The 56283-nt window shown below is 71.8% G+C and carries 50 protein-coding genes (1 of these 50 only partly in view); 27 read left to right on the top strand and 23 right to left on the bottom strand.

The features are described 5' to 3' along the window. Positions 1 to 27 carry the 3' end of an acyl carrier protein gene (locus M8J74_RS25820; RefSeq protein WP_015660680.1) on the top strand. Its footprint begins 222 nt before the window's first position, so 27 of the gene's 249 nt are visible here — the last part of the coding sequence; the start codon falls outside the window, past its left edge; the stop codon is at positions 25 to 27. A gap of 83 nt (positions 28 to 110) precedes the next feature. Next, positions 111 to 1382 (top strand): beta-ketoacyl-ACP synthase II, encoded by a 1272-nt coding sequence (gene fabF, locus M8J74_RS25815; RefSeq protein ID WP_249838742.1) that lies wholly within the window; start codon positions 111 to 113, stop codon positions 1380 to 1382. A gap of 147 nt (positions 1383 to 1529) precedes the next feature. Here the strand turns inward: fabF and M8J74_RS25810 are convergent, their stop codons facing one another. Then, the gene (locus M8J74_RS25810; protein WP_058925526.1) at positions 1530 to 2024 is read right to left on the bottom strand and encodes a DUF3145 domain-containing protein; all 495 of its coding nucleotides are present in this window, start codon (positions 2022 to 2024) and stop codon (positions 1530 to 1532) included. Between the two features lie 260 nt (positions 2025 to 2284). Here M8J74_RS25810 and M8J74_RS25805 point away from each other — a divergent pair, with 260 nt between their 5' ends. Further along, complete coding sequence (locus M8J74_RS25805; RefSeq protein WP_249838741.1) at positions 2285 to 3160, top strand: SGNH/GDSL hydrolase family protein; 876 nt, start codon at positions 2285 to 2287, stop codon at positions 3158 to 3160. 26 nt (positions 3161 to 3186) lie between these two features. Continuing rightward, positions 3187 to 4158 (top strand): aldose epimerase family protein, encoded by a 972-nt coding sequence (locus M8J74_RS25800; RefSeq protein ID WP_249838740.1) that lies wholly within the window; start codon positions 3187 to 3189, stop codon positions 4156 to 4158. Between the two features lie 89 nt (positions 4159 to 4247). On the opposite strand, the gene M8J74_RS25795 is transcribed toward M8J74_RS25800, so the two are convergent. Then, on the bottom strand, positions 4248 to 6689 hold the full coding sequence (locus tag M8J74_RS25795) for a beta-glucosidase family protein (protein WP_249838739.1): 2442 nt from the start codon (positions 6687 to 6689) through the stop codon (positions 4248 to 4250). 105 nt (positions 6690 to 6794) lie between these two features. Between M8J74_RS25795 and M8J74_RS25790 the strand changes: the two genes are divergently transcribed. Beyond that, positions 6795 to 7373, top strand: coding sequence for a TetR/AcrR family transcriptional regulator (locus M8J74_RS25790; RefSeq protein WP_249838738.1), 579 nt, complete (start codon positions 6795 to 6797; stop codon positions 7371 to 7373). Between the two features lie 9 nt (positions 7374 to 7382). Here M8J74_RS25790 and M8J74_RS25785 read toward each other — a convergent pair whose 3' ends face one another. Then, positions 7383 to 7715 carry a YrdB family protein gene (locus M8J74_RS25785; RefSeq protein WP_249838737.1) on the bottom strand — a complete coding sequence of 111 codons (333 nt, stop codon included), beginning with the start codon at positions 7713 to 7715 and terminating at the stop codon, positions 7383 to 7385. An 11-nt stretch (positions 7716 to 7726) separates the two neighbouring features. Continuing rightward, entirely contained in the window at positions 7727 to 8116 is a 390-nt protein-coding gene (locus tag M8J74_RS25780) for a RidA family protein (protein WP_249838736.1), read from the bottom strand. Between the two features lie 50 nt (positions 8117 to 8166). Between M8J74_RS25780 and M8J74_RS25775 the strand changes: the two genes are divergently transcribed. Together M8J74_RS25775 and M8J74_RS25770 are read left to right on the top strand one after the other, a co-directional pair. Beyond that, positions 8167 to 9111: a LysR family transcriptional regulator gene (locus M8J74_RS25775; protein WP_372500266.1), complete on the top strand. Its 945-nt coding sequence runs from the start codon at positions 8167 to 8169 to the stop codon at positions 9109 to 9111. A gap of 95 nt (positions 9112 to 9206) precedes the next feature. Next, positions 9207 to 10448, top strand: a complete 1242-nt coding sequence (locus M8J74_RS25770; protein ID WP_249838734.1) for a pyroglutamyl-peptidase I — start codon at positions 9207 to 9209, stop codon at positions 10446 to 10448. On the opposite strand, the gene M8J74_RS25765 is transcribed toward M8J74_RS25770, so the two are convergent. Together M8J74_RS25765 and M8J74_RS25760 are read right to left on the bottom strand one after the other, a co-directional pair. Next, positions 10438 to 11235, bottom strand: coding sequence for an EI24 domain-containing protein (locus M8J74_RS25765; RefSeq protein ID WP_249838733.1), 798 nt, complete (start codon positions 11233 to 11235; stop codon positions 10438 to 10440). The genes M8J74_RS25770 and M8J74_RS25765 overlap by 11 nt on opposite strands. Positions 11236 to 11299: 64 nt before the next feature. Beyond that, on the bottom strand, positions 11300 to 12163 hold the full coding sequence (locus M8J74_RS25760; RefSeq protein WP_249838732.1) for a hypothetical protein: 864 nt from the start codon (positions 12161 to 12163) through the stop codon (positions 11300 to 11302). Between the two features lie 216 nt (positions 12164 to 12379). Between M8J74_RS25760 and M8J74_RS25755 the strand changes: the two genes are divergently transcribed. Further along, positions 12380 to 13531: a serine hydrolase domain-containing protein gene (locus M8J74_RS25755; protein WP_249838731.1), complete on the top strand. Its 1152-nt coding sequence runs from the start codon at positions 12380 to 12382 to the stop codon at positions 13529 to 13531. An 83-nt stretch (positions 13532 to 13614) separates the two neighbouring features. Here M8J74_RS25755 and M8J74_RS25750 read toward each other — a convergent pair whose 3' ends face one another. Next, on the bottom strand, positions 13615 to 14034 hold the full coding sequence (locus M8J74_RS25750) for an organic hydroperoxide resistance protein (protein WP_249838730.1): 420 nt from the start codon (positions 14032 to 14034) through the stop codon (positions 13615 to 13617). A 135-nt stretch (positions 14035 to 14169) separates the two neighbouring features. Further along, the gene (locus M8J74_RS25745) at positions 14170 to 15168 is read right to left on the bottom strand and encodes an NADP-dependent oxidoreductase (protein ID WP_058925514.1); all 999 of its coding nucleotides are present in this window, start codon (positions 15166 to 15168) and stop codon (positions 14170 to 14172) included. An 88-nt stretch (positions 15169 to 15256) separates the two neighbouring features. Between M8J74_RS25745 and M8J74_RS25740 the strand changes: the two genes are divergently transcribed. Continuing rightward, positions 15257 to 15706 carry a MarR family winged helix-turn-helix transcriptional regulator gene (locus tag M8J74_RS25740; protein WP_249838729.1) on the top strand — a complete coding sequence of 150 codons (450 nt, stop codon included), beginning with the start codon at positions 15257 to 15259 and terminating at the stop codon, positions 15704 to 15706. A 138-nt stretch (positions 15707 to 15844) separates the two neighbouring features. Here M8J74_RS25740 and M8J74_RS25735 read toward each other — a convergent pair whose 3' ends face one another. Next, positions 15845 to 16669, bottom strand: coding sequence for an SCO2400 family protein (locus M8J74_RS25735; protein WP_249838728.1), 825 nt, complete (start codon positions 16667 to 16669; stop codon positions 15845 to 15847). A gap of 279 nt (positions 16670 to 16948) precedes the next feature. Here M8J74_RS25735 and M8J74_RS25730 point away from each other — a divergent pair, with 279 nt between their 5' ends. The 7 genes from M8J74_RS25730 to M8J74_RS25700 all read left to right on the top strand — a co-directional run bounded on the left by M8J74_RS25730 (position 16949) and on the right by M8J74_RS25700 (position 25372). Next, the gene (locus tag M8J74_RS25730; protein ID WP_058925511.1) at positions 16949 to 18106 is read left to right on the top strand and encodes a mandelate racemase/muconate lactonizing enzyme family protein; all 1158 of its coding nucleotides are present in this window, start codon (positions 16949 to 16951) and stop codon (positions 18104 to 18106) included. Beyond that, entirely contained in the window at positions 18103 to 19107 is a 1005-nt protein-coding gene (locus M8J74_RS25725; protein WP_249838727.1) for a zinc-dependent alcohol dehydrogenase, read from the top strand. The genes M8J74_RS25730 and M8J74_RS25725 overlap by 4 nt, the downstream gene beginning before the upstream one ends. 112 nt (positions 19108 to 19219) lie before the next feature. Then, entirely contained in the window at positions 19220 to 20191 is a 972-nt protein-coding gene (locus M8J74_RS25720; RefSeq protein WP_249838726.1) for a hypothetical protein, read from the top strand. 38 nt (positions 20192 to 20229) lie between these two features. Next, positions 20230 to 21339, top strand: a complete 1110-nt coding sequence (chvE, locus tag M8J74_RS25715) for a multiple monosaccharide ABC transporter substrate-binding protein (protein WP_249838725.1) — start codon at positions 20230 to 20232, stop codon at positions 21337 to 21339. A gap of 32 nt (positions 21340 to 21371) precedes the next feature. Next, the gene (mmsA, locus tag M8J74_RS25710; RefSeq protein ID WP_058925507.1) at positions 21372 to 22922 is read left to right on the top strand and encodes a multiple monosaccharide ABC transporter ATP-binding protein; all 1551 of its coding nucleotides are present in this window, start codon (positions 21372 to 21374) and stop codon (positions 22920 to 22922) included. Continuing rightward, complete coding sequence (gene mmsB, locus M8J74_RS25705; RefSeq protein WP_249838724.1) at positions 22919 to 24163, top strand: multiple monosaccharide ABC transporter permease; 1245 nt, start codon at positions 22919 to 22921, stop codon at positions 24161 to 24163. Before mmsA ends, mmsB begins: the two co-directional genes overlap by 4 nt. A 54-nt stretch (positions 24164 to 24217) precedes the next feature. Further along, positions 24218 to 25372 (top strand): aldose epimerase family protein, encoded by a 1155-nt coding sequence (locus tag M8J74_RS25700; protein WP_249838723.1) that lies wholly within the window; start codon positions 24218 to 24220, stop codon positions 25370 to 25372. A gap of 68 nt (positions 25373 to 25440) precedes the next feature. Here the strand turns inward: M8J74_RS25700 and araD are convergent, their stop codons facing one another. From araD to araB, 3 genes are read right to left on the bottom strand one after another with little or no spacing between them, the layout of a single operon-like run. Next, positions 25441 to 26145 carry an L-ribulose-5-phosphate 4-epimerase AraD gene (araD, locus tag M8J74_RS25695; RefSeq protein ID WP_249838722.1) on the bottom strand — a complete coding sequence of 235 codons (705 nt, stop codon included), beginning with the start codon at positions 26143 to 26145 and terminating at the stop codon, positions 25441 to 25443. Next, a complete protein-coding gene (gene araA, locus M8J74_RS25690) occupies positions 26142 to 27662 on the bottom strand; it encodes an L-arabinose isomerase (RefSeq protein WP_249838721.1) in 1521 nt (506 codons plus the stop codon). Before araA ends, araD begins: the two co-directional genes overlap by 4 nt. 28 nt (positions 27663 to 27690) lie before the next feature. Next, positions 27691 to 29343, bottom strand: coding sequence for a ribulokinase (gene araB / locus M8J74_RS25685; protein ID WP_249838720.1), 1653 nt, complete (start codon positions 29341 to 29343; stop codon positions 27691 to 27693). Between the two features lie 316 nt (positions 29344 to 29659). Between araB and M8J74_RS25680 the strand changes: the two genes are divergently transcribed. Further along, the gene (locus M8J74_RS25680; RefSeq protein WP_249838719.1) at positions 29660 to 31303 is read left to right on the top strand and encodes a pyridoxal phosphate-dependent aminotransferase; all 1644 of its coding nucleotides are present in this window, start codon (positions 29660 to 29662) and stop codon (positions 31301 to 31303) included. An 80-nt stretch (positions 31304 to 31383) separates the two neighbouring features. On the opposite strand, the gene M8J74_RS25675 is transcribed toward M8J74_RS25680, so the two are convergent. Both M8J74_RS25675 and M8J74_RS25670 read right to left on the bottom strand, forming a co-directional pair. After that, positions 31384 to 33012 carry a methyltransferase gene (locus M8J74_RS25675; protein ID WP_249838718.1) on the bottom strand — a complete coding sequence of 543 codons (1629 nt, stop codon included), beginning with the start codon at positions 33010 to 33012 and terminating at the stop codon, positions 31384 to 31386. A gap of 15 nt (positions 33013 to 33027) precedes the next feature. Continuing rightward, the gene (locus M8J74_RS25670) at positions 33028 to 34200 is read right to left on the bottom strand and encodes a 4-hydroxybenzoate 3-monooxygenase (RefSeq protein ID WP_249838717.1); all 1173 of its coding nucleotides are present in this window, start codon (positions 34198 to 34200) and stop codon (positions 33028 to 33030) included. Between the two features lie 197 nt (positions 34201 to 34397). Here M8J74_RS25670 and M8J74_RS25665 point away from each other — a divergent pair, with 197 nt between their 5' ends. Beyond that, a complete protein-coding gene (locus tag M8J74_RS25665; RefSeq protein ID WP_249838716.1) occupies positions 34398 to 35000 on the top strand; it encodes a DUF4328 domain-containing protein in 603 nt (200 codons plus the stop codon). Between the two features lie 9 nt (positions 35001 to 35009). Here M8J74_RS25665 and M8J74_RS25660 read toward each other — a convergent pair whose 3' ends face one another. Then, on the bottom strand, positions 35010 to 35486 hold the full coding sequence (locus M8J74_RS25660; RefSeq protein WP_249838715.1) for an ATP-binding protein: 477 nt from the start codon (positions 35484 to 35486) through the stop codon (positions 35010 to 35012). Positions 35487 to 35655: 169 nt separating this feature from the next. On the opposite strand from M8J74_RS25660, the gene M8J74_RS25655 reads away from it, so the two are divergent. Next, on the top strand, positions 35656 to 36441 hold the full coding sequence (locus tag M8J74_RS25655; protein WP_249838755.1) for a helix-turn-helix domain-containing protein: 786 nt from the start codon (positions 35656 to 35658) through the stop codon (positions 36439 to 36441). Continuing rightward, the gene (locus tag M8J74_RS25650) at positions 36438 to 36626 is read left to right on the top strand and encodes a DUF397 domain-containing protein (RefSeq protein WP_249838714.1); all 189 of its coding nucleotides are present in this window, start codon (positions 36438 to 36440) and stop codon (positions 36624 to 36626) included. Before M8J74_RS25655 ends, M8J74_RS25650 begins: the two co-directional genes overlap by 4 nt. Positions 36627 to 36696: 70 nt before the next feature. Here the strand turns inward: M8J74_RS25650 and M8J74_RS25645 are convergent, their stop codons facing one another. The 3 genes from M8J74_RS25645 to M8J74_RS25635 all read right to left on the bottom strand — a co-directional run bounded on the left by M8J74_RS25645 (position 36697) and on the right by M8J74_RS25635 (position 38977). Beyond that, on the bottom strand, positions 36697 to 37347 hold the full coding sequence (locus M8J74_RS25645) for a DUF4360 domain-containing protein (RefSeq protein WP_249838713.1): 651 nt from the start codon (positions 37345 to 37347) through the stop codon (positions 36697 to 36699). 172 nt (positions 37348 to 37519) lie between these two features. Continuing rightward, on the bottom strand, positions 37520 to 38437 hold the full coding sequence (locus M8J74_RS25640; RefSeq protein WP_249838712.1) for a sulfite exporter TauE/SafE family protein: 918 nt from the start codon (positions 38435 to 38437) through the stop codon (positions 37520 to 37522). An 81-nt stretch (positions 38438 to 38518) separates the two neighbouring features. After that, entirely contained in the window at positions 38519 to 38977 is a 459-nt protein-coding gene (locus tag M8J74_RS25635) for an RrF2 family transcriptional regulator (RefSeq protein ID WP_058925493.1), read from the bottom strand. A gap of 77 nt (positions 38978 to 39054) precedes the next feature. Here M8J74_RS25635 and M8J74_RS25630 point away from each other — a divergent pair, with 77 nt between their 5' ends. Continuing rightward, entirely contained in the window at positions 39055 to 41994 is a 2940-nt protein-coding gene (locus M8J74_RS25630) for a glycoside hydrolase family 35 protein (RefSeq protein WP_249838711.1), read from the top strand. Positions 41995 to 42018: 24 nt separating this feature from the next. Here the strand turns inward: M8J74_RS25630 and arfA are convergent, their stop codons facing one another. Then, positions 42019 to 43530 (bottom strand): arabinosylfuranosidase ArfA, encoded by a 1512-nt coding sequence (gene arfA, locus M8J74_RS25625; protein WP_249838710.1) that lies wholly within the window; start codon positions 43528 to 43530, stop codon positions 42019 to 42021. Between the two features lie 223 nt (positions 43531 to 43753). Between arfA and M8J74_RS25620 the strand changes: the two genes are divergently transcribed. After that, positions 43754 to 44443: a toxin-antitoxin system, toxin component family protein gene (locus M8J74_RS25620; RefSeq protein ID WP_249838709.1), complete on the top strand. Its 690-nt coding sequence runs from the start codon at positions 43754 to 43756 to the stop codon at positions 44441 to 44443. On the opposite strand, the gene M8J74_RS25615 is transcribed toward M8J74_RS25620, so the two are convergent. Further along, positions 44358 to 45203: an SMP-30/gluconolactonase/LRE family protein gene (locus tag M8J74_RS25615; protein ID WP_249838708.1), complete on the bottom strand. Its 846-nt coding sequence runs from the start codon at positions 45201 to 45203 to the stop codon at positions 44358 to 44360. The genes M8J74_RS25620 and M8J74_RS25615 overlap by 86 nt on opposite strands. Then, entirely contained in the window at positions 45200 to 45973 is a 774-nt protein-coding gene (locus M8J74_RS25610) for an IclR family transcriptional regulator (RefSeq protein WP_249838707.1), read from the bottom strand. Before M8J74_RS25610 ends, M8J74_RS25615 begins: the two co-directional genes overlap by 4 nt. 178 nt (positions 45974 to 46151) lie before the next feature. On the opposite strand from M8J74_RS25610, the gene M8J74_RS25605 reads away from it, so the two are divergent. Further along, complete coding sequence (locus tag M8J74_RS25605; RefSeq protein WP_249838706.1) at positions 46152 to 47192, top strand: NAD-dependent epimerase/dehydratase family protein; 1041 nt, start codon at positions 46152 to 46154, stop codon at positions 47190 to 47192. Positions 47193 to 47201: 9 nt separating this feature from the next. On the opposite strand, the gene M8J74_RS25600 is transcribed toward M8J74_RS25605, so the two are convergent. Beyond that, on the bottom strand, positions 47202 to 48443 hold the full coding sequence (locus M8J74_RS25600; protein WP_249838705.1) for a PucR family transcriptional regulator: 1242 nt from the start codon (positions 48441 to 48443) through the stop codon (positions 47202 to 47204). A 3-nt stretch (positions 48444 to 48446) separates the two neighbouring features. Next, complete coding sequence (locus M8J74_RS25595) at positions 48447 to 48599, bottom strand: hypothetical protein (protein WP_174267325.1); 153 nt, start codon at positions 48597 to 48599, stop codon at positions 48447 to 48449. A gap of 165 nt (positions 48600 to 48764) precedes the next feature. Here M8J74_RS25595 and pgfA point away from each other — a divergent pair, with 165 nt between their 5' ends. The 4 genes from pgfA to M8J74_RS25575 all read left to right on the top strand — a co-directional run. Then, positions 48765 to 49751 (top strand): cell envelope lipid trafficking protein PgfA, encoded by a 987-nt coding sequence (gene pgfA, locus M8J74_RS25590; protein ID WP_249838704.1) that lies wholly within the window; start codon positions 48765 to 48767, stop codon positions 49749 to 49751. Positions 49752 to 49946: 195 nt separating this feature from the next. Then, a complete protein-coding gene (locus M8J74_RS25585; RefSeq protein WP_249838703.1) occupies positions 49947 to 51098 on the top strand; it encodes a glycosyltransferase family 4 protein in 1152 nt (383 codons plus the stop codon). Beyond that, entirely contained in the window at positions 51095 to 51835 is a 741-nt protein-coding gene (locus tag M8J74_RS25580; RefSeq protein WP_249838702.1) for a class I SAM-dependent methyltransferase, read from the top strand. The genes M8J74_RS25585 and M8J74_RS25580 overlap by 4 nt, the downstream gene beginning before the upstream one ends. Next, positions 51832 to 56283: alpha-(1->3)-arabinofuranosyltransferase (locus tag M8J74_RS25575; RefSeq protein ID WP_249838754.1), on the top strand; the 4452-nt coding region annotated here is incomplete at its 3' end. The genes M8J74_RS25580 and M8J74_RS25575, both read left to right, overlap by 4 nt.

Below are 56283 nucleotides of genomic sequence, written 5' to 3'. Positions count from 1 at the left end.
GACTACATCCTCAAGCACCAGGCCTGAGTTCCTGCTCGGGTCGGACGCTGACCGGCCCCGCCACCCGGCGGTGGCGCCGCTTAATCCTCGTAATTGGAGAAAGAATTCCCGTGAGCCCGACCAATCGCACCGTGGTCGTCACCGGTATCGGCGCAACCACACCGCTGGGTGGCGACGCAGCCTCTACCTGGGAGGGTCTGATCGCCGGCAGGTCCGGTGTGAAGCCCCTGGAGCAGGAGTGGGCCGCCGATCAGGCGGTCCGCATCGCCGCGCCCGTCGCGGTGGAACCCACCGAGGTCATCCCCCGGCCGCAGGCCCGCCGCCTGGACCGCTCGGCGCAGTTCGCGCTGGTCGCCGCCAAGGAGGCGTGGGCGGACGCCGGTTTCGAGGGCAAGGCCGGTGAGGACCCGAAGGTCGACCCGGACCGTCTCGGCGCGGTCATCGCGTCCGGCATCGGCGGCGTGACGACCCTCCTCGACCAGTACGACGTGCTCAAGGAGAAGGGCGTCCGCCGCGTCTCCCCGCACACCGTCCCCATGCTGATGCCGAACGGCCCCTCCGCCAACGTGGGCCTGCTCGTGGGCGCCCGGGCGGGCGTGCACACGCCGGTCTCCGCGTGCGCCTCCGGCGCCGAGGCCATCGGCTACGCCATCGAGATGATCCGCACGGGCCGCGCCGACGTCGTCGTCGCCGGTGGCACCGAGGCGGCCATCCACCCGCTGCCCATCGCCGCGTTCGGCAACATGATGGCGATGTCCAAGAACAACGAGGACCCCGAGGGCGCCTCGCGTCCCTACGACACGGCCCGTGACGGCTTCGTGCTGGGCGAGGGCGCGGGTGTCGTCGTCCTGGAGTCCGCGGAGCACGCCGCCAAGCGCGGTGCCCGCGTGTACGCCGAGGCGGTCGGGCAGGGCATCTCCGCCGACAGCCACGACATCGTGCAGCCCGAGCCGGAGGGGCGGGGCATCTCGCACGCCCTGCAGAACCTGCTGGAGCGCACCGACCTGGACCCGTCGGAGATCGTGCACGTCAACGCGCACGCCACCTCGACGCCGGCCGGTGACATCGCCGAACTGAAGGCGCTGCGCAAGGTCTTCGGCGACGACGCCGACCACATGGCCGTCTCCGCGACCAAGTCGATGACCGGTCACCTGCTGGGCGGCGCGGGCGGCATCGAGACCGTCGCGACCGTGCTCGCCCTGTACCACCGGGTGGCCCCGCCGACGATCAACATCGACAACCTCGACCCGGAGGCGGAGGCCGCCGCCGACGTCGTCCGCGGCGAGGCCCGGAAGCTGCCCGTGGAGGGCCGTATCGCCGCGCTGAACGACTCGTTCGGCTTCGGCGGGCACAACGTGGTCCTGGCGTTCCGCACGGTCTGAGAGCGCCGTTGAACGCAAATGGCCCGGTCTCCGGTGGGAGATCGGGCCATTCGCCGTCGTGTCGGTCCGTTCACGGCCGGGTGCGGGTGCGTTGTGGCCGGTCGCGCAGTTCCCCGCGCCCCTGGGCCGGATGCCCTTGAGGTCGGCTCAGACGACCTGGTGGAGCCACCGCACGGGTGCGCCCTCGCCCGCGTAGCGGAACGGCTCCAGTTCGTCGTCCCACGGCTTGCCCAGCAGCTTGGCGATCTCCGCCTCCAGGTCCGTCTCGTCCCGCTGGGAGCGGACCAGGGCGGCCCGCAGACGGTCCTCCGGGATCAGGATGTCGCCGTGGATGCCGGTGACGGCGTGGAAGATGCCGAGGTCGGGAGTGCAGCTGTAGCGCTCGCCCTCGGCCGTGGGGCAGGGCTCGGCCGTGACCTCGAAGCGCAGCAGGTGCCAGCCGCGCAGCGCGGAGGCGAGCTTGGAGGCGGTGCCCGCCTGGCCCTGCCAGGAGAACTCCGAGCGCCAGGTGCCCGGCGCGGCGGGCTGCCGGATCCAGTCGAGGTTGACGCGCGTGCCGAGCACCCCGGCGACGGCCCACTCGACGTGCGGGCACAGCGCGCGCGGCGCGGAGTGCACGTACAGAACTCCACGAGTCGTCACCGGGACCTCCGGGCAGAGCGGGACATCTTGCGAACTGGCGAACGGCCGTGGCCGGGGGAACCACGTTGATGGCGAGGCTACCGTGCGGCGGCGCAAGGAGTGTGACGTACCGTCGGTCCCGATGCGCCGAAACCCCCGCCATTCACCCGGCAGGACGCTTGTACGGGTGCGAACCGTTGCGCGCTGCCGGGTTCGGGAACTCCCGCGCGTTGTCATGAGGGGGGACCTCCCTGCACGCCGACCGAGGGGAACAGCAGCGGATGCGGAAGCCCAGCCACCGTTCACGGACCGTTCTCGCCGTCATGGCGGCGGCCGTCCTGGGCGTCGCCGGCTGCGACGCGGTCGGTGGCGACGAGGCGGCGCCCACGCACAGCGCGAAGCGGGCGCCCGCCTGGGACGTCAGCCCGACCTCCGTCGCGGCCGTCGGCGACTCCATCACCCGCGGCTTCGACGCGTGCACGGTCCTGTCGGACTGCCCGGAGGTGTCGTGGGCGACCGGGTCCAGCACCGAGGTCGACTCGCTCGCCGTCCGGCTCCTGGGCAGGACGAAGGCGGCCGAGCGGAGCTGGAACTACGCGGTGACGGGCGCGCGGATGGCCGATCTGCCGGGGCAGATCACGCGGGCCGTGGCGAGGAAGCCGCAGCTGGTGACGGTGATGGTGGGGGCGAACGACGCCTGCCGGGTCTCGACGGCGGCGATGACCCCGGTGGCCGACTTCCGGTCCGACTTCGAGGACGCGCTCGCCACCCTGCGCAAGGCGCTGCCGAAGACGCAGGTGTACGTGGCGAGCGTGCCGAACCTGAAGCGGCTGTGGTCGCAGGGCCGGACGAACGCGCTGGGCAAGCAGGTGTGGAAGCTGGGCATCTGCCCCTCCATGCTGGGCGACGCGGACGCGCTGGACTCGGCGGCGATGCTGCGGCGCAACACCGTGCAGAAGCGGGTGGAGGAGTACAACAAGGTGCTGCGCGAGGAGTGCGGCAAGGACCGGCGGTGCCGCTTCGACGGGGGCGCGGTGTACGCGTACCGCTTCGGGACCGCGCAGTTGAGCCACTGGGACTGGTTCCACCCGAGCGTGGACGGTCAGGCACGGCTGGCCGAGATCGCCTACCGGACGGTGACCGCCCGGCACTCCTGACAGGCACGTGACTTAGAGTTCCGCTCATGAGCGAACACTTCGGCACACTTTCCGACGGCACCCCGGTGGAGCGCTGGACCCTGGAGCGGGCCGGCGTGCGGGTGCGGATCCTGTCGTACGGCGGGGTCGTGCAGTCGGTGGAGATCCCGGACCGGGACGGGCGTGCCGGGAACGTGGTGCTGGGGTTCGCCGGTCTGGACGACTACGTCGAGCACCCCGGGCCGTATCTGGGCGCCCTGGTCGGCCGGTACGCCAACCGCATCGCCGGCGCCCGCTTCACGCTGGACGGGGTGACGTACGAGCTGGAGCCCAACAACGCCCCCAACTCCCTGCACGGGGGCCCGCGGGGCTTCGACAAGCGGGTGTGGGAGGTCGTTCCGGTCGAGCACGGGGTGCGGCTCGCCAGGGTCAGCCCGGACGGCGAGGAGGGCTTCCCCGGGCGGCTGGAGGTGACGGCCACCTACACGCTGGACGCCGACGGCTCGCTGCGCATCGCCTACGAGGCGGTGACGGACGCGCCGACGCCGGTGAACCTGACCAACCACTCGTACTGGAACCTCGCCGGCTCCGGCGACGCGGGCGGTCACGAACTGCGGCTCGCCGCCTCCCGGTACACGCCGGTGGACGCGGATCTGATCCCGACCGGTGTCCTTCAGGACGTCACGGGCACGCGCTTCGACTTCCGGCAGGGCAGGAAGGTCGGCTCGGGCTTCGACCACAACTTCGCGCTGGACGGCGGGGTGACCGAGGCCGCCCGCGAGGTCGCCGAGCTGTACGACCCGGCGTCCGGGCGGGTGCTGACCGTGGCGACCACCGAGCCGGGACTGCAGCTGTACACGGCGGACCACCTGCCCGAGCCGTTCACGCCGGGCGACGGGGTGGCGCTGGAGACCCAGCACTTCCCCGACTCCCCGAACCGGCCGGAGTTCCCGGACACGGTGCTGCGGCCGGGCGAGGTGTTCCGCTCTCAGACGGTGTACGGCTTCGGGGTGCGCTGAGAGTGCGCTGATGCGCACTCCGCCGGGCTTGCCCCGGTCCAGGGGTCAGGTCCCGGACCGGGGCCGCTCGTGGGGGAGGTCGTCCCGGATCAGACGTTAATCGTCGCGGTGAGGCGACGGTCGGCGATCGAGCGGCTCACCTGAATCTCGTACGAACCCTTCACAAACGACCACGAGCCGACCACGTCGTCCCACACCTCGAAGGCCCGCCGCGGGATCTCGACGACCGCCTCGGCCGTCTCGCCGGGGCCCGCCTCGACGCCCGCGAAGCCGGCGAGCAGGCGGGCCGGGCGGTCGGGGCCGGGCTCGGTGGGCGCCAGGTAGACCTGGACGACCTCGCGGCCGGCCCGCTGTCCGGTGTTGCGGACGCGGACCCTTGCGGTGGTGCCCTCGACCTCGACGGACTCGTACGCCCAGTCGGTGTAGCCCAGGCCGTGGCCGAAGGGGTACGAGGGGGTCCTGCCCTCCTTCTCCCAAGCGCGGTAGCCGATGAACACGCCCTCGGTATAGGGCAGTTCGCCGTTCTCGGGGGTGACCCGGGTGACCGGGGCGTCGGCCAGGGAGCCCCAGGTGGTGGGCAGCCGGCCGCCCGGCTCGTGGGCGCCCGTCAGGACGTCCGCGAGGGCGGCGCCGCCCTCCTGGCCGGGGAACCAGCTCAGCAGCACGGCGGCGACCTCGTCGCGCCACGGCAGCTCCACCGGGGAGCCGGAGTTGACGACCACGACGGTGTTCGGGTTGGCGGCGGCGACCGCGCGGACCAGGTCGTCCTGACGGCCGGGCAGGGCGAGGTCCTTGCGGTCGTAGCCCTCGGACTCGACGCGGTCGGTGGTGGCGACCACCACGACGGCCGTGTCGGCGGCCCGGGCGGCCGCCACGGCCTCGGCGATCAGCTCGTCGGCGTCGCGCGTCGGTTCCTGGTGGGCCAGGGCGAAGGCGACGACCTTGAAGGGGATGTCCTCGGGGAGGGCGTAGACGTGGGTGAGGGAGACCTCGACCGGTTCGCCCGCGGTCAGTTCGGGCTCGGCGCGGGCCACGGGGGCGCCGAAGAACGCCTCGAAGGGGTCGCTGTCGTCGGCGGGGAGCTGGACGTCGTCGAAGTACGTCGTCCCCGCGACGGTGAGGGTGAAGTGGCCGGTGCCCTTGATGCCGAAGGTGTGCGGGCCGGTGTCGCGGGGGGTGAAGGTGCCGGTCAGCTCGACGGTGTGCAGGCTCTCGTGGGTGACGCCCTCGGGGAGGTCGGAACCCATCCACTGGATCTGGCCGCTGGGGGCGGAGCCGGTGCCGATGACGTTCCCGTCGGCGTCGCGGCACACGGCCTTCAGCGCGAAGCCCTTGTCGGCGACGGCGAGTTCGGTGTTGGGGTCGGCGCCGACGGCATAGGTCAGGGTGCCCTCGGGGAGGGCGGCGGTGAGGCCGTCGAGCGGGGAGACGGTCCGGGCGGGGAAGACGGTGGCGGAGCCGCCGCCGAGGACCCGGGCGTCGCGGGCGGCGGCGCCGAGGAGGGCCACCGTGCCGGGCCTGAGCGGGAGGGCCCCGCGGTCGTTCTTCACGAGGACGAAGGAGCGGCGGGCGATCTCGCGGGCCAGGGCCTCGCCGTCGACGGCCGCGGGCGGTGCGGTGACGGCCGGCTCGGCGCCGTCCAGGGCGCCGACGCGGGCGGCGAGCCGCAGGACGTTGCGGACGGCCTCGTCGACGACCGCCTCCTCGACGCGGCCGTCGCGCACGGCCTGGGCGAGGGGGGCGCCGTAGACGGTCTGCGGGCCGGGCATGGCGACGTCGAGGCCGCCGTGCAGGGCGGCGACCGTGTCGCGGGCCGCCATCCAGTCGGAGACGTTGTAGCCGTCGAAGCCCCATTCGCCGCGCAGCACCTCGTTCACGAGGTGGCCGTGCTCGGTCATCGTCGTGCCGTTGACCGTGTTGTAGGCGGTCATGACGCCCCAGGGGCGGGCGCCGGCGACGATCATCTCGAAGGGCGTCAGGTACAGCTCGCGCAGGGCGCGCTCGCCCACCAGGTTGTTCACCGTGAAGCGGTCGGTCTCGGCGTCGTTGGCGACGAAGTGCTTGACCGTGGTGCCGACGCCGCCCTGCTGCACGCCGGTGACGTACCCGGTGCCGATGCGTCCGGTCAGGTACGGGTCCTCGCTGTAGGCCTCGAAGTGGCGGCCGCCGAGCGGGGAGCGGTGGAGGTTGACGGTCGGGGCGAGCAGCACGTGCACGCCCTTGCGCCGGGCCTCCTGGGCGAGCAGGGTGCCGGCGCGGCGGGCGAGTTCGGGGTCCCAGGTGGCGGCGAGGGCGGTCGGTGAGGGCAGGGCGACGGAGGGGTCGTCGGCGGTCCAGCGCACGCCCCGGACGCCGATCGGGCCGTCGGACATGACGAGCGACCTCAGCCCGATCTCCGGCAGGGCGGGCAGGGACCACATGTCCTGGCCGGACAGCAGCCGGGCCTTGGCGTCCAGGTCCAGTTTGCCGAGGGCCGCCTCGACGGCCGCCTCACGGGCCTGGTCGGCCGGGTTTCCCGGGGTTGCCGCCATCGCGGTGCCTCCTCGTCACGTCCTGTCGTCTCGGGCCCCATCGTGCACCCGTCGCCTGTAACACGGTAGGTTTCGTTATCGTGCCGTGACAATGGCCGTACGGCGATGTCGTACGGTGACGCCATGAACGCCAGGGTCAGGAGCGAGGAACGGCGCGCGGAGATCGTCCGGGCGGCGCTGGAGGTGATCGCCGAGCGCGGTTACCGGGGGGCGAGTCTGGCGGCGGTGGCGGAGAAGGTGGGGCTCACCCAGCAGGGGCTGCTGCACCACTTCCCGACCAAGGAGGCGCTGCTGGTGGCGGTGCTTCAGGAGCGGGACCAGTGGGACGCGGTGCCGGCCACGCGGTGGCGGGTCGATCTGCTGGCCTCGCTCGTCGAGTACAACGCCATGCGGCCCGGCATCATCCAGACCTTCTCGGCGCTGCTGGGCGAGAGCGTGACGGAGGGGCATCCCGCGCGCGGGTACTTCACGCAGCGGTACCGGCAGGTGCGCGAGAGCATGGCGACGGTCCTGCGCGCCGAGTACGGCGACCGGCTGCCGAACGGGCTGACGCCGGAACGGACGGCGCCGCTGCTGGTCGCGGTGATGGACGGGCTGCAGTACCAGTGGCTGCTGGACCCGGAGTCGGTGGACATGCCGGGGGCGTTCCGGGACTTCCTCACGCTGCTGGGCGAGGACGTCTGAACGGACCCGCTACTGGCGCCAGAGGTGGGCGAGGGTCTTGCTCACGACGCACACGACGGCGAAGGCGATCGCCCAGAGATGCGCCCCGGCCGCGTACCAGAACACCGCGCCGGAGCCGAACCACAGCGTCTCGAAGGCGACCCGGGCGGCGCCGTGGACCTTGAACCTGGCGCGCGGGGAGCCGAACAGGCCCCACAGCGCGGCGAGGACGACCGCCCCGGCGAGGCCCAGCAGCGGGCCCCAGCCGGAGGCGCTCTGCCAGGCCCAGTACCAGACGCCCGCGAGGACGCCCAGCTCCAGCAGGAATATGACACCCAGGTTCGCGGCCTTCGCTGTCTTCACGCGCGGCAGTATCACCTGCCGGGTGGCACCGCCGCCACGATTTCGATCTCGACGAGGGCCTCGGGGCGGAACAGCCGGGACACCTCGAACGTCATGCTCGTGGGCGGGGTGCCGGTGAGGAACTCGCGGCGCACGGAGCCGTATTCCTCCAGTGCGGTGATGTCCGTCAGGTAGGTCCGGATGTTGATGACGTCCGCGAGGGTGGCGCCGTGGGCCTTCAGCAGGGCGGCGATCGTCTCGAAGGCCCCGCGCGTCTGCTCGGCGAGCGTCGCGCCCTCGGCGATCTGGCCGGAGAGGTACAACAGGGCGCCGCCGTCGGCGTGTTCGACCCGGGCGACCTGGGAGTAGTAGGGGCTCAGCGGCTGGGGCGCCGAGGCCGGGCTGTCCAGGGTGATCTGCATGCCGATGACGCTACGAAAGGGCCGCGGGATGCGACAAGCGAATGTCTAGCATGGCTGCCATGCCGTACACGCATCGCGAGCCGGAGCTGTCCACCGTGTGGCTGCGGGCGTTCCTGGAGGTGGCCCGGCACGGGTCGTTCACGGGGGCCGCGCGGGCGCTGGGGTGGACGCAGTCCGCGGTGTCCCGGCAGATCGCCTCGCTGGAGCAGGCCCTCGGCGGGGCGCCGCTGTTCGACCGGCTGCCGCGCGGGGTGCGGCCGACCGAGGCCGGGCGGGTCCTCGTGCCGTACGCGGAGAGTGTCGCCGAGGCGCTGCGCGGTGCCGCCCTCGACCTCGCGGCGCTACGGGAAGTGGCGGGCGGGCGGCTGCGGTTCGGGGCGTTCCCGTCGGCCGACGCGGCGCTGGTGCCGCACGCCCTGGCCGCGTTCCGCACCCGTCACCCGGCGGTCCGGGTCACCCGCGAGGAGGGCCTGACGCCCCGCCTGCTGGACCGCCTGGCCGCGGGCCACCTGGACCTGGCGGTGGTCTCGACGACGGGCGGCACCCCGCCGGCGTCGTACGAACTGCGCCATCTCCTCGACGAGTTCCTGTACGTCGCGGTCCCCGCCGGGCATCCCCTGGCCGGTCACCAGGGCCCCGTGCCGCTGGGGCGGTTCGCCGACGAGGACTGGATCTCCGGCGGTCCCCGCCCCGAGGGCACCCTTCTGGACGCGGCTCTGCGGGAGGGCTTCAGCCCTCGGGTGGCGCACGTGGTCGCCGAGTGGACGGCCAAGCAGGGGTACGTCGCCGCGGGCCTGGGCGTAGCCCTGGTCCCGGCGCTCGCGGCCGGGTCCGTCCGCCCGGACGTCACGCTGCTGCGGGTCCTCGACGAGGGCGGCCCGGCCAGGGCGGTGTACGCGGCGACCCTCCGGGGGCGGACGCCCGCACCGGCGGTGGAGGCGTTCGTCGGGGTACTGCGGGAGGCCGCGGCCCGGGTCCGCCCCGCCGCCTCCTGAACCACACCCCATGGCGTGGACCACTTCCGTCACGCGATACTGCGGCCGTCCGCACCACGCTCCCCCACGACGGCGACGGAAGGACCTGAACCCCCTTGAGATCCATACGTGTTCGGATGGTTTTCCTCGGACTGGCACTGACCGCGGGACTCGCCTCCCCCACCACGGCGACGGCCGCCGGGACCGCGCCCTCCCCCACCGTCGAGGAGCAGCGGCTCGACAAGGCCGTGCCGCGGGAGATCCTCCGCAGGTCGGGATTCGACGACGTGGCGCCGCGGCTGGCCCATGAACTGGGCGCGGCCGGCTCCTACGCGGAGGCCCGGCGGATCGTGGTCCGTGCGGGCTGCGCGCTGTGGCGGCGGGCCGTCGACCGGGTGCAGGGGCGGGGGCCGGCCGGCGGGGACCTCAGCCGGGACGACGACCGGCCGCTGTACTGGGCGCGGCTGGGCATGACCCGCGAAGTGCGGACCTGGGAGCCGGAGTTCGGGCTGAGCGACCGGCAGCGGGCGCAGCTGCTCGACGTGCTGGAGCGGACCTCGCGCGGGCAGACGCAGGTCCGCTACCCGGACGGCAGGGGCCTGAAGCGGATCCTCGTCACCGGGTTCGACCCGTTCACGCTGGACCGGGACATCCGGATCTCCAATCCCTCCGGTGCCACCGCGCTCGCGCTCGACGGCACGGTGATCCGGACGGCGGACGGTCCGGCACGGGTGGAGACGGTCGTCTTCCCGGTGCGCTGGCAGGACTTCACCGAGGGCACGGTGGAGCGGACGCTGCGGCCGTACCTGAGGAAGGTGGATCTGTTCACCACCGTCAGCCAGGGACGGGTCGGGCGGTTCGACGTGGAGCGCACCAACGGCGCCTGGCGGGGCGGTTTCCCGGACAACGACAACGTCGGGCGCACCGAGACCGTCCCGGTGAGCGACCCCGCCGCGCAGCCGCAGTGGACGACGACGACCCTGCCGTACCAGGCGATCGTGGCCGCCGACACCGGACGGTTCCCGGTGTACGACCACACCGAGGTGACCGAGATCCCGGCGGGCGGCACGACGGAGGTGGTGCGGCCGGACGGGCCGACGCCGGGGTCGACGGCCCGGGCGGGCGGCGGCGGGAACTACCTCTCCAACGAGATCGCCTACCGGGCGACGCTGTTGCGCGACCGGCTGGGGCTGCACGACACGCTGCCCGGCGGCCATGTGCACACGCCGGTGCTGCAGTTCGGCGGCGGGAACACGACCGAGATCACGGACGCCGAGTTCGTGCGCAACCGGCTGGACATCGTGGCGCAGGTCCGGGCGATCATCACGGTGGCCGCCGACGCGACGTTCAGGAAGTGACGGCCTGCTCCTCCGGCTCGTCCTTCGGTCCGTCCCCGGCGTTCTCCTCGCCCAGCAGGTCGCGGGCCATGAGGGTGGCGCCCGCCACCGCGCCCGGCATCAGGAAGACGGCCACGAACGGCACCAGGAACGCCACCGCCAGCGGGGTGCCGAAGCCCCACACCAGGGTCCTGCGGGAGCGCAGGAGGGTGAGACGGGCGCGGAGTTCGACGCCGCGGCGCTGGAGGGCGACGGCGGTCAGTTCCTCGGTGAGGAAGAACCCGGTGACGAAGAAGCCGATCACCGGGACCGCGGTCTGGCCGACGAAGGGCAGGAAGCCGCAGGCGAACAGCAGCACGCCCCACAGGGCGGCGCGGACCAGGATGCGCAGGCTGTCCCGCGCCGAGATCCACAACTCGCGCCAGAGCGGGAGCCCGGACTCGGGCGCGGTGCCGTCCGGCGAGACGTCCCGGTCGACCTTCTCGGAGAGGTTCTCGTAGAAGGGCTGCCCGATCAGGAGGGTCACGGCGGTGAAGGTGAGGACGGCGAGGAGGAGGCCGAGCGCGAAGAGCACCGCGGTCAGGAAGCCGCGGAAGAGGCCCTGCCAGGGGCTGGACCAGTGGTCGGCGAAGGGCGTCGACCAGGCGACCGCGTCCTCGCCCCACAGGGCGAGGGCGACGAGCGCGGCGACGTAGAGGACCAGGGTCATCAGGCCCGGGAGCAGGCCGAAGCCGTAGTGCCTGCCGTGCCGGGCCATCCAGCGCTGGCCCTTGAGGAGGTAGCTGAAGCCGGCGGCAAGATCACGCATGGGGAGGACTTTACCCGGCGGCGGTTGGGGCGTTGCGGGCGGATGCCGGGCCCGGACCCGGGCTTCAGGCCGGTGCGACGGCCACCACGATGCCCCGGTCGCTCGCCGGTGACACGGCCGCGCTCACGCGTACCGCCGTCGCGCGGGCGAGGCCGCCGGCCCGTGCGGCGGCGCGCAGGAGCATCGGCTGCAGCTGTTCCAGCGCCGACACCAGCAGCTCCTCCCCCGCCACCAGCATCGGACGCGCCGCCTTCGTCGTCGCGGCCGCCGCCTCCGTGAGGTCGGCCAGCGGCGGGAGGGCCGCCCGGACCACGCCCGCGCCCGCCGCCGACGCCCGTTCCGCCAGTGCCACTTGGAGCGGCATCAGCGGGGCCAGGGCGTCGGTCAGGGCCTCGGCGATGCGGCTGAGTTCGGGGGACGACTCGCGCAGCACGTCCGCGGCGGCCCGCAGCACCGGCGTCACGGCGAGCAGCGCTCCGGCGGCCGCGCCCGCCGCCGCGGGCAGCAGCGGCGAGGACGCCTCCACCAGGTCGCCGAGGGCGTTCGTGAACTCCTCGACGGCGGGCTCGACCGCGTCCAGGACGGGGAGCAGGCTGTCGCCGAGGGCGGTGAGCAGGGCCCGGACGGGCTCGCTCACCGGGTGGACGGCCAGCGGGGCGCCGCTGGTGCCGAGGCGGGTGAGGGTGTCGACGATGCGGTAGAACGCCTCCTGCGCCTGCGGGGACGCGCTCGCCTCGGCCAGTTCCGCGGTCGTCTCGCGCAGGACGCGCAGCACCTCCGCGCCGGAACCGTCCCGTGGGTCGAAGGTGTTGATCGCGATCCTGGTGAGGTTGCCGGCCGTGTCCAGGAGCTGGCCGGTGATGTCGGTCGTGCTGCGTGCCACGCGCAGCACGTCGTCCCTGCTGGGGAGCGAAGGGATCGTTGCCATGGAGACTCCTCGCCTCATGAGCGCCGCCGACGGTCCGACCCCAGGATGCCCTCCGGACGGCACCCGGTATGCGCGGTCCGGGAGTTCCGTGACCACAACTCCTCATTGGTGCGGTTGAGTCGAACAGGCGCGCCCGGCCGTACCGATCTCAGGAAGCTCTCCGGAAGAGGTACGCGCGTTCGCGGTGGCAGACATCGGTTCAGGTGAGGAGAACGGATGACGCAGGAGATCCACGGCACCGTCGCCGACGGCTTCGAGGCTGTGCGCGAGGAGTTCGCCGCCTTCGTGGCGGGCGAACAGCCGGACTACGAGGGCCAGTTGTGCGCGTACCTGCACGGCCGCAAGGTCGTCGACCTGTGGGCCGGTGACGGTACGGAGCCCGATTCCCTCTACGCCGTGTACTCGTCCTCCAAGGGCGCCGCCCATCTGGTGGCGGCTCTGCTGGTGCAGGACGGCACGCTGGAGCTGGACCGCAAAGTGACCTACTACTGGCCGGAGTTCGCGGCCGAGGGCAAGGGCTCGGTGACCCTGCGCGACCTGATCAGCCATCGTGCGGGGGTGGTGGGCACGGACGGCGGGTTCACGCCCGCGGAACTGGCCGACGACCGCGCGATGGCCGAACGGCTCGCGGACCAGAAGCCGTTCTGGCGTCCGGGCACGGCCTTCGGCTACCACGCGCTGGTGATCGGCGCGCTGACGGGCGAGGTCGTACGCCGGGCCACGGGCCGCACGCTCCAGGACGTCTACGAGGAGCGGATCCGCGCCCCGTACGCCCTGGACTTCCATCTGGGCCTGCCCGCCGCCCTCGAACCCCGGTTCCGGCCGGCGCAGCCGATGATGCCGACCCCCGTGCAGCAGGCGGTGCTGGACGAGGCGCCGACGGGACCGCACACCCTCGCCTCCATCGCCATGAACGCGCACGCGCCGGACGCGGGCACGCTCGTCGACTACGCCAACTCCCGTGCCGTGCGCGCCAGGGGGCCGGCCTCCGCGGGCGGGGTGGCGGCGGCGCGCGGGCTGGCCGGGATGTACGCGGCGGCGATCAGCGAGATGGACGGGAAGGCGCCGCTGCTGAAGCCGGACACGATCGCCGAGGTCGGCCAGATCCACTCGGCCGGCTACGACCTGGTGAGCCGCTCCCACAGAGCGTTCGGCCTCGGGTTCCAGGCGACGGCGGACATGTGGCATCCGGTCCTGGGGGCCGGGGCCTTCGGCCACAGCGGGGCGGGCGGCTCGCAGGCCTTCGCCGACCCGCGCAGCGGCCTGGCCTACGGCTACACCCGCCGCCGCCTCGCCTGTCCGGGCGGCGCGGCCCCGGAGAACGACCGCCTGGTCAGGGCGGTCCACACAGCCGCGCTGGCCGGCTGAGCGGGCCCGGCCGGTTCCGCGGCACCGCGAAGGCCGCACCCCACGTCCAGGGGTGCGGCCTCGCTCGTGCTCAACGACCGGTGTCAGACCAGCGTCACGCTGATGTTCCCGCGGGTCGCCTTGGAGTACGGGCAGACCTGGTGGGCCCTGTCGACGAGATCCCTGGCCGTCGCGGCGTCGACGTTCGGGATCCGCGCCGAGATCTCGACGATGATCCCGAAGCCGTCGTCGTTCCTGCCGATGCCCACCTTGGCGGTCACCGTCGAACCGGTGATGTCGGCCTTCGCCTCGCGGGCGACGACACCGAGGGCGCCCTGGAAGCAGGCGCTGTAGCCGGCCGCGAAGAGCTGCTCGGGGTTGGTGCCCGCGCCGTTGCCGCCCATCTCCTTGGGCGGGTTGACGACCACGTCGAGTCTGCCGTCGTCGGTGGCGACCCGGCCGTCGCGGCCGTTCTCGGCGGTGGCGACGGCGGTGTACAGGACGTCGGACTGCTGAATGGGCATGCGGTTGTCTTCCTCCTCGGTCCGCCGCGACTCGCGCCCACGATCGACGACGGAATTCGGAAAGAAGTTACCGCATGCCGGAAACAACGAGGAAGGCCTACAGGAAGACCCAACGGGAAGACCAAACAGGAAGACCTACAGCTTGACGATCATCTTGCCGGTGTTCTCGCCCCGCAGGACCCCGAGGAACGCCTCCAGGTTGTTCTCGATGCCCTCGACCACGGTCTCGCGGTACTTCAGCGCACCCGAGGCGACCCACGGGCCGACCTCCTGGACGAACTGCGGCTGCAGGTCGTAGTGGTCGCCGACCAGCACGCCCTCGACCCGGAGCCGGTTCTGCAGGATCTTGACCATGTTGCGCGGGCCGGGCGTCGGCTCGGTGGAGTTGTACTGCGAGATCATGCCGCAGATCACGGCGCGGCCCTTGAGGTTGAGCGCACCGATGGCGGCCTCCAGGTGCTCGCCGCCGACGTTGTCGAAGTAGACGTCGATGCCGTCCGGGGCGGCCTCCTTGAGCTGCTCCCAGACCGGGCCGTTCTTGTAGTTGAACGCGGCGTCGAAACCGTACTCCTCGACGAGCAGCTTGACCTTCTCGTCGGAGCCGGCCGAGCCGATGACCCGGGAGGCGCCCTTCAGCTTCGCGATCTGGCCGACCTGGCTGCCGACGGCACCCGCGGCGCCGGAGACGAACACCGCGTCGCCCTCCTTGAAGGCGCCGACCCGCAGCAGGCCCGCGTACGCCGTCAGGCCCGTCATGCCGAGCACGCCCAGGTAGGTGCTGAGCGGGGCCGCGTCCGGGTCCACCTTGACGGCGCTCTTGGCGTCCACGACGGCGTACTCGCGCCAGCCGAGGAAGTGCAGGACGTGGTCGCCCACGGCGATGCCCTCGGCGTTGGACGCGATGACCTCGCCGACCGCGCCGCCCTGCATGACCTTGCCGAGCTCGTAGGGGGCAACGTACGACTTGGCGTCGCTCATACGGCCACGCATGTACGGGTCCACCGAGAGGTACTCGTTACGGACCAGCACCTGGCCCTCGCCCGGCGTGCCGGCCTCCGCCTCGACCAGGGCGAAGTCCTCGGGCTTGGGCCAGCCGACGGGGCGGGAGAGGAGGTGCCACTCGCGGTTGATCATGACGGAGCCTTTCGCATTTACTTCAGTTACTGAAACAACCATGCCTCTGAATATTTCAGGTTGTCAAGCAATGGGGTAGGCTGGAGCCATGGCCACTCCGCAGCAGACCCACCGTCCCGACGCGCTGACCCTCGAGGTCGTCGGGCTGATCGGTGACGTCGTGGCGCGTTACCACGCGGACTTCGACGAGGCGGCGACGCGGCACACGCTGACCGGGGCGCAGGCCCGGCTGCTCAGCCTGCTGTCGCTGGAGCCGCTGCCGATGCGGAAGCTGGCCCAGAAGCTGAAGTGCGAGCCGTCGAACGTCACGGGGATCGTGGACCGGCTGGAGTCGCGGGGGCTGGTCGAGCGGCGGCCCGACCCGGCCGACCGGCGGGTGAAGCTGGCGGCCGCGACGGAGGAGGGGCTCCGGGTCGCCCGGGAGCTGCGGGACGGGCTGCGCTTCGCGCGCGAGCCGCTCGCGGGGCTGTCGGAGGCGGAGCGGCTGTCTTTGCGGGATTTGCTTCAGCGGATGCTGGGGGCTTCGCCGGGGGCGTGATGTCCGGATGCCCGGGGTGGCGCCGGCGGGGCGTGTCCGGGCGTGCCGTACCGGGGGCTGCCGCTTCGGCCCTGGACGGGCCTCGTCCTCAAACGCCGGACGGGCTGGGACTTGCCGGCCGACCTCGAGTACGAGCCCTCAGCTGCACCACCACAGGAACCGCGTGCACGTCTTCGTGGGGGACGGGGTCGGGCTCGGGGCCGCGGTCGTCGGGGCCGACGTCGAGGGTGCGGTGGTCGCCGGGGGCGCCGCCGTGGGGGCCGTCGTCGTGGTTCCCGAGCCGGTGCGGGTCGGGGTGGACGAGGCCGATGCGCCGGCCTCGTCCTTCTTCTTGTCCTTGGGCGGCTTCGAGGCCGTCGAGGACGGGGACGCTCCCTCGGTCGGGGTGCCCGTGGTCCCCGCGCCCGTGGGGTCGTCGGCCGACTTGGCCTTGCCGCCCGCCTCCGCGGACGCACCGCCCTCGGCCGTGTCGCCCCCGGCGGTGACCGGGGTCGGCGAGGAGAAGGGAGCGTCCATGCCGAGCTCGGCGAGGCTGAGGCCGCCCGCCGCGAGCACGGCCGCCGTGGTGATCAGCAGCACCCGGCGCCGGCGTCTGCGGTGCGCGGCGGCTTTGCGATCGCGGCGACTGGCCGCGCCCTCGGGGCCCGCGGGACCCTCGCCGCTCCCGCCGGACCGCCCGCGTCCGCGCCCACGGCCCTGCGCCCGGCGCGCCGCCCGGCCGGCCGGGTACCCGTCCTCCGGGGCGTCCTCGGCGTCATGGGAGCCCTCGTCGTCGTAGGGGGCGTCCTCGTAGGACCCCTCGTCGCCGTGGCCGTCGTACACCACGCGGTGCTCGCCCCCGTACGGGGGCAGGCCCGGGTCGTGCGCGGGTGTCTGCGCGCGGAGCTCTTCGAGGGTGGTGCCGCACCCAGGGCAGGCGAGCGCGCCGTTGAGGTGCCGTCGGCACGGGTCGCAGTAGTCCATGACGCGGGAAGACTAAGTTCCTGACAGGTCACGTTCCTAGGCACAGCTGTGAAAGTTGTGTGGTGAACGATCTGTCCCGGCGCGGCGAGTTGAGGACATCTGCGAAACGGCGACCGAAAAGCGTGCCGAAAGCAGTGTCGAAACCGTTATGCGTTCGACCCATTGACACTCCCGCCGCCCCGTCCTTACTGTCACGCCAGCATTTCGAACGTGTGACGAAATCTCGAACACACGGAATGGGCCGAACGCAAGCAGACGACGCAGCAAGGGGCAACTGCCGTGCGCATCACCGGAATCAGCACACACGTGGTCGGGACGCCGTGGCGCAACCTGACATACGTCCAGGTGCACACCGACGAGGGGATCACGGGAGTCGGCGAGACCCGGATGCTGGGCCACACCGACGCGCTGATCGGCTACCTGCGGGAGGCCGAGGCCAATCACATTCTGGGCTCCGACCCGTTCGCCGTGGAAGACCTCGTACGCCGGATGAAGTACGGCGACTACGGCCGTGCGGGTGAGATCGTGATGTCCGGCATCGCCGTCGTCGAGATGGCCTGCTGGGACATCAAGGGCAAGGCCCTCGGGGTGCCCGTCTGGCAGCTGCTGGGCGGGAAGGTCACGGACAAGGTCAAGGCCTACGCCAACGGCTGGTACACCACGGAGCGCACCCCGGAGGCGTACCACAAGGCCGCCCAGGGGGTCATGGAGCGCGGGTACAGGGCGCTGAAGATCGACCCCTTCGGCACCGGGCACTTCGAGCTCGACCACGAGCAGAGCCTGTACGCCGTCTCCCTCATCGAGGCCGTGCGCGACGCCATCGGGCCGGACGCCGAGCTGATGCTGGAGATGCACGGGCGGTTCTCGCCGGCGACCGCGGTGCGGCTGGCCAAGGAGCTCGCCCCCTTCAAGCCCGCCTGGCTGGAGGAGCCCTGCCCGCCGGAGAACCTCAAGGCGCTGGAGAAGGTCGCCGCCAAGGTCGACATCCCGGTCGCGACCGGTGAGCGGATCCACGACCGCATCGAGTTCCGTGAGCTGTTCGAGAGCCAGGCCGTGGACATCATCCAGCCGGACGTCGGCCACATCGGCGGCATCTGGGAGACGCGGAAGCTGGCCGCCACCGCCGAGACCCACTACATGCTCGTCGCCCCGCACAACGTGGGCGGGTCGGTGCTGACCGCCGCCTCCCTCCAGGTCGGCTTCACCTCCCCCAACTTCAAGATCCTGGAGCACTTCAACGACTTCGCGGACGCGGAGATCAAGAAGGTGGTCAAGGGGGCGCCCGAGGTCGTGGACGGCTACTTCCACCTCTCGGACGCGCCGGGTCTCGGCGTCGAGCTCGACGTGGACGCGGCCGCGGAGTTCCCGCAGCAGCAGGCCCGCTTCGACCTGTGGGCCGAGGGCTGGGAGCAGCGCAAGCCCAAGGGCAGCAAGTGAGCACCCAGGTCGTCATCGAGGCGCCGGGCGAGCACCGGCTGACCTCGCACGACCCGCGGCAGCCGGGGCCCGGCGAGGCGCTGGTGGCCGTCCACGCGGTCGGCATCTGCGGCAGCGACCGGGAGGTGTACCAGGGCAACCGGCCCGAGGGGTACGTCCGTTACCCGCTCACGCCCGGCCACGAGTGGTCGGGGACCGTGGAGGCGGTCGGCGCCGGGATCCCGGAGACGCTGGTCGGCCGCAAGGTCGTCGGCGAGGGCTTCCGCAACTGCCAGGTGTGCGACCGCTGCCACGCGGGCGAGACCACGCTGTGCACCAGCGGGTACGAGGAGACCGGGTTCACCCAGCCGGGTGCGATGGCCACCACGCTCACCCTGCCGGCGCGGCTGCTGCACGTCCTGCCGGACGACGCCGACCTCACGGCCGCCGCGCTGCTGGAGCCGGCCGCCTGCATCGCGGCCGCCGCGATCAAGGCGAACGCGCTGCCGGGCGAGCGGGTCGCCGTCGTCGGCACCGGGACGCTGGGCATGTTCGCCGTTCAGTTCCTGAAGGCGGGTTCGCCGGCCGAGCTGCTCGTGGTCGGGACCCGACCCGACCGCGCGGAGCTTTCGAAAGCTTTCGGCGCCACCGACTTCCGGACCAGGGACCAGGAGCTCCCCGACGACTTCGACGTCGTCATCGAGACCGCCGGGTCCGCGTCGGCCGCGTGCACGGCCGCCTCGCTGCTGCGGCGCGGCGGACGTCTGGTGCTGACCGGCATTCCCGCGCCGGGCGCCGATGGGCTGGACCCAACGGCCCTAGTGGTACGGCAGTTGGAGGTGTCGACTGTCTTCGGCGCGCCGCCGGACGCCTGGGCCCACACGGTCCGGGTGTTCGGCGCCGGGCTGCTCGATCCCCTGCCCCTGGTCACGCACGAGCTGCCGCTCGATCAGTTCGCGGAGGCCATCGAGCTGGTCGGGTCCGGCGATCCGAAGGTGGGCAAGGTGCTGCTTCGCCCCTAGACCGTGTGCCGGTACGGGGGCGACCTGGCGGCCTCCGTACCGGCGCACACCCAAGCCCCCCATGACTTGAGCCGCGAACCTCGTCCGAAATATCGAACACGAAGGACAGCTTGTGACGACCGACGCTTCCGCCACGGCGGCCCGCCGACCCGGTGAGCAGGTGCTCTCGGCCCTCGGCATGGGCGCGCCCGCCCCCGACCCCGCCGACGCCTCCCCGCACACCTTCCCCGGCGGCGGCAAGTGGCGCACCGAGATCCCCTCGTGCGAGGGCCCCGAAGCGCTGGCCGTCGTCCTGAAGGAGTCCTCGCGCCTGGACGTGCCGATCCACCGGATCAGCCAGGGCAGCGGGGTGTGGATGCTGAGCGACGCCGAGATCACCGAGATGGTCGAGGCGACCGGCGAGCGCGACATCGAACTGTGCCTGTTCACCGGGCCGCGCGGCACCTGGGACATCGGCGGCTCCGTACGGTCCGACTCGCGGGGGGCCGGACTGCGCGCACGCGGCCACGACGCCGTCGCCGGCTGTGTCGAGGACGCCGTCCGCGCCACGGAGTTGGGCGTCAAGTGCCTCCTCGTCGCCGACGAGGGCGTGCTGTGGACGCTGCACCGGGCCCGCGAGGCCGGCATCATCCCGGCCAACACCACCCTGAAGGTCTCGGCGCTGATCGGTCCCGTCAACCCCGCCTCGTACGCGGTGTACGAGCGGCTCGGCGCCGACTCCCTCAACGTGCCCAGCGACCTGACGCTGGATCACCTCACCGAGATCCGGCGGGTCTCCGCCGCTCCCATGGACATGTACATCGAGGCCCCCGACGACCTCGGCGGCTACATCCGGATGTACGAGGTCGCCGAGCTGATCCGGCGTGGCGCACCGCTCTACCTGAAGTTCGGTCTGTCCAAGGCTCCCGGCATCTACCCGTGGGGCACCCACCTGCGGGACGTGACCCTGGACACCGCCCGGGAGCGGGTGCGGCGCGGCCGTCTCGCTCTCGACCTGCTCGCCCGGCACGGTGCGGACGGCGACATGGCGCCGCTCGGCTCCCGGCTGCCCGGACCGCTCAACCGCTTCCCCACCGAAGCCTGACCCCTCTCAACGACGAGAAACCCAAGGATGGATGACCCATGCGCAACCGCAGAGCAGCCCTCACCGCGATAGCCGGAGCCGCGTCCCTCGCCCTCACCCTGTCCGCCTGCGGGCAGAGCAGTTCCGGCGGCAGCAAGGAGAAGGCCGACAGCTCCAAGGGCGGCACGATCGGCATCGCGATGCCGACCAAGTCCTCCGAGCGCTGGATCGCCGACGGCAAGAACGTCGTCAAGAACCTTGAGTCCAAGGGCTACAAGACCAAGCTGGTCTACGGCGAGGACGACCCGGACACCCAGGTCTCGCAGATCGAGAACCTGATCACGCAGGGCGTCAAGGGCCTGATCATCGCGGCCATCGACAACAAGTCCCTGAACAACGTGCTTCAGGAGGCCGCCTCCGCCCACATCCCGGTCATCGCCTACGACCGTCTCATCCTGGGCACCAAGAACGTCGACTACTACGCCTCGTTCGACAACGAGAAGGTCGGCGTGCTGCAGGGCACGTACATCGTGCAGAAGCTCGGCCTGGACAAGGGCAAGAAGGGCCCGTTCAACATCGAGCTGTTCGCCGGTTCGAACGACGACAACAACACCAAGTACTTCTTCAACGGTGCGATGAGCGTGCTCCAGCCGTACATCGACAAGAAGGAGCTGGTGGTCAAGTCCAAGCAGACCGCGCTCAACCAGGTCACCACCCTGCGCTGGGACGGCGCCACCGCCCAGAAGCGCATGGAGGACATCCTCACCTCCACGTACTCCAGCGCCAAGGTCGACGCGGTCCTCTCGCCGTACGACGGCATCTCCATCGGCATCCTCGCCGCGCTGAAGTCGGACGGCTACGGCACCGCCAAGCAGAAGCTGCCGGTCATCACCGGCCAGGACGCCGAGCTCGCCTCGGTGAAGTCGATCATCGCGGGCCAGCAGACGCAGACCGTCTACAAGGACACCCGCAAGCTCGCCGAGGTCGCCGCGACCATGGTCGACGACGTCCTGAACAAGAAGACGCCGCAGGTCAACGACACGAAGACCTACAACAACGGCAGCAAGGTTGTCCCCGCCTACCTGCTGCAGCCGGTGAGCGTCGACAAGACCAACTACGAGGACGTCCTGGTCAAGGGCGGCTACTACACCGACGCCGAACTCAAGTAACCGCCGCCCCCTACTGATTGGAAGGCACGACCATGGCGGGACCCGTCCTGGAAATGCGCTCTATCGTCAAGACCTTTCCCGGTGTCAAGGCGCTGTCGGACGTCACACTGACAGTCCGCCAGGGCGAGGTCCACGCCATCTGCGGAGAGAACGGCGCCGGCAAGTCCACCCTGATGAAGGTGCTCTCCGGTGTCCATCCGCACGGCACCTACGAGGGCGAGATCCTCTTCGAGGGAGAGGTCTGCGAGTTCAAGGACATCCGGGCCAGTGAGGATCACGGCATCGTGATCATCCACCAGGAGCTGGCCCTGGTGCCCTTCCTGTCCATCGCGGAGAACATCTTCCTCGGCAACGAGCACGCCTCGGGCGGGTTCATCGACTGGCGGGAGACGCTCAAGCACGCCAGCGAACTGCTGCGCCGGGTGGGTCTCAGCGACCACCCGGAGACCCGCGTCGCCGACATCGGCGTGGGCAAGCAGCAGCTGGTGGAGATCGCCAAGGCGCTGTCGAAGAAGGTGAAGCTGCTCATCCTGGACGAGCCGACCGCTGCCCTGAACGACGAGGACAGCGGCAAACTCCTGGATCTGATCCTGGAGTTGAAGAACCAGGGCATCACCTCGATCATCATCTCCCACAAGCTGAACGAGATCCGCCGGGTGGCGGACTCGGTGACGATCCTGCGCGACGGGCGGACCATCGAGACGCTCGACGTGAAGGCCGCGGAGACGACCGAGGACCGGATCATCTCCGGCATGGTCGGCCGCGACCTCGACCACCGCTTCCCCGACCGCACTGCGTACGAGGGCGAGCGGGACGCGGCACCCGCGCTGGAGATCCGCAACTGGACGGTGCACCACCCCATCGACCAGGCCCGCAAGGTCGTCGACGACGTGTCGATCAACGTCCGGCGCGGGGAGATCGTGGGCATCGCGGGCCTGATGGGCGCCGGCCGCACCGAGCTCGCGATGAGCGTGTTCGGGCGCACCTACGGCCGGCACGCGGGCGGCACGGTCCTCAAGGACGGCAAGGAGATCCGTACCAAGACCGTCTCGGAGGCGGTCGGGCACGGCATCGCGTACGTCACCGAGGACCGCAAGCACTACGGGCTCAACCTCATCGACACCGTCAACCGGAACATCTCGCTGAGCGCGCTGGCCAAGGTCGCCAAGCGGGGTGTGGTCGACGAGCACGAGGAGCGGCAGGTCGCCGAGGGCTTCCGCAAGTCCATGAACATCAAGGCGCCGACCGTCTTCGAGCCGGTGGGCAAGCTGTCCGGCGGCAACCAGCAGAAGGTCGTCCTCAGCAAGTGGATCTTCGCGGGTCCGGACGTGCTGATCCTGGACGAGCCCACGCGCGGTATCGACGTGGGCGCCAAGTACGAGATCTACACGGTCATCGACCGGCTGGCGGCCGAGGGCAAGGCGGTCGTCTTCATCTCCTCCGAGCTGCCCGAGCTGCTCGGCATGTGCGACCGCATCTACACGATGGCCGCGGGCCGGCTGACCGGCGAGGTGGAGCGGGCCGAGGCCACGCAGGAAGTGCTGATGCGCCAGATGACGAAGGACAAAGAGGTAACCCGATGAGCACGGACGTCACCGACAAGACGCCGGCGGCGGCACCGCCCGGCGGCGGAAGCCCGTCCGGCGGCCGCAACTTCGTGCAGGTGGTCTTCGGCTTCATAGCCCAGAACCGGCGCCAGTACGGCATGCTGATCGCGCTGCTGCTGATCGTCGTGCTCTTCCAGTTCTGGACCGGCGGGGATCTGCTGCTGCCGCGCAACGTCTCGAACCTGGTCCTGCAGAACAGCTACATCCTGATCCTCGCGATCGGCATGATGCTGGTGATCATCGCCGGGCACATCGACCTGTCGGTCGGCTCGCTCACGGCGTTCATCGGGGCCTTCGCGGCCGTCCTGACGGTCAGTCATCATGTGGCGTGGCCCGTGGCGTTGGTGCTGTGCCTGCTGATGGGCGCGGTCGCGGGCAGCATCCAGGGCTTCCTGATCGCCTACGGCGGCATCCCCTCGTTCATCGTGACGCTCGCCGGCATGCTGCTCTTCCGCGGTCTGACGGAGATCCTGCTGAAGGGCCAGACCCTCGGCCCGTTCCCGAACGGTCTGCAGAAGATCGGCAACGGCTTCCTGCCCGCGGTCGGCCCGAACACCAACTACCACAACATCACGCTGCTGCTCGGCATCGTCCTGGCCGCCTCGGTGGTGTGGCAGGCGGTCCGGGCCCGGCGCAGGCAGCAGGAGTTCTCGCTCGACGTACAGCCCAAGGGCCTGTTCTACGGTCTGCTCGCCGCCCAGGTCGGCGCGATCATCTGGCTGACGCTGACCCTCGCCAGCTACAACGGCGCACCGATCGTGCTGATCATCCTCGGTGTCCTGGTGGTCGGTTACGGCTACGTCATGCGCAACTCCGTCTTCGGCCGCCACATCTACGCGATCGGCGGCAACCTGCCGGCGGCCAAGCTGTCCGGCGTGAAGGACAAGAAGGTCACCTTCTATGTCTTCCTGAACATGGGCGTGCTCGCGGCCCTGGCGGGTCTGGTGGTCGCCTCCCGTCTGAACGCGGCGTCTCCGAAGGCGGGACTGAACTTCGAACTCGAGGCCATCGCCTCGTCGTTCATCGGTGGTGCGTCCATGAGCGGCGGTATCGGTACCGTCATCGGCGCGATCATCGGTGGTCTCGTCCTCGGCGTGCTGAACAACGGCATGAATCTCCTCGGCGTCGGCACCGACTGGCAGCAGGTCATCAAGGGCCTGGCCCTGTTGGCCGCGGTCGGTTTCGATGTCTGGAACAAGCGCAAGTCCGGTTCGTAGTCAGCTCGGGCCCCGTCGCAAGGCGGGGCCCCACCCCTTTACGGGAGCCGCAACATGGAACTGAACAGACGCACGGTCATCGCAGGAGCCGCGGCGGCGGGCATCGCCGCGACCACCCTCGGCACAGGCAGCGCCGAGGCCGCCTCGGGAGGCAGGAAGCCGGTGAAGGAGCTCTTCGGCAAGCTCGCCGACGGCACCAAGGTCTACCGCTGGTCGCTGGAGAACGGCGGCACGCGGCTGAGGGTCCTCAACTGGGGCGGTGTCGTCCAGGGCCTGGAGATCCCGGACCGCAAGGGCCACTACGCCAACGTCTCCCTCGGCTTCGACAACATCGACGACTACGTGGCGAAGACCCCGTACTTCGGCGCGCTGATCGGCCGCTACGGCAACCGCATAGCCAAGGGCCAGTTCACCCTGGACGGCAAGAGCTACCAGCTGTCCGTGAACGACGGCGACAACAGCCTGCACGGCGGCAAGCAGGGCTTCGACAAGCACATCTGGGACGTCGAGCCGTTCACCAAGGGCTCCGACGTCGGCCTCCACCTGCACTACACGTCCGTCGACGGCGAGATGGGCTACCCGGGCACGCTCAGGGCGAAGGTGACGTACACCCTCACCAAGCACGGCGACTGGCGCATCGACTACGAGGCCACCACCGACAAGGCCACCGTCGTCAACCTCACCAGCCACGTCTACTGGAACCTCGGCGGCGAGGGCACCGGCACGATCGAGGACCACGAGCTGTCGATCGCCGCGGGCCGGTACACGCCCACCGACTCGGGTCTGATCCCGACCGGTGAGCTGGCGAAGGTGGCCGGCACGCCCTTCGACTTCCGCAAGACCAAGTCGATCGGCCGGGACATCCGCGCCGGCCACGTCCAGCAGGTGCAGGCCAAGGGCTACGACCACAACTGGGTCCTGGACAAGGGCATCACCGCGAAGCCCGAGCACGTCGCGACCCTGCGCGACCCGCGCTCCGGCCGCACCCTGAAGATCGCCACCGACCAGCCGGGCCTGCAGTTCTACTCCGGCAACTTCCTGGACGGCACGCTCACCGGCACCGGCGGCCACACCTACCGCCAGGGTGACGCGCTGTGCCTGGAGACCCAGCACTTCCCGGACGCGCCGAACCACCCGAACTTCCCGTCGACGGTGCTGCGTCCCGGGCAGACGTACCGGACGAGCACCATCCACACCTTCGGCTGCTGATCCGCGTCCGCTGGTGAGAAGGCGGCCTGTGCTGTGCGCACGGGCCGCCTTCCGCGTTGTCCGGACGGTCAGTTGCCGTAGTAGGCGCCCGGGCCGTGCTTGCGGGTGTAGTGGCGGTCGAGCAGATGGCGCGGCGGCGGTGCCGTGGCGGCCAGCGCCATGGTGTGGATCGCCATGTCGGCGACGGCCTCGCAGATGATCGCGTGCTCCACGGACTTGCGGGCACTCGCGCCCCAGGTGAACGGCCCGTGGTTGGCGACCAGCACGCCGGGGACCTCGACGGCCCGCTCGTCGTCGCCGTCGAGCAGGTCGACGATGATCCGGCCGGTGTTGTACTCGTAGTCCTTCGCGCACTGCTCGGGGGTGAGGTCGGGCGTGCACGGGACGGGCCCGTTGAAGGTGTCCGCGTGCGTGGTGCCGAGGACGGGGATGTCCCGGCGGGCCTGGGCGAAGGCCACCGCGTGGGTGGAGTGGGTGTGGGTGACGCCTCCGACGGAGGGGAACGCCAGGTAGAGGCAGCGGTGGGTCTCGGTGTCGGTGGAGGGGCGCAGCCGGCCGTCGACGACGGCCCCGTCGGACAGCCGTACCGTCACCAGGTCGTCCGCTTTGAGCTCCTCGTACGGCACTCCGGACGGCTTGATGACGAAGACCCCCGCCTCCCGGTCGACCCCGCTGACATTGCCCCAGGTCAGGGTCGCGAGGCCGGCCCGTGGGATGGCGAGGTTGGCCTCCAGGACCTCCTGGCGCAGGGCGTCGCGGACATGGGTGCTCATGGCCGGCTCCGGTGGGCGAGGCGGTAGGAGGCGGAGTTCCAGCGGATCTCCTTGGCCAGCTGGTCCGAGGTGGTGTGCTCGTCGATGGTGAGCAGCTCGACGTCGGCCATGGCGGCGTAGTCGGTGAGGGTCTCCAGGTCCACGGCGGAGCTGAGCACGGTGTGGTGCGGGGCGCCGGCCAGCAGCCAGCTCTCGGCCGACTCGGCCAGCGAGGGACGCGGCACCCACACGGCCCGCGCGACCGGCAGATAGGGCAGCGGTTCACTGGCCATGACGTCGACGGTGTTGGCGGTGAGCCGGAAGCGGTCGCCGAGGTCGCACAGGCCGACGACCACGGCCGGGCCGGGCGCCGCGTCGAAGATCAGCCGGACGGGGTCCTCGCGGCCGCCGATGGACAGCGGGTGGATCTCGAGGCGGGGGCGGCCGGCGGCGACGGACGGGCAGACCTCCAGCATGTGGGCGCCGAGGATGCGCGGGGTGCCGGGACCCAGGTGGTAGGTGTAGTCCTCCATGAAGGTGGTGCCGCCGTGCCGGCCGGCACCCATGACCTTCATGGTGCGCAGCAGCGCGGAGGTCTTCCAGTCGCCCTCGGCGCCGAAGCCGTAGCCGTCGGCCATCAGCCGCTGCACGGCCAGTCCGGGCAGCTGCCGCAGGCCGCCGAGGTCCTCGAAGTTGGTGGTGAACGCGGTGAATCCGCCGTCCAGCAGGAAGGCTCGCAGGGCGAGTTCGACCCGGGCCTCGTACACCAGGGAGTCATGGCGGGGGCCGTCGGGACGCAGGATGGGCACCACGTCGTACGACTCCGCGTACTCGGCGGCGAGTTCGGCGGCCGCCTTGTCCTCGACCTCGTCGACGAGCGCGACCAGGTCGTTGACGGCGTAGGTGTTCACGGAGTAGCCGAAGCGCAGCTCCGCCTCGACCTTGTCGCCCTCGGTGACGGCGACGTCGCGCATGTTGTCGCCGAAGCGGGCCAGGCGCAGGGTGCGGGCGGCCTGCCGGCCGGCCGCGGCGCGGGACCAGGCGGCGACACGGGCGATCACCCGGGGCTCGGTGACGTGCCCCGCGACGATCTTGCGGGGTACGCCGAGCCGGGCCTCGATGTGCGCGAACTCCCGGTCGCCGTGGGCGGCCTGGTTGAGGTTCATGAAGTCCATGTCGATGCTCGACCAGGGCAGCGACAGGTTGAACTGGGTGTGCAGGTGCAGCACGGGCCGGTCCAGGACGCCGAGTCCGCCGATCCACATCTTGGCCGGGGAGAAGGTGTGCATCCACACGATCACGCCCGTGCAGGTGTCGGAGGCGTTGGCCTCCTGGCACAGCCGGCGGATGGACTCGGCGTCGGCGAGGACCGGCTTCCACACGATCCGGGCGCGTATCTTCGGCGACTCGTCGAGGATGCCGGCGATCCGGCGGGACTGGTCGGCGACCTGCTTCAGGGTGTCCTCGCCGTAGAGGCTCTGGCTGCCGGTGAGGAACCAGATCTCCTGAGGCCGGCAGGTCTCGTTCGGTGCGGTCATGACGCTTCCCTTCGGGGAGATCGGTTCGTCAGGAGGCTTCGGTGCGGATGCGGCGCAGACGGTGCATGACGTCGTTGGCGCCGCGGCCGAAGTAGTCGTGCAGGGTGCGGTACTCGGCGTAGAGGCGGTCGTAGACCGCCGCCCGGCCGGGGTCGGGAAGGTGGACGCCGCGGTCGGCCTTGCCCATGGCGTGGGCGGCGGCGGTGATGTCGGCGTAGGCGCCCGCGGCGACGGCGGCGTGCAGGGCCGCGCCGAGCGCCGGTCCCTGGGCGGAGGCGATGACGCTCAGCGGGCGGCGGGTGACGTCGGCGTAGATCTGCATCAGCAGGGCGTTCTTGGTCAGCCCGCCCGCGATGATCAGCTCCTTGACCGGAACGCCCGCCGACTCGAAGGCCTCGACGATGGTGCGGGTGCCGAACGCGGTCGCCTCCAGCAGGGCGCGGTAGACGTCCTCGGGGCGGGTGGCCAGCGTCTGGCCCACGACGACGCCGCTGAGGTCGTGGTCGACCAGCACCGAGCGGTTGCCGCTGTGCCAGTCCAGGGCCACCAGCCCGTGTGCGCCGACCTGCTGCCGGGCGGCGAGCGCGGTCAGGTACGCGTGCGGGTCCTGCCCGGCCTCGGCGGCCCGCTCGGCGTAGGCGGCGGGGAAGCCGGTGCGCACGAACCAGGCGAAGATGTCACCGACCCCGCTCTGCCCCGCCTCGTAGCCCCACAGGCCCGGCAGGATGCCGCCGTCGACGATCCCGCACATCCCCGGCACGGTGCCGTACCGGTCGGAGCTCATGACGTGGCAGGTGGAGGTGCCCATGATGGCGACCATCCGGCCCGGCTCCACCGCCGTCGCCGCCGGGGCGGTGACATGCGCGTCGACGTTGCCGACGCAGACGGCGATGCCCTCCGGCAGCCCCGTCCAGGACGCCGCCTCGGCCGTCAGGCCGCCCGCCCGGTCGCCGAGCCGGCCGATGGGCTGGTCCAGCTTGTCGGCGACGAAGCCCGCGAAGTCCGGGTGCAGGGCGGCCAGATACTCGCGGGAGGGATACCGGCCGTCCTGGTACTGGCCCTTGTACCCGGCGGTGCAGGCGTTGCGGACGTACGTGCCGCACAGCCGCCACACGATCCAGTCCGCCGCCTCCAGCCACCGCTCGGTGCGCCGGTAGACCTCCGGGTCCTCCTCCAGCACCTGCAACGCCTTGGCGAACTCCCACTCCGAGGAGATCCTGCCGCCGTACCGCTCCAGCCACGGCTCCTTGCGCTCAGCGGCCAGCGCGTTGATCCGGTCCGCCTGTCCCTGCGCCGCGTGGTGCTTCCACAGCTTGGGATAGGCGTGCGCGCGGCCGGCGAGGCCGGGCAGTTCGCACAGCGGGGTGCCGTCGGCCAGTGCGGGCAGCACCGTGCAGGCGGTGAAGTCCGTGCCGATCCCGATCACCTGCTCCGGCCGCACCCCCGCCGCCGCCAGCGCCCGGGGTACGGCGGTGCGCAGTACGTCGATCCAGTCGGCCGGCACCTGAAGCGCCCAGTTTGCGGGCAGCGGCGTGCCGTCGGGCAGTTCCCGGTCCAGCACGGCGTGCGTGTAGGGGTGTTCCGCCGACGCCAGTTCCGCGCCGTCGCCGACCCGCACCACCACCGCCCGGCCCGACAGCGTGCCGAAGTCGACCCCCACGACGCAGAGTTCGGGCTTCATCAGTCGGCCACCCTTCCAAGTGTTCGATATTTCGATCGGCGTTCGGAAACGTGACGCGAAGCGACGGCATCACCCCTCCATGGTGTCCGCGGGCGCGACCTGCGGGCATAGGCCGTCAGGTCCCGCGTGAAGGGTCGAACGGGGCCGGTGCGGGCGCCGGTTGGCCAACGCCCGGACGCTTCGCAAGGTTTCGACGGGAGTTGAACACGGCCTCCGCCGCCCCCGTATCTAGGTGCGGCCCGTGCTCCCCCGCGCGGGCCACCCAAAGACGACGGGCCCGATCCTCCCCAGCGGGTCCGCCCCATACGGAGGTTCCATGGCCGACAACGTCACCTCGTTGTTCCGCAGCACCGCGGCCCACAGTCCGTCGATGGCTGCGTTGGCGCGGGAGGGCGGCGACGGTGCCGGTCCGATCGACTTCTGTATCCCCTGCAATCCGTACTTCCCCACCCCGGCCATGTTCGAGGAGATGGCGGCCCGCCTCCGCGACATCCTCACGTACTACCCGAGCGGCGCCGACACGATCACCGCCGAGTTGTGCGACCTGCTGCAGCTGCCGCCGCAGTGCGTGGCCATGGGCAACGGCTCGACCGAGCTGATCACCTGGATCGACCACCTGCTGGTCCGCGAGTCCCTCGCCATCCCCGTCCCCACCTTCGGCCGCTGGACCGACCAGCCGATGGAGACCGGCAAGCGGGTCGACATGTTCCCGCTGCAGGAGTCCAGCGGCTTCGCCCTGGACCTGGCCCAGTACGCCGAGTTCATCCGCAAGCGCGGCACCCGGGTCGCGGTGGTCTGCAACCCGAACAACCCCGACGGCGGCTATCTGCACAAGCAGTCGCTCGTGCAGTTCATGGACGCGATGGCCGACCTGGACCTGGTCGTCGTCGACGAGTCCTTCCTCGAGTTCGCGGACGCCGAGGCCGAGCCGTCGGTCGTGCAGGAGGCGATGATCCGCCCGAACGTGGTCGTGCTGCGCAGCCTCGGCAAGAACTTCGGCCTGCACGGCATACGGTTCGGCTACCTGGTCGCCAACCCCGCCCTGGCGGGCAAGGTCCGCTCGATGCTGCCCAAGTGGAACCTCAACTCCTTCGCCGAGCACGTGGTGTTCATGCTGAAGGAGCACGGCGCGGAGTACGCGCAGAGCCTGCAGCAGGTGCGCCGGGACCGCCTCGACATGGCCGGCCAGCTCTCCGCGCTGCCCGGTCTGACGGTCTACCCCTCCCAGGGCAACTTCCTCTTCGTACGCCTTCCCGTGGGCGCCGAAGGCACCGTCGTCCGGGACCGGATGCTCACCGAGCACCGCATCCTGGTCCGCGAGTGCGGCAACAAGATCGGTTCTTCCAGCCGCTTCCTGCGGCTCGTGGTGCGCCCCCAGACGGACGTGCGTCGCCTGGTGTCCGGCATGGAACAGGTGCTCTACGGGACCAGGAGGGGAGCCGCCGTGCCCGAGCTGGGCGCCGGGACCAGCTACAGCTCGGGTACGGCGGCCGTGGACCGGCTGGTCAGCGAGACCAACGGGGCCGGTCTGCCGCTCGCCGCGCAGGCCTTCGCCGGGGGCGGGGGCGGGGGTGGCGTCGGGATGCCGATGCCGGTGCCCGCGGCGGCTCAGGCGGGGCCGCAGCCGGTGCCGGCTCCCCTGCAGGCGCCGCCTCCCCTGCAGACACCCGCGCCGATGCCTGCGCCTGTGCCTGCGCCTGCTCCCATGCCGATGTCCGCCCCGGCGCCGATGCCGACTCCTGCTCCGATGCCGGCGCCCGCGCCCATGCCTGCGGCGGCACCGATGACGCCGGCCGCCGCCATGCCCGGGCCCACGCCGCCGGGGGTGCCGGCCCGGGGTGGGCTCACGGCCGCGCAGGTGCGGGGGACCACCGGGCCGGGGCTGACCCCGGCTCCCGCCACGGGGTGGCCGAACGCGCAGAGCTGGCCGAACGCGGCGGGGATGGGGCAGGCCGGGTAGTCGCCGTCGGGGTCCGGTGCGTGGCCGGGTGCGGGTCCGTTGTGGCTGGCCGCGCAGTTCCCCGCGCCCCTTTCGGGGCGCTACACGCGCTCGGCGTGGAGAAGCGATGCTTGCAGAGGGAGGTCGTGGGAGGTCCTCAGGGTGAAGCCCGCCTCCGACAAGAGGTGTCGGTAGTGGGCTTCCGTGCGTTCTCGGCCACCCACGTTGCACAGCATGTGGACGTCCCAGGCCACGGCTGTCGACCACGCTCCCTCCCGCTCGGGCAGCAGGCGTTCCACGACCAGGAGCCGGCTGCCGGGGCGCATGGCCCGCGCGCACCGGCGCAGGATCGTCAGGCAGCGGTCGTCGTCCCAGTCGTGCAGGACGCGGGACAACAGGTAGACGTCGCCGCCGTCCGGCACGGACGCGGTGAAGTCGCCGGTGACGAAGGTGCAGCGCCCGTCGAGTCCCTGTGCGGCCAGGTGCGTTCGCGCCGCCTCCAGCGCCTCCGGCCGCTCCAGGAGTACGCCCTCCACGTGACCGTGCGCGCGCAGCACGCGGGCGAGCAGCGCGCCGTTGCCGCCGCCGACGTCGATCACGCGCCGTACGCCGGAGAAGTCGGCCAGGTGGGGCACCGGCGTGAACATCTCGGCGCTCGCCGCCATCGCCCGGTGGAAGAGCGCGCCGAGCCGGGGGCGCTCGGCGAAGTAGGGGAAGTGGTGCTGTCCGTGGCGGTGGGCGAAAGCTTCCTGCCCGGTGCGGACGGAGTGCGCGAGGCCCGCGAAGGAGTCGTAGAACGGGCCGCCGTAGAGCAGCGCGAGCGGATGCAGGGAGAACTCGCCGCCGGTGCGCAGGGGGCGGCCGGTCTCGGTGAGGTGGTAGGTGCCGTCGGCGGAGGTCAGCAGGCCGAGCGTGGTGAGGTAGCGCAGCAGCCGGCGCAGTGCGTCGGGGTCGGCGCCGGTGAGGTGGGCGAGGGCCTCGGCGGTGCGGCCCGGATGGTCGGCGAGGTGGTCGGCGAGGCGCAGTTCGGCCATGGCGGCGACGGCCTGGGTGGCCCAGGCGCCGGTCATCACACCCAGGAGCGCGGTGGCGGGGTCGGGGAGCGGCTCGTGGCGTCCGGGCAGACGCAGTTCGAAGCGGCGGTGCTGCGCGGTGCGGAAGTACAGGACGGTCACGTCCTCGTGGCCGTTGTAGCCGCCGCCGTCCGGGGCGGCGCCGCCCCGCTCCGTCAGGAGCGTGCGCAGCCCGGCGGGGACCACGGCGCCCGGTGAGGTCACCGCGAACGCGGCGTGCGCCTCGTGCTCGGCGGCGCGTTCGGCGGCGGCGACCGCCTCCAGCGCGGAGCCCGGCGGCACGGGCAGCGCGAAGATCTCCACGCTCCGTCCCTCGACGGCGACATGGACGATGCCGACGGGGCTGTCGCCGAGGACCGCGCCGTGCCGCCGGGCCAGCCGGTCGCGGACGACCACGCTCGGGGTGACGGCGCCGGGGCGCAGCCCGCAGCGGCGCAGTTCCTCGCACAGCCCGTCGAGGGAGTCGGGGAAGACGAGGACGGCGGTGTGGTCGAAGACGAGGTGCCGGGAGACGTCGTCCCGCTCCTCGGGGGTCAGGCCGGGCAGCAGCTCGGCCAGGACCTGGTGGGTGTCGTGGCCGGCGACGTAGGAGACGGCGCGGTGGATCCGCGTCAGGTCGGTCTCGGTCAGACACGCCTGTACGACGGGGAGGTTCATGGAGGTTCCCGTGGGTCAGATGCCGGTGTAGTTCTCGGCGAAGAAGTCCTGGTGGGCGCGGGAGGTGCGCAGGCTGTCCAGGCGGGCGTACTGCAGCTCGCGGCCGTACCGGGCCTCGGCGTCGTCGCCGGCCGGTCCGTGCAGCAGGCCGCTCATCCAGTGCGAGAACTCGTGCGCCCGCCAGACGCGGGGCAGGCACTCGGCGGCGTATCCGGCGAGGCCGTCCGCGTCGCCGGCCAGCGCCCGTTCCAGGGCGAGGGCCAGCCGCTCGGCCTGGAGTACGGCGAGGTTGGCGCCCTTGGCGGCCGACGGGCTGATGAGACCGGCCGCGTCACCGGCGAGCCACAGGCGCCCGGCGCCCGGGGTCTGCAGCACGTCGGAGCGCAGGTCGACGACCGCCTTGTCGATGACGGCGCCCTCGCGCAGCGGCCCGAACTCGGCGGTCCGCATGCGGGTCGCCAGCTCGGCCCAGACGCGGTCCTCGCTCCAGTCGGCGGGATCGGTTCCGCGCGGGCACTGGAGGTAGTAGCGGGTGACGGACTCGGTGCGCGCCATGTGACCGGCGAACCCCCGCTCGTGCAGGGCGTATCCGACGGCCGCCATGCTCGGCGGGGCCTCGGCCAGCACCGCCAGCCAGGAGACGCCGTGGTCCCGGCGGGCCGTGCGCACGCCCCGGGCGGCCAGCGCCGCCCGGCCGACCCCGCGGTGCCCGTCGCAGCCGGCGACGTAGCGGCCCGTCACGTCCTCGCCGCCGCGCACCCGGACCCTGCCGTCCTCGATCTGCTCGACCTCGGCGTCGAAGCGGAGGTCGCCGCCGCGGCGCAGGTACTCGGCGATCAGGTCCCGCACCAGCTCCTGCTGGGGGTGGACGGTGTGCACCTCGCGCCTGCCCAGCCGCCCGTAGTCGAGGGTGAACTCCCCCCGCTCGCTGCGGAAGAGGCAGGTGCCGTGCGCCCTGCCCCGGGCCGAGACCCCGGCCGCCAGACCGTGCTCGGTCAGGACGCGTACGGAGTGGGCGGCCAGGAACCCGGCCCTGGCCCGCCCCTCCACCGCCGCCCGTCCGCGCCGTTCCAGGATCACGCAGTCGACGCCCCGGTCCAGCAGCAGATTGCCCAGCACCAGGCCCGCCGGACCGGCCCCGACGATCACCACACCGACCTGTGCGCCCGGGTCGAACCGTTTCCCCATACCCGCCTCTGAAGTTGTCCTTTCGGCCAAGGAGTTTCATATCACCTTGATCTTCACCGAAAGATCACAAAGCGGGGTGATTAGCCCGTACGGATGGACGAGCGGCTTCCGGCCACGCCGTCGGTTTGCGCGTCATCGGTCCCCGTAGTCACGGGAGTTGGCGGAAATCGCACAGGTGAACGCTTATGCTCCCCACCATGACCGAACCCGTCAGACCCGACAGCCGGGCTCCCCGGCTCCTCGCCCGCCTCACGCAGGGCGCGATACCTCTGACCGCCGCCGCGGAGGTGTTCCGGGCCGCGACCGTCCATGCACACCACCTGCATCCCGCGAGCACCTCGGCCCACCGGTCGGCGTTCGCGTCGATGCTGCTGGTGTACGCGGCGACGGTCGCGGCCGTGCTCTTCCTGGTGTGGTTCGGCCGCTGCCGGAAGAACGCCCGCCTGATCTCGCCCGACGCCGCGCTGGGGTCGGACGGCTGGGCCGTCGCGGCATGGCTGGTCCCGGTGGCCAACCTGTGGTTCCCCCGCGGACTGCTGCTCGGGACCCTGCGGGCCAGCGGCCCCGCCGCGGACGGGAGGCGTGACGATCTCCTGGTGAACGCCTGGTGGGCGGCCTGGACCGGACACGCACTCCTCGCCGTGGTGGCGCAGTCCGGAACCTCGCTGCCTCTCCTGGTGCTCTCCGAGACCCTGTTCGTCGCCGCGGCCGGTCTCATCGTCGTCCTGATCCAGCGGGTCACCACTCGTCAGGACACCGCCCTGGCCGCCCTCCGGCCGGCGGCGCCCGCGGCAGCCTGAGGCCGGCGCTCAGGCGCCGGTCGCCGCGGCCAGGGAGCGCCACCCGGGCACATCGACCTCGGCGCGCACGGTCTTTCCGGGCGTCCGGTGGTCCAGGACCTCCCAGCGGTCGGCGAGCGCGTCGACCAGGACGAGACCGCGCCCGCGCTCGTCAAGAGGATCGGGAGCCCGTACGGCGTCCGGGGCGGGCGGTCTCGACTCGCCCCGTGTGTCGGTGACCTCGACGCGGACGCTGCCGGTGACGAGCGAGAGCCGCAGCTCGAAGTCCCGCCCCGGCACCCGGCCGTGGACGACGGCGTTGGCGGCGAGTTCGGCGACGATCGCGGCGACGGCGTCGGAGGGCGGGGTGCCGTGCGGGATGCCCCAGGCGTGCAGTTGGGCGACGGCGAGGTGCCGGGCCAGCCGGGCTCCTCGCGGGGTGGAGCTGAGGCGCTGGGTGAACGTACGTACGGTAACCGGGCATTGGGGAGCGGGGCGTGCGGTCATGACCCCCATCTGACCGGCCCGCACCCGTCTTCACCAGGCCGGGCGCGCGTACGCCGCCGCAGCGTACGCGGTCACACACTGGACAGTACTCGTGACGGGCCGTGACCATGGGCGCGGGAGGTGACCGACTGTGGTCGATGGTGGCGGTGAGCCGGAGTCGTCGGACAGCATGCGGACGTTCGGGGCGGTGCATCAGGCCCTGCGGGAGCACGCGGGGATGAGCAGGGAGGAGTACGCCGATCTCGTCCGGTTCTCCAAACACACGGTGGCGTCCGTGGAGTTGGGACGCCGGATGCCCGACACGGCGTTCGTGGAACGGGCGGAGGAGCTGCTGGGCAACACGGGCGCACTCCGGAAAGCACTGCCCACACTGGCCCGCCAGCCGGGGCTGGCGGCCTGGTTTCGGCGGTGGGCGCGGCTGGAGCAGCTGGCGATCAGTTTGTACACGTACGAAGGCCGCATGATTCCGGGGCTGTTGCAGACACAGGCGTACGCCAGGGCCCTGTTCGACGGCCAGTTGCCACCGCTGGACGACGTCCAGATCGAGGAGCGGTGGTCCGCGCGAGCCGAGCGGCAGCGGCTGCTGCGCGAGCGGCCGAACACGGCGTACAGCTTCATCCTGGAAGAGCACCTCTTCCTCCGGCGCACGGGCGGAGTCGAGGTCACGCGTGAACTCATCGACCACCTGCTGGAGATCGGGCAGTTGCGGAACGTCGAGATCCAGCTCATGCCGCTGACGCACGGCACGCATGCCGGTCTGGCGGGGCCCGTGCAGCTGCTCGAGACACCTGAGAACCGGTGGTTCGCCTACAACGAAGGTCAGCGTGGCGGGTTGTTCATCAGCGACCCGAAAGAGATCAGCGTGCTCCAGAGGCGGTATGCCAGGATGCGTTCGCAGGCTCTCACCCCCGAAGACTCCGTGAGCCTGTTGAAGCGGATGCGAGGAGCGCTATGAGCAGCGACGAACTGCACTGGTTCACGTCGAGCCACAGCAGCAGCGGCGACGGCGACTGCGTCGAGGTCGCCCTCACCCCCGGCACCGTCCACGTCCGTGACTCCAAGGACCGGCAGGGCGGCCGGCTCGCGCTCTCGCCGGAGTCCTGGACGGACTTCCTGGCGCACGCCCGCCGGCAGGGCTGACCCGTCTCCGCACCGGCAGGGGTGGCCCGCACCGGGGGCCACCCCCTTTCCGCGCCGGACTTCCGCCGGCTCAGGACGCCGGGCACTCCTTCCACGCCATGTGGTACACGGTGCTGATGTCCCCGTCGGTCGAGTCCATCGTCATGAAGCTGACCTTGCCCGGGTTCGCGGTCCCGGCGTTCACTCTCAGCTCGGTGTTGATGTTGAAGTTGCGCTGGACCCCGCAGGGCGCCCAGACCAGCTGGGCCCAGTCGGTGGAGTCGGTCGCCTGCCAGTCGTCGTTGTACGAGCCGCTGAACGGGTGGGTCTTGGGCACGGTGTTCGAGGAGCCCTGGAAGTAGTACGACGCCCGCTGCGTGGCGCTCGCCCCCGGCTGGAGCGAGAGGAAGCCGCGGTAGTCGGCGCTGGCGACGGCGTAGGTGAAGCCCTGCGGGACGTGCACGATCAGGTTGAGCTGGCAGTTCTTGCGGAAGGCCGTGGGGTCGGAGTTGCCGCCGGCCTGCGCGAGGTACTGGCTGTAGGTCACCGTGAAGGCCGTGTTGTCGGGGGCGACGGCGACGGCCGCCGTGCCCGCGGGGCAGCCGGAGCCGTTCACGGTCGCGACGTCGATGACGATCTTGTCCGGGGGCGGGTTGTCGAAGACGCCCGAGTGCGGGTTCGCGGGTATCGCGGTGGTGAGGAGAGCGGCTACGGCGCCGCCCAGCAGGAGTCCGCCAGACATGGGTCTCTCCGGATTCTGTGAGTGGGGGGTGGCACGCCCCGGCCCCCCGGAAAGCTCGGAGAACTCTCTGGAGAAACAGTGAGGTTTCTGTGAAGGCCGGAGGCGCTCCGCATCGTAGAAAGCCGCGGCGGCGGTGGTCAGGGCGAACTCCGGCCATTCACATGCGCGGATTTCACACCGCTCGGGCGCCGACCGGCTCCGGCTCCGTTGCGGGTTCGGTCCGGATGTCCCGCTCCCGGCGATGGGCGCGCACCGAGTGCGTCAGGGCGGCGGCCCACAGGCCGTGGAGGACGACGTACACGACCGCGCGGACCGTGCCGGGGACGTGGAACCAGTCGGTGAGCAGGGTGCGGGCGTTGAGCACCACGATCAGGCCGCCCACGGTGGAGCCGAGGACGCGCGGAGCGACGAAGCGGGCCAGCCAGGCGGCGACCGGGGCGATGACCGTGCCGCCGACGAGGAACGCGAGCACCCAGGACCAGTTCACGCCCTGCGAGCCGAGCGAGAACAGGAAGCCCAGGCTCGCGGCGACGGCCACCAGCGCCTTGCTCGCGTCGACCGAGCCGACCACCTTGCGCGGCTCCAGACGCCCACTGGCCAGCAGCGCGGGCGTGCCGATCAGCCCCCAGCCGCCCCCGCCGGTGGCGCCGAGGAACCCGGCGGCCAGCCCGACCGGCACCAGGAACCGCTTGCCCGGCGGCCGGCCCGTACTCCCCCGCGGGACGCCGCGCACGGTGAAGCGCCAGGTGACGAAGAGGCCGAGGACGAGCAGGATCACCGCCATCACCGGTTCGGCGAGCGCCGTGGACAGGTGGGACAGCACGGTCGCCCCGGCGAAGGCGCCCACGGCGCCGGGAACGCCGATCCGGGTCACGACCTGCCAGTCGACGTTGCCGAAGCGGGCGTGCGAGGCGCCGGAGACCAGTCCGGTGCCGATCTGCGCGAAGTGCACGACGGCCGAGGCGGCGGCCGGGGTGGTGCCCAGGGCGAGCAGCAGCACCGTGGAGATCACGCCGTGCGCCATGCCGAGGCTGCCGTCCACCAGCTGGGCGCCCAGGCCCGCGAGGGCGAGCAGGATCAGCGTGCGCATGTGTCGGTCCCGTCCTGTTGCCAGTAAACGGGACGGAACCCTAGGACCTCGACCTGAGGACAGCCTGAGAGCGCGCCGCGGCTACGGGTTCTCCCATGCCGCCGGCTCCGCCGCCAGGTCCCGCACCTGCTCGGGCAGGGCGCCGGCCGCGAGGTCGGCGATCGTGACGCCTTCGAGGATGCGGCGGACGTTGGCGCGCAGCGCGATCCACAGGGGCAGCAGGGGCTGGGCGGAGCCGGTGTACTCCAGGCCGGTGGGGCGTTCGCCGCGCACGGACACGATCGGTCCGTCCACGGCCCGGATGACGTCGGCGACGGTGATCTCCCGGGCCTCGCGCGCCAGCCGGTAGCCGCCGCCTCCGCCGCGCCGGCTGTCGACGATGCCGCCGCGCCGCAGGTCGCCGAGGATGCCCTCCAGGAACTTGTGCGGGATCTCCTGCACCGCGGCGATGGCTTCCGCCTTCACCGGTCCGCCGTCCTGCCGAACGGCGACCTCAAGAACCGCCCGTACCGCGTAATCCGCTCGTGCCGAGATCCTCATACGACCATTGTGGCCGGTCCCGCGTACACAATGAGCCCGCACGCGCCGCCCACCGACCGGCACGACGGGAGGCTCCCATGGGGCTCAGCAGACGTACCTTCAGCACTCTCGCCGGAACCACCGCACTGGGGTTGGCCCTCGGCGGCAGCGGCGCGGCGAACTGCGCCTACGCCGCCCCGACGGCACCGACCGGACCCGCGCCCGCGCCGCCCGCCGCGGACGGCCGGCACCACACCGTCGGCTTCGACCGCTACTCGCTCGTCGTCGACGGCCGGCGGCTGGTGGTCTGGTCGGGCGAGATGCACCCCTTCCGGCTGCCGAGCCCCTCCCTGTGGCGGGACGTCCTGCAGAAGATGCGCGCCCACGGCTACAACGCCGTCAGCGTCTACGTGTCGTGGAACTACCACTCCCCCGCCCCCGGCAGCTACGACTTCACCGGCATCCGCGACCTGGACCTGTTCCTGCGCACGGCCGCCGAGACCGGCCTCTACGTCATCCTGCGCCCCGGCCCGTACATCAACGCCGAGATCGACGGCGGCGGCTTCCCCGGCTGGCTGACCGCCGCCAGGGGCACGGCACGCACCGCCGACCCGGCGTACCTCGCGCACGTCGACGAGTGGCTCACCCACGTGAACGCGATCGCGTCCCGCCACCTGTACACCGACGGCGGCGGCACGATCCTGCTCTACCAGATCGAGAACGAGTACGACGCCCACGTCACCGAGGCGACGGGCCGCGACTACATGGCCCACCTGTACGGCAAGGTGCGGGCCGACGGCATCGACGTCCCGCTGTTCCACAACGACAAGGGCAGGAACGGCTACTGGATCCCCGGCTCCTTCGACACCCGCGGTGAGGGCGGGGGTTGGCTCTACGGCTTCGACGGATACCCCTCGCCCACCCAGACGCCGCCGGACTGGGGGCACTTCGGGGTCGGCGGAACGAAGGGCGGGGCCACGGCGAGCCCGCGGACGCCCGGGTTCATGCCCGAGTTCGGGGGCGGCTGGTTCGACCCGTGGGGCGGGGTCTGGTTCGGCCGCAAGGGGTACGCGGAGTCGCGGCGGCAGCGGGACGCCGCGTACGAACGGCGCTTCTACCTCACCAACCTCGCCAACGGCATCACCCTGCACAACGTCTACATGACCTACGGCGGCACCTCATGGGGCTGGCTGCCGGCGCCGGTCGTCTACACCTCGTACGACTACGGCGCCGCACTCGACGAGGGGCGGCAGCCCACCGCCAAGCTCGTCCCGATGCACCAGCTCGGCCATCTGCTGCACCACGTACCGGACTTCGCCAAGCTGGACCGGGCCGCCGACGTGGAGGCGGCCGGTCTGCGGGTGTACCACCTGACCAATCCGGACACCGGGGCGCACGTGTACGTGGCGCGCAACGACGGTGCGCGTGCGATGACTTCGTCCGTGCCGGGCCTCGGCGGGCTGCCGGTCACCGTCCCGGCGAAGGACGCCCGCCTCCTCGTCGCCGGGATGGTCCTGGGCCGGCGGAAGGTGCGCTGCTCCACCGCGCAGCCGATGCTCTCCCTCACCGCGGGACACCAGGACATCGCCGTGTTCACCGGACGCCCGGGCGAGGCGACGGTGACCGTGCTGGAGTACCCGCAGCGGCCCGCGGTGACGGTGCTGGAGGGCGGCGCGGCCCACACCTACACGGACGGACTGCTGCGCGTCGAGGCCAGGCTCGACGGCCTGACCCGGGTGCTGGTCTCCGGCGACGGGACCGGCAACCCGCTGCTGCTGCTCCTGGCCGACGACGACACCTCGCTGCGGCTGTTCCCCCACGACACCCCGTCCGGGCCGGTGCTGGCGCACGGTCCCGCCCTGGTGCGGACGGCGGCCGTGAAGGGGAGGGCCCTCCGGCTCACCGGGGACACGGTGGCGGCCGCCGCACTGGAGGTGTGGGGGCCGCGCGGCATCACCGAACTCTCCTGGAACGGGCGGGACTTGGCGGTCGAGGCCACACCGTCCGGAAGTCTGCGGACCGCACGGCCGCTGCCCGGCGTCGGGAAGGTCTCGCTGCCCGCGCTGCGCGGGGGCTGGCGGCGCAGGACCGAGAACCCCGAGTCGGTGCCCGGCTACGACGACTCCGCCTGGAAGCGCGCCGACCGCACGACGTCGTACAGCACCACGCCCGTCCCCGCCGGGCAGCCCGTCCTCTTCGCCGACGACTACGGCTTCCACTACGGCGACGTCTGGTACCGCGGCCACTTCACCGACGCCCGCGGCGCGCGAACGGTGTCCCTCGCCTACAGCACGGGCACGCAGGGCCTGCTGATGGCCTGGCTGGACGGGCGGCCGCTGGGCACCCACCGCATGCCCGTGCCGGACAACAGCACCGTGCGCAAGGGGACATGGACGGACACGGCGGTGTTCTCCGTACCGGCGGAGGCGCGTACGGCGGGCCCGCACGTGCTGTCCGTGCTCGTCCGCCGGATGCAGCACGACCAGGACGGCAAGGCGCAGGACACCCACAAGGCGGCCCGCGGGCTGACCGCGGTCACCTTCGACGGGGCGGCGCCGCGGGTGAGTTGGCGCATCCAGGGCGAGAAGGCGCCGGACGCGAAGCGCGGGCCGCAGAACACCGGCGGGCTGTACGGCGAGCGGCACGGCTGGCACCTGCCGGAGTACGCCGACGGGAGCTGGCCGGCCGCCTCGCTGCCCCGCGCGGACCGGCGGCAGGGCGTGACCTGGTACCGGACGTCCTTCCGGCTGGCGGTCGACCCCGGCATCGACGCGTCCGTCGGGCTCGTCCTCGACGACGACCCGGCCCGCGCCTACCGCGTCCAGATCTTCCTCAACGGCTGGAACATGGGCCAGTACATCAACGACGTGGGCCCGCAGCACACCTTCGTCCTGCCGAACGGGATTCTGCGCACACGAGGTTCCAACACACTCGCTCTCGCCGTACTGTCCGACGGAACCACACCGTCGGGGCCGTCGGACGTACGGCTGACGCTCCTGGGGGCGGCGGCGGGCGGGGTTCCGGTGCTGCCGGTCTGACCGCGCGGACCGGACCTGTGACGGTCAGGCCAGCCGGATCATGTTCCAGGACAGCGGCTCCAGTACGGCGGTGAGGGTGCCGTCCCGGACCTCGGTGCCCTCGACGGCGTGCGGGACGACCCGCTCGGGCTCCGTGAGGGTGTTGCGGGCGTCCGGGTCGGCGTCGGCGAGGACGCTGTGCTCGGCCACGGACGTCAGGTCGAGTCCGTTCAGGGCCACTTCGAGGGGCAGCGCCTCGGTCCGGGAGCGGTTGACGGCGAAGACGGTGACGGTGCCGTCCGCGGCCCGCACCGCGGTGGCGTGCAGCAGATCGGCCTCGCCGTACCTGCTCGTCTCGTACGTCGGTGACTGCACGCGCACGTCGAGGACCTCGCCGCGGCCGTGCCGGGCGGCCTGGGCGAAGGGGAAGAAGGTCGTCTGCCGCCAGGCCGGGCCGCCGGGCTCGGTCATGATCGGGGCGATGACGTTGACGAGCTGGGCGAGGCAGGCGACGGTGACGCGGTCGGCGTGCCGCAGCAGGGCGATGAGGAGCGAGCCGAAGACGACCGCGTCCAGGACGCTGTAGTTGTCCTCCAGCAGACGGGGGGCCTCGGCCCAGTCCCGCGCCGAGGAGTTCTCGATCTCGTGCCACCTGGAGGTGTACCAGACGTTCCACTCGTCGAAGGAGAGGTTGATCTTCTTGGGGGACTTCAGTCTGGCGCCGACGTGGTCACAGGTGGCGACCACGTTCTCGATGAAGGACTCCATGTCGACGGCGGAGGCCAGGAAGGAGTCGAGGTCGCCGTCCTGGGGCTCGTAGTAGGCGTGCAGGGAGATGTAGTCGACCAGGTCGTACGTCTCCTCCAGGACCGTCGCCTCCCACTCGGCGAAGGTCGGCATGGACTGGCTGGACGAACCGCAGGCGACCAGTTCCACGGACGGGTCCATCTGCCGCATGGCACGCGCGGTCTCGGCGGCCAGGCGGCCGTACTCGCGGGCCGTCTTGTGTCCGGTCTGCCAGGGGCCGTCCATCTCGTTGCCCAGACACCAGACCTTGATGCCGAAGGGGTCCTTGTCGCCGTGGGCGGCGCGCAGGTCCGACAGGGCGGTGCCGGAGGGGTGGTTGGCGTACTCCTGGAGCTCCAGGGCCTCCGCCACGCCCCGCGTGCCGAGGTTGATCGCCATCATCGGCTCGGCCTGCGGGCCGACCTTCTTCAGGAAGGCGATGTACTCGGCGAGTCCGAAGCGGTTGGTCTCCGTGGACCGCCAGGCGAGGTCGAGGCGGCGGGGGCGGTCCTCGGCGGGGCCGACGGAGTCCTCCCACTTGTATCCGGAGACGAAGTTGCCGCCGGGGTAGCGGACGGCGGTGACGCCGAGTTCGCGGACGAGGTCGAGGACGTCCTGGCGGAGGCCCTCGGCGTCGGCCGTGGGGTGGGTCGGCTCGAAGATGCCGGTGTAGACGCAGCGGCCGAGGTGCTCGACGAAGGAGCCGAACAGACGGGGGTTGACCTCGCCGACGGTGAAGGCGGGGTCGAGGGTGAAGCGGGCGGTGTGCATGTGCGCCTTTCGGGGTGGCTGGTGCGTGGTGCGTCGGCGGCTGCGGGGGCTGTTCGGTCGCGTTCGACATGTCGACCTACGCTCGTGACTTCGAACGGGACCGTAAAGAGGAAGCGCTTGCCCGTCAATGGTTCGGGCACGCTTTTCCGGCCAGACGGGGCCGTTCATGGTTGAACCACCGGCGTAGTCTCGAACGGCCTGCTCGGCGGCGAGAGGGGAAGCGATGGACATCGCGGGCGTGCGGAGGACGGCTGCCCGGGTCGCCGGGAGGCTGCGCCGCTCGCCGAGAGCCTCCGGGATGCGGGAGCTGGCGGAGGGGCTGCACGCCGCCCTGCGGGTCAGGACGCGGCCGCCGGTCGGCGCGCGGGAGCTGTGCCGGGCCCTGTGCGAGGAGATGAGCGCGCGGCGCGGCGGACGGCCCGTCCAGCTGCGGTTCGAGCGGTTCCCGGACGAGATCGAGGTGACCGGGCTGTGGGTGGGCTTCCAGGACTTCGACCTCGTCATCGTCGAGGAGCGGGCCGAGGGCGCCCAGCAACTGGTCATTCTCGGCCACGAGTTGTGGCATCTGCATGTCGGGCACAGCCATCACCACACGGCCGGGACCGCACTGGCCGGGGAACGCGAGTGGAGCGGTGCGGCGCTGTCGGTGGCGGCTCGTGACGGTTCGCGCGCGGCCGAGGAGGCGGAGGCCGACGCCTTCGGTCGCCGCCTCGCCGCCACGCTGCGGCCCCTCCTGCCGGGCGGGGACCCCCGGCGCCGCCCGCCCGGACCCGGGGAGCGGGACCGGGCGGCCGTACCGCGTGCCGCCCGGCCGCCCCTCTGGACGCTCAGCCCGCGAACGCCGGCTGGGGCAGGCCCTTCCCCGCGCCGGGGACGACCAGCAGGGAGCCCGCCACCGGGTGGGGTGACGTGAGGCCCACGCGGGCGGTCGTGATGTACAGGTCCGTCAGCTCCGGGCCGCCGAAGGCACAGGCGGTGACGCGGGGCGTGGGCAGCTCGATCACGCGCTCCAGCTCGCCGTCGGGCGTGTAGCGGCGTACCGCGGCGCCGTCCCACAGGGCCACCCACACACAGCCGTCGGCGTCCACCGTCAGCCCGTCGGGGAAGCCGGCGTCCTCCTCGATCTGCGCGAAGCGGCGCCGGTCGGTGATCCGGCCGTTGTCGTGGTGGAAGACGTCGACCTGCCGGGTCGGCGAGTCGATGTAGTACATCAGGCGCCCGTCGGGGCTCCAGCCGGTGCCGTTGCTCACGGCCACGTCGCCGAGGACGACCTCGGCCGAGCCGTCCCCGGTGATCCGGGAGAGCGTGCCGCCGCCGGGGGCCTCGTCGTAGCGCATGGTGCCGGCCCACAGGGAGCCGTCGGGGGCGACGGCGGCGTCGTTGCCGCGGCGGCCGGGGACCGGCTCGCGGTGCAGCCAGCGGAAGGCGCCGTCCGGGTCGACGAGCCCGACGCCGTCCCGGAGGTTGAGCACCAGCCCGCCGCCGGCCCGCGGCTTGGCCGCGCCGACGTGCTGGTCGGTGACGCGGACCGTGCGCCGGCCGGTGACCGGGTCGTACGTGTGCACGCGCGCGCCCAGGATGTCGATCCAGATCAGCCGCCCGGCGCCGGCGTCCCAGGTCGGGCCCTCGCCCAGGGTCGCCTCGGCGCGCACCGCCACCTCGTAGGCCGTCATGCGACGGTCCGGTGTCCGAGGCGCTCCGACAGCTCGGCGGCGCCCTTGGCGGCGAGCTGCTCCAGCTCGGCGCGGCGGTCGTCGCTCCAGCGGATCATCGGGACGGAGATGGACAGGGCGGCGACGACCTGGCCGGTGCGGTCGCGGACGGGTGCGGCGACACAGCTGACGTCCGGGTTGGACTCCCGGCTCTCGACGGCGATCCCCCGCTCACGGATCTGCGCGAGGGCCTCGCGCAGGGCCGCGGGCTCGGTGATGCTGTTCGGTGTCATCCGCACGAGCTCGGCGTCGTCCGGGATGCGCGCGGTGAGTTCCGGCTCCGGGAGGGAGGCCAGCAGCATCTTCCCGACGGACGTGCAGTGCGCGGGCAGCCTGCGCCCGGCGGCGGACACCATCCGTACCGCGTGCGTGGAGTCCACCTTGGCGATGTAGATGACGTCGGTGCCTTCGAGGATCGCCACGTGCACGGTCTCGTCGCAGGTCTCGGCGACGGACCGGGCGACCTGCTGCCCCTCGGCCGCGAGGTCGAGCTGCTCGGCGTAGCGGCTGCCGAGCTGGTACGGCCGTACGCCGAGCCGGTAGCGTCCCGGCTGCCCCGGCACCTGGACGATGTACGACCGGGCGGCGAGAGTGGTCACCAACTCGTGCACGGTGGTGCGCGGCAGCTGCAGCCTGCGCACGATGTCGGGGGCGGAGAGCGTCCCGTCCCCGTCGAGGAAGAGCTCGAGAATGTCGAGAGCCCGAGTCACCGCAGGTACGAGGCGTCCCACGACCGGCCCCCTCCCTTGTTTTCCTAGGCGCCTGTGTTCGAAATTTCAACAGACGATCGGCATGACGAACACAGGGTAGGCATAGCGCGTTTGCCCGGGCAATGGTTCTGCGCGGAACGCATGAGTCCGAGAGTGAAGAAACCCCGTGCCGATGAGACCCGACGAGATAGGAGTACGCATGGACGTCCTGGTGACCGGTGGCAGTGGGTTTGTCGGGAGTCATCTGGTGGTGCGGCTTCTGGAGCGTGGCCATCAGGTGCGGGCCACCGTCCGGAGCGTCGCCGACTCCGCCAAGGTCGCGCCCCTGCGGGCCATGCAGGACGATCACCCCGGGCGGCTGGAGTTGTTCGAGGCCGATCTTCTTGTCGATGGGGACTTCGACGAGGCGATGAAGGGGTGCGAGGTGGTGTTCCATGTCGCCTCGCCGTTTCTGATGCCGGAGAGGATCAAGGACGGGCAGCGGGACATGGTGGAGCCCGCGCTGGTGGGGACGCGGAACGTGATCGGGAGTGTCGAGCGGACGCCCACCGTCAGGCGGCTCGTGCTCACCTCCACCGTCGGTGCCGTCTTCGGCGACTACGTCGACGTGCTCGCCATGGACGGGCAGGTGCTGAGCGAGAAGTACTTCAACACCACCAGCACCGTGCACAACAATCCGTACCACTACGCCAAGACCGTCGCCGAGCGAGCCGCCTGGGAGGCCGCCGAGGCTCAGGAGCGGTGGAGCATGGTCGCCGTGAACCCCGGGCTCGTGCTGGGGCCCTCGCTCACCCCCGCTTCCGAGTCCGGCAGCCTCTTCCTCCTGGAGGAGCTCTTCAAGGGCTACTTCTTCTACGGCGCCCCCGACTTCAGCTTCACCACGGTCGACGTCCGGGACCTGGCCGACGCGCACATCGCCGCGGCCGAGAAGCCGGACGCCCAGGGGCGGTACATCGTCGCCGCCGAGCGGATGACCTCCTTCCATGAAATGGCGCGGATCGTTCGTTCGCGGTACCCGAGGGATCTGCGGCTGCCGCGGACCCGCCTGCCGCACTGGCCCGTTCGCGTCCTCGGTCCGGCCTTCGGGCTCACCCAGGACTACATCCGCAAGCACCTCGGCATACGGTTCGAGGTCGACAACCGCCGTGGGAAGGAGGAGTTGGGGATCGCGTACCGGCCCGTCGAGGAGACCGTGCTGGACCACTACGAGGCCTGGCGGCGGCAGCGCCGGGCCCGGTGACGGCCGGCGTCACCGCTGCCCCTTCTCCCCCAGCATCCCCCTCAACCTCTGTGCCCGCAGCACCAGTTCCAGTTCGAAGCGGCGGTCGGGGTCGTCGATCTCGTCGCCCCACAGCTCGCGGATCTGGCGCAGGCGGTAGCGGACCGTCTGGGGGTGGACACCGAGGCGTGCGGCCACCTCCGGCGCCCCGCCGCGGGTCTCCAGCCACGCCAGCAGGGTCTGCGCCAGCCGGCGTCCGTGCGTCGGGCCGCAGTGCGCGAGCGGTGCCAGGCAGCGCAGGGCGAGGTCGTCGATCAGTTCCTCCGGCTGCAGCAGCACCAGGGCCTCGGTGTGCTCGGTGCAGTACAGGACGTCCCCGGCGGGCAGCAGCCCCCGCTCCATGAGACGGACGGCCGCCTCGGCCCAGCGCAGCGACTTCGCCGCGTCGGCCAGCGGTACCGGCGGCCCGATCGCGCCGGACCAGCCGGTCAGGGCCCGGTGGAGCAGTTCGGGGCGGCCGGCGGCGTCCGGTTCGGGGACGACCATGCGGGGCTGCTCGTAGTCCAGGTCGAGCAGTACGCCCTGTCCGACGGCGGGCGCGACGGCCTCGCGGGCCGGGCGGAGCAGGACCCCGACGGCGACCTTGCGGGGCAGCGGCCAGCCGACCCGGGCGGCTCGTTCGGTGAGCGCCTCCGCCGTGTCCCCCCGGTGGTGCTCGGCCAGCAGCAGCTCCATCAGGCGGCGCTGCAGGCGCAGACGCTCCCCGGCCTGCCGTGCGGCGGCCTCGGCGTAACCGCGGACCGACTGGTCGACCAGGCCGTCCAGGTACTCGTAGCCCGCGTCGACGAGTTCGTACATGGCGGGCGGCGGGATCTCCACCCGCTGGCCGATCTCGGCGAAGCGGCGCCAGGCCAGGCGCACCCCCATGCGGTAGATCGCCTGGAGGGAGTCGAGGGAGCGGCCGTGCAGTCCCTCGCCGCGGCCGAACTCCTGGAAGACGCCGGGCGGGACGGTGAGGCGGCCCTCGGACGTCTCCAGGTGCTGGACGAAGACCTCGATGGCCCGGCGGATGCCGACCAGCGCCATGGGCTCGCCCGACTCGTCGAGGACGAGGGGCAGGTGGGGGTACTCGCGGCGGATCTCGCGCAGGATCTCCTCGGCGAGTCCGGGCGCCTCCGCCATGGCGATGGCGGCGAAGCGGCGGACCTGGAGACGGGGCACGTCGTGCCAGGCCGAGCGGGTGGTGACGGCCGGCGGATGCGCGGGCGTCACCGGTCAACTCCCCTGACCGGCTTGCTCGTACGTGATCAACGGCGTGTTCGGCTGGTCGGGGGTGGCGTCGAGCAGGGCGACGATGCCGAGGGCGGCGCCCACGGCTAGGGCCGCGGCGGCCACGACGGTGAGCGCGGCGGCGAGCAGTCTGGACATCGCAGGGTCAGCCTCTCCGTACGGAAGGTCGTCCCCACCCCGGTGTCCCACCTCTGCCTGTCGGCCCAGTCTCGACAACCATTGACACCCCGTCAAGAGCGGCCTACGGTCCTCCGCTCATAGAGCGGCCCGAACTCCGTCGTCCCTTCCTCCTGGAGTGTCCGGATGCGCCGTACAGCCTCCCCCCTCTCGCTGATTCTGCTGGGACTCGGCACGTTCTTGCTGGTCCTGGCGCCGATGCTGGTCTGGTACGTCGAGCCGCGGGCCGCAGTGAACCCGATCGACATCGACACCACGGCCGTCTACCAGGGCACCGGAAGCTACTTCGACACCGACGAGATCAAGACAGTTGACGACCAGCGCATCACGGTCACCCAGCAGGTGCGCGGCAACGTCGCGGACAGCGAGAAGAGCGGGCGGGCGGTGTGGGACGTGACGACGACGGTCGACACGGACAAGTCGCTGCCGGCCGCCGACCCGCACGACGCCCTGGAGTTCTTCCTCAACCGCTGGGTGACCGACCGCCGTACCAACCGACCGGTCCACTGCTGCAAGGAGAACCCCTACTTCGAGGGCGAGGCGTATCTGAAGTTCCCCTTCGACGTGCGGCGACGCTCCTACACGTGGTGGGACAACTCGCTCGGCGACACCGTGGTGCTGCACTACGCGGGTACGCGCAAGGTCCAGGGGTACACGGGTTACCGGTTCACCGGCAGTGTGCCGCCGACGAAGATCGGCACGCGGCTGGTGCCGGGCACGATCGTCGGCCAGAAGAGCAAGCCGCAGGTGCTGGCCGAGGAGTGGTACTCCAACCACGGCATCGAGCTGGTCGTGGACCAGCGCACCGGCCGGGTGCTCTACGCCCAGGTCGGCCCGCGGCGCACCCTGCGCGCCCCCGGTGCGAAGAAGGACGCGGTGGTGCTCCTGGACAGCGGGAAACTGGGGTTCACCACCGCGACGCAGAAGGAACAGGTGAAGCAGGCGAAGAAGGAGAGCGGCCAGCTGCGCATGGTGGGGCAGACGTTGCCGATCGCCTCCGCGGTGGCCGGATTCGTACTGGCGGCACTGGGGGCGGTTTTGGTGGTACGAGGACGCAAGCGCCCCGAATTGGCCGAAAACTCCCGATCGCCCCAGCCCCAGCTCACGATGTGACATGACGTCAGTTCTAATAAAGCCGGAAATTGTCACCTCGGTGAGTAGCCGTGGCGAACGGCGCGGCGAAAACTGTCGAATCCCACCCGAGCACAGCCCGTCCACACCCCACGCCCAGGAAGAGCTCAGTCCCCCCCACAACACGTCCGGAAAGCCACCACTGAGTTCCGCACCCTGAGACGAGTTGGAGCACCCATGCCCCAGCACGTGCCATCCCCGCTGCGCAGCGCTCGTTCCAGGGCGCCGCAGCACCTCCCGGCGCTCCCCCCACACCCGCGCCGAATCGTTTTCCTCGCCCATCGGGACCTCGACAACCCGGCCGCCGGCGGCTCCGAGCTGCTGGTCGACCGGCTCGCCGAGGGCCTGACCGCACTCGGCCACCAGGTGACGCTGATCTGCGGCGGCCCCGCGGCGTACCGCGACTACAAGGTCGTCTCCGCGGGCGGCGAGTTCGGCCACTACCTGCGCGCCCGGTCCGCCTTCGCCCGTCAGGTCGGCGAGACCGATCTGCTGGTGGAGGTCTGCAACGGCATGCCCTACCTCGCGCCCCTCTGGCACCGCGGCCCCACCCTGTGCCTGGTCAACCACGTCCACTCCGACCTGTGGAAGATGCGGTTCGGCGGGCCCCTGACGCCGGCCGCGCGACTGGGCCGAAGACTGGAGCAGTGGGCGCTGACCGGCGCCCAGCACCGCAGCCTGATGGTCGCCGTCTCCCCCTCCACGGCCCACGCGCTGCGCGCGATCGGTGTCGAGAGGGACCGCATCCGCGTGGTGCACAACGGCGTCGAGGAGCCCGGCCCACGGGCCGAGCGGTCGGCCGAGCCGCTGTTCGTGGCGGTCGGCAGACTCGTCGAGTACAAACGGATCGACCTGCTGCTCAGACTCTGGGAACGCGTACGGCCGGTCACCGGCGGCCGGCTGGTGATCGTGGGCGACGGCCCCGAGCGGCAGCGGCTGGAACAACTCGCCGGTCCCGGCGTCGAGTTCGCCGGGCATGTCTCGGAGGCCGAGAAACACCGGCTGCTGTGCGCCGCCTGGCTGCTGCTGCACCCCTCGGCCGTGGAGGGCTGGGGCCTGGTCGTCACGGAGGCCGCGACCCGGCAGACGCCGACCGTCGCCTTCGACGTGCCCGGCCTGCGGGACTCCGTCGTCGACGGGGAGACCGGCGTACTGGCCCACGGCGAGTCGTCGTTCGCGGCCGCCTGGTGCACGCTCGCCCTGTCGGGGGAACGCCGTGCGGCGATGGGCAAGGCCGCGCGGGACCGGGCGGCCCGCTACCGCTGGCATCGCACGGTCAGACAGTTCCGCGCCGTGGCCGCCGAGGCGGTGAGGAGCTGGACCCCATGACCGGCACCGGTCTCAAGGACCCCTCGATACGCCGGTCGATGACCCTCTTCCGGGCGTTCCTCCACGAGCAGGACGATCCCGGGACCTGCTACGCGCTGCTCGCCCGCGACGCCGTCGACCAGGTCGAGGCCTACGACGGCCCCGTCGCCGGGCGGACGGTCGTGGACGTCGGCGGCGGCAGCGGCCACTTCACCGAGGAGTTCCGCCGCCGCGGCGCCCACGCCCACCTCTTCGAGCCCGACGTGCGCGAGCTGGGCGGGAAGCCGCCCGAGGGCACGGTGATCGCCGACGGCTATCTGCTGCCCCTGTCCGACGGGGTCGCCGACGTCACCTTCTCCTCCAACGTGCTGGAGCACGTCGCCGATCCGCAGACCTTCCTCAGCGAACTGGTCCGGGTCACCCGGCCCGGCGGACTGATCTACGTGTCCTTCACCAACTGGCTGTCCCCCTGGGGCGGCCACGAGTGGGCCCCGTGGCACTGGTTCGGTGCCGAACGGGCCCGCGCCCGCTACCGGCGCCGTACCGGAAGACCGGCCAAGCACACCCTCGGCGAGAACCTGTTCGCCGTGCACATCGGCACCACCCTGCGGCAGGTGCGCGCCCGGGACGACGTCACGGTCGTCTCGGCGCGCTCCCGCTACTGGCCCTTCCTCGCCGAGGCGGTCGTCAAGGCGCCCGGCATCAGGGAGTTCGCCACCTGGAACCTCCTCCTCATCCTCAGGCGGTGTCCACCATGACGACCACGGTCCAGGCCCCACCTCCGGCAGCCGTCCCCACCACCGCGGCCACCTCGGGTCCGCCGGAGGGCCCGCGGTCGCGGCGCTGGCTGGTCGGGTTCTGGGCCGTGATGTTCGTGCTGTTCCTGGTGGTGCACCCGGGACGGCAGACCTTCGACACCAAGCTCGGCGTGACGACCGATCCCGGCGCGTTCCTCTCCGACCTCGGGCAGCTCTGGCACGACCAGGGCGGCTTCGGCGGGATCCAGGACCAGTACGCCGGCTATCTGTGGCCGATGCTGCCGTTCTACTGGCTGGCCCACCTCGTGCACCTGCCGGTGTGGCTGGCCGAGCGGCTGTGGATGTCGCTGATCGTGTCGGTCGCCTTCTGGGGCGCGCTGCGGCTGGCCGAAAGGCTGCGGGTGGGCAGCGGCGGCTCCCGGCTGCTCGCGGGGATCGCGTACGCCCTGTGGCCCGTGTTCACCATCGTCGTCGGCTCCACGTCGGCCGCCGTCCTGCCCGGCGCCTTCCTGCCGTGGGTGCTGCTGCCGCTGGCGAACGAGCGGTACACCGCCCGGGTCGCGGCCCTGCGCTCGGCGCTGGTCGTGCCGTTCATGGGCGGCGTCAACGGGGCGTCGACGCTGGCCTCGCTGCTGCCCGTCGGGCTGTATCTGCTCTCCCGGCCGCCCGGGCCACGGCAGCGCAAGCTGATCGCCTGGTGGGTGCCGGGCGTCGTCGTGGCGACGGCCTGGTGGTGGATCCCGCTGCTGATGCTCGGCGTGTACGGCGAGAACTTCCTGCCCTACGTGGAGACCGCGCAGACCACCACCGCCACCATGTCGGGCACCGAGGCGCTGCGCGGGGCCGGCAACTGGGTGGCCTATCTGCACTTCGGGCAGGCGTGGCTGCCCGCCGGATGGACGGTCGCCGCCTCCGTTGTGGTGATCGTCTGCTCGGCGCTGGCGGCCGGGCTCGGGCTCGCCGGGCTCGCGAGACGGGACATGCCCGAGCGGCGGTGGCTGGTGCTGACCGTGATCGTGTGCGCGCTGGTGCTGCTCGCCGGGTACGGCGGGGCGTTCGGCGCGCCCTTCCACGGGCTCGTGCAGGACTGGCTGAACGGCTGGCTGGTCCCCTTCCGCAACATCTACAAGTTCCAGACGGGGCTCGCCCTGGCGCTGGTCCTCGGGCTGGCCCATGTGGTGGGTGTCGCCGCCGAGTCGCGCGGCGCCCGGCCGGTGCGGGGGCGGCGGTTCGCGCCGCTCGTCGCGGCGGTGCTGATCCTGCCGGGCCTGCTGTGGCCGTACCTCAACGGCTCGATCCTCAACCCGGGGTCCTTCCAGGAGCTGCCCGAGTACTGGAAGACGACGGCGAGTTGGCTGCAGAAGTACTCCCCCGACTCGCGCGCCCTGGTGGTGCCGGCCACCGCGCACGGCATCTACAGCTGGGGCTCCCCCATCGACCAGCCGCTCGACGTGCTGGCCAAGTCCCGCTGGGCGCAACGGGATTACGTGCCCTTCGGCACCCCGGGCAACCGGCGGGCGATGGACGCCGTCGAGAACGCCCTCGCCTCCGGCAGCGAGGTGCCGGGCCTGGCCGACTACCTGAGCCGGGCGGGCATCTACTACGTCGTCGTACGCAACGACCTCGACCCCGACCAGATCGGCGCGGTCCCGACCACCACCGTGAAGCGGACCCTTCAGCAGTCGGGTTATGTGCGGGTGACGGGCTTCGGACCGGTCATGACCGGCGGCACGATCGCGCACGACGCCCCGCTCCAGGTGGAGGGCCTGTACCCGCGGCAGCGGGCGGTCGAGATCTACGAGCCGGGCGGCAAGGACGTCCCGCGCCCGGGGCAGGCCCGGCTGCTGCCCGTCTCCGACACGGCCGTCGTCTCCGGCGGACCCGAGGCCCTGCTGCCGCTCGCGACCGAGCTGCGCGGCCGGGCGACCGTGCTGACCGGCGACAACACCCCCGGACTCGGCAGCCCCGCTCTGCAGGTCGTCGGCGACGGGCTGCGCCGCGCGGACACCCGGTTCGGGCTGGTCAGCGCCAACACCTCGTACACGTACACGAGTTCGGAGCGCAACGCGCCGGACGCCGTGCAGGACGCCGGGAAGAAGCCGCACCAGATCCTGCCGACCGAGGGCATCGCCCACCAGACGGTGGCCGAGCTGCGCGGCGCCCGCTCGGTGACGGCCTCCTCCACCGGCAACTGGCTCTTCCACCTGCCCCAGTACGACCCGGTGAACGCCTTCGACGGCAACCCGGACACCGCGTGGGCCGAGGGCGCTCCCGGCTCCGCGGACGGGCAGTGGCTGCGGATCGGCTTCACGGACTCCTACGCCATGCCGTCGTCGTTCAAGGTGACGCCTTTGCCGCAGGCGAGCGTGCGGTCGGCGGCCACGAAGGTGCGGGTGGAGACGGAGAGGGGGAGCAGGACGAGTTTCCTGCGGCCCAACGGCCAGACGCAGTCGGTCAAGGCACCGGCGGGCGCGACGCGGTGGATGAAGCTGACGATCGTCGACTCCGAGCGCCGCCACGCGGGTCTGACGGGTGCCGGATTCTCCGAGATCGCCCTGCCGCACGTCCAGGTCACCCGTCTGCTGCGGCTGCCGACCGACGCGGACGGCGCCTCCGACGCCGCCGCCACGCAGATCTCCCTGCACCGCGTCCCCGACCCCACCGGCCTGTCCGCGACGGGCACGGAGGCCGGCCTGCACCGCCGGTTCACCACGGCCGCGGCGGGGACGTACGAGGTGACGGCGGGTGCGGTGCCGGTGAGCGGCGCGGAGCTCGACAGGCTGCTCTACCGGGTCGCGCCCGACCAGCAGAACCGCATCGTCGCGACCGCCGACTCCACGGCCGCCCTGGGCGCGGGGCTGTCGGCGCGCAACCTCACCGACGGCGACCTGACCACGGCCTGGGTCGCGGGCGACCGGCCGACCATCCATCTGAGCTGGAACGGCAAGCAGCCCGTCGGGGAGATCGTCCTGGCTCCGGCGGGCGGGCTGTCCACCCGGGCCACCCAGGTGGACATCAGCTCCCCCGACGGCGCGACGATCGCCGGGGTCGACGAGAACGGCGTGGCCCGCTTCGACCCGATCACCACGGACCGCCTCGACATCACGATCACGCAGGCGGCGCCGCTGACCCTGCACAACCCGGTGGCCGACGAGGACCTGCAACTGCCCGTCGGGCTGAGCGAGGCGTACATCCCGGCCCTCGACCAGTACCGCACCAAGCAGCCCGGCGCCTCCCGCGCCTTCTCGCTGCCCTGCGGGCAGGGTCCGGCCGTGGCGGTGGACGGGAAGCTGTACGCGACGAGCGTGCGGGGGACCGTGCGGGACCTGGTGGAACGCCGGCAGGTCGAGGTGACGCTCTGCCAGGAAGGCCGCAAGGCCACCGGCCTGGAGCTGACCGCCGGGACCCACCGGGTGGAGGCAGGCGACGCCGGTCCCCTCGTCCTGACCGACGTCACGCTGACGCACGGCACGGTGAGCGAACCGTCCGCCGGGACACGGCAGTTGACGGTACGTGACTGGCTCGGCGACCGGCGCGAGCTGACCGTCGGCTCGGGCGGCGCCACCTATCTCACGACGTACGAGAACTACAACGACGGCTGGAAGGCCACCCTGGGCGGCAAGGAGCTCACGCCGGTCCGGCTCGACGGCTGGCAGCAGGGCTGGCGGGTCCCGGCCGGGGCGGGCGGCACGGTCAAGCTGTCGTACGAGCCCGCGACCACGTACGAGGGCGGGCTGATCGGCGGTGCGGTCGGACTGGCGGCGGTGATCGGGCTGGCCGTATGGCGCCGGCGCGAACCGAACCCCGATCCGGCGCAGCCGGTGCCGCCGCTGCCGGGGCTGTGGCTGGGCACGGTGGCGCTGACGGTGGTGGCGATCGTGATCGCCGGATGGTTCGCCCTGCTCGTCCTCGCGCTGGCCCTGCTGGCCTCCCGCCGGCACGCCCTGCTCGTCCCGATCGCGTTCGCCGCGCTCGTGGGGGCGGGGATCGCGGCGGCGACGGGGGCCGGGGAACCGGCGGGCGCCGGCCACGGGACGTTCGGGCACGCGGCCCAGCTGCTGGCGCTGATCGGCCTGTTCGCCGGCGTCGTGAGCGTCCACGAGCCGGACGAGGGCCCCGGCCACACGGCGGTCCTCCCCCCGGCGACCGAACCGGCCCTGTGGGCGCCCTCGGAGGCCCCGACCCGCGAGCTGCCGCAGCGGCACCGGGGGGAGAACCCCCATCCGGACACGGAGCAACCGGGCCCCGGGACGACCGCACCGGAGACCGCCCCGCCCCCTCCACCCGGCGAACGACACGAAGAGGGCGCCTTCAGGGCCGGTGCAGGGGAGGAGCAGCCGCCGGCGGACCACACAGGACGCCCGCGGCAGGAGCCCCGAGCGGGGGGCCTGCTCACAGGCGGCCTCTGGCGGAAGGACCGCACAGAGGGCCTCCGCGCGGACGGTCTC

This window comes from Streptomyces panaciradicis, from assembly GCF_023516615.1.
Taxonomy (GTDB): domain Bacteria; phylum Actinomycetota; class Actinomycetes; order Streptomycetales; family Streptomycetaceae; genus Streptomyces; species Streptomyces panaciradicis.
Note: the sequence above shows the minus strand (reverse complement) of the source record. Positions and strands in the feature narration are given on the sequence as shown.

Bases quoted from the DNA above. Each gene is read 5' to 3' on its own strand.
- M8J74_RS25805 (WP_249838741.1), top strand. From the start codon at position 2,285: ATGCGGAAGCCCAGCCACCGTTCACGGACCGTTCTCGCCGTCATGGCG.
- M8J74_RS25800 (WP_249838740.1), top strand. From the start codon at position 3,187: ATGAGCGAACACTTCGGCACACTTTCCGACGGCACCCCGGTGGAGCGC.
- M8J74_RS25795 (WP_249838739.1), bottom strand. From the start codon at position 6,689: ATGGCGGCAACCCCGGGAAACCCGGCCGACCAGGCCCGTGAGGCGGCC.
- M8J74_RS25790 (WP_249838738.1), top strand. From the start codon at position 6,795: ATGTCGTACGGTGACGCCATGAACGCCAGGGTCAGGAGCGAGGAACGG.
- M8J74_RS25780 (WP_249838736.1), bottom strand. From the start codon at position 8,116: ATGCAGATCACCCTGGACAGCCCGGCCTCGGCGCCCCAGCCGCTGAGC.
- M8J74_RS25775 (WP_372500266.1), top strand. From the start codon at position 8,167: ATGGCTGCCATGCCGTACACGCATCGCGAGCCGGAGCTGTCCACCGTG.
- M8J74_RS25765 (WP_249838733.1), bottom strand. From the start codon at position 11,235: ATGCGTGATCTTGCCGCCGGCTTCAGCTACCTCCTCAAGGGCCAGCGC.
- M8J74_RS25760 (WP_249838732.1), bottom strand. From the start codon at position 12,163: ATGGCAACGATCCCTTCGCTCCCCAGCAGGGACGACGTGCTGCGCGTG.
- M8J74_RS25755 (WP_249838731.1), top strand. From the start codon at position 12,380: ATGACGCAGGAGATCCACGGCACCGTCGCCGACGGCTTCGAGGCTGTG.
- M8J74_RS25750 (WP_249838730.1), bottom strand. From the start codon at position 14,034: ATGCCCATTCAGCAGTCCGACGTCCTGTACACCGCCGTCGCCACCGCC.
- M8J74_RS25745 (WP_058925514.1), bottom strand. From the start codon at position 15,168: ATGATCAACCGCGAGTGGCACCTCCTCTCCCGCCCCGTCGGCTGGCCC.
- M8J74_RS25740 (WP_249838729.1), top strand. From the start codon at position 15,257: ATGGCCACTCCGCAGCAGACCCACCGTCCCGACGCGCTGACCCTCGAG.
- M8J74_RS25735 (WP_249838728.1), bottom strand. From the start codon at position 16,669: ATGGACTACTGCGACCCGTGCCGACGGCACCTCAACGGCGCGCTCGCC.
- chvE (WP_249838725.1), top strand. From the start codon at position 20,230: ATGCGCAACCGCAGAGCAGCCCTCACCGCGATAGCCGGAGCCGCGTCC.
- mmsA (WP_058925507.1), top strand. From the start codon at position 21,372: ATGGCGGGACCCGTCCTGGAAATGCGCTCTATCGTCAAGACCTTTCCC.
- mmsB (WP_249838724.1), top strand. From the start codon at position 22,919: ATGAGCACGGACGTCACCGACAAGACGCCGGCGGCGGCACCGCCCGGC.
- M8J74_RS25700 (WP_249838723.1), top strand. From the start codon at position 24,218: ATGGAACTGAACAGACGCACGGTCATCGCAGGAGCCGCGGCGGCGGGC.
- araD (WP_249838722.1), bottom strand. From the start codon at position 26,145: ATGAGCACCCATGTCCGCGACGCCCTGCGCCAGGAGGTCCTGGAGGCC.
- araA (WP_249838721.1), bottom strand. From the start codon at position 27,662: ATGACCGCACCGAACGAGACCTGCCGGCCTCAGGAGATCTGGTTCCTC.
- araB (WP_249838720.1), bottom strand. From the start codon at position 29,343: ATGAAGCCCGAACTCTGCGTCGTGGGGGTCGACTTCGGCACGCTGTCG.
- M8J74_RS25680 (WP_249838719.1), top strand. From the start codon at position 29,660: ATGGCCGACAACGTCACCTCGTTGTTCCGCAGCACCGCGGCCCACAGT.
- M8J74_RS25675 (WP_249838718.1), bottom strand. From the start codon at position 33,012: ATGAACCTCCCCGTCGTACAGGCGTGTCTGACCGAGACCGACCTGACG.
- M8J74_RS25670 (WP_249838717.1), bottom strand. From the start codon at position 34,200: ATGGGGAAACGGTTCGACCCGGGCGCACAGGTCGGTGTGGTGATCGTC.
- M8J74_RS25665 (WP_249838716.1), top strand. From the start codon at position 34,398: ATGACCGAACCCGTCAGACCCGACAGCCGGGCTCCCCGGCTCCTCGCC.
- M8J74_RS25660 (WP_249838715.1), bottom strand. From the start codon at position 35,486: ATGACCGCACGCCCCGCTCCCCAATGCCCGGTTACCGTACGTACGTTC.
- M8J74_RS25655 (WP_249838755.1), top strand. From the start codon at position 35,656: ATGCGGACGTTCGGGGCGGTGCATCAGGCCCTGCGGGAGCACGCGGGG.
- M8J74_RS25650 (WP_249838714.1), top strand. From the start codon at position 36,438: ATGAGCAGCGACGAACTGCACTGGTTCACGTCGAGCCACAGCAGCAGC.
- M8J74_RS25645 (WP_249838713.1), bottom strand. From the start codon at position 37,347: ATGTCTGGCGGACTCCTGCTGGGCGGCGCCGTAGCCGCTCTCCTCACC.
- M8J74_RS25640 (WP_249838712.1), bottom strand. From the start codon at position 38,437: ATGCGCACGCTGATCCTGCTCGCCCTCGCGGGCCTGGGCGCCCAGCTG.
- M8J74_RS25635 (WP_058925493.1), bottom strand. From the start codon at position 38,977: ATGAGGATCTCGGCACGAGCGGATTACGCGGTACGGGCGGTTCTTGAG.
- M8J74_RS25630 (WP_249838711.1), top strand. From the start codon at position 39,055: ATGGGGCTCAGCAGACGTACCTTCAGCACTCTCGCCGGAACCACCGCA.
- arfA (WP_249838710.1), bottom strand. From the start codon at position 43,530: ATGCACACCGCCCGCTTCACCCTCGACCCCGCCTTCACCGTCGGCGAG.
- M8J74_RS25620 (WP_249838709.1), top strand. From the start codon at position 43,754: ATGGACATCGCGGGCGTGCGGAGGACGGCTGCCCGGGTCGCCGGGAGG.
- M8J74_RS25615 (WP_249838708.1), bottom strand. From the start codon at position 45,203: ATGACGGCCTACGAGGTGGCGGTGCGCGCCGAGGCGACCCTGGGCGAG.
- M8J74_RS25605 (WP_249838706.1), top strand. From the start codon at position 46,152: ATGGACGTCCTGGTGACCGGTGGCAGTGGGTTTGTCGGGAGTCATCTG.
- M8J74_RS25595 (WP_174267325.1), bottom strand. From the start codon at position 48,599: ATGTCCAGACTGCTCGCCGCCGCGCTCACCGTCGTGGCCGCCGCGGCC.
- pgfA (WP_249838704.1), top strand. From the start codon at position 48,765: ATGCGCCGTACAGCCTCCCCCCTCTCGCTGATTCTGCTGGGACTCGGC.
- M8J74_RS25585 (WP_249838703.1), top strand. From the start codon at position 49,947: ATGCCCCAGCACGTGCCATCCCCGCTGCGCAGCGCTCGTTCCAGGGCG.
- M8J74_RS25580 (WP_249838702.1), top strand. From the start codon at position 51,095: ATGACCGGCACCGGTCTCAAGGACCCCTCGATACGCCGGTCGATGACC.